Source organism: Janibacter sp. LM, assembly GCF_039631275.1.
Taxonomy (GTDB): domain Bacteria; phylum Actinomycetota; class Actinomycetes; order Actinomycetales; family Dermatophilaceae; genus Janibacter; species Janibacter terrae.
On sequence record NZ_JBDIVG010000001.1, the window covers coordinates 1 to 57671 of the forward strand.

54 protein-coding genes and 1 tRNA gene (1 of these 55 running past the window's edge) are annotated in these 57671 nt (G+C 71.5%); 45 read left to right on the forward strand and 10 right to left on the reverse strand.

Annotation, left to right across the window (positions count from 1 at the left end):
• Positions 1-109: 109 nt before the first annotated feature.
• Positions 110-182, reverse strand: a tRNA-Arg gene (locus ABC138_RS00005).
• 95 nt (positions 183-277) lie between these two features.
• On the opposite strand from ABC138_RS00005, the gene argS reads away from it, so the two are divergent.
• The 11 genes from argS (at position 278) to ABC138_RS00060 (ending at position 14203) form a co-directional block, all read left to right on the forward strand.
• Entirely contained in the window at positions 278-1921 is a 1644-nt protein-coding gene (argS, locus tag ABC138_RS00010; protein ID WP_345912384.1) for an arginine--tRNA ligase, read from the forward strand.
• 19 nt (positions 1922-1940) lie between these two features.
• Positions 1941-3404 carry a diaminopimelate decarboxylase gene (lysA, locus tag ABC138_RS00015; RefSeq protein ID WP_345912582.1) on the forward strand — a complete coding sequence of 488 codons (1464 nt, stop codon included), beginning with the start codon at positions 1941-1943 and terminating at the stop codon, positions 3402-3404.
• The gene (locus ABC138_RS00020; RefSeq protein WP_345912385.1) at positions 3401-4717 is read left to right on the forward strand and encodes a homoserine dehydrogenase; all 1317 of its coding nucleotides are present in this window, start codon (positions 3401-3403) and stop codon (positions 4715-4717) included. Before lysA ends, ABC138_RS00020 begins: the two co-directional genes overlap by 4 nt.
• Positions 4718-4720: 3 nt before the next feature.
• Complete coding sequence (thrC, locus tag ABC138_RS00025) at positions 4721-5824, forward strand: threonine synthase (RefSeq protein ID WP_068422621.1); 1104 nt, start codon at positions 4721-4723, stop codon at positions 5822-5824.
• Positions 5825-5826: 2 nt separating this feature from the next.
• Positions 5827-6756 (forward strand): homoserine kinase, encoded by a 930-nt coding sequence (gene thrB / locus ABC138_RS00030; protein ID WP_345912386.1) that lies wholly within the window; start codon positions 5827-5829, stop codon positions 6754-6756.
• A gap of 310 nt (positions 6757-7066) precedes the next feature.
• Complete coding sequence (gene rho, locus ABC138_RS00035) at positions 7067-8992, forward strand: transcription termination factor Rho (RefSeq protein ID WP_345912583.1); 1926 nt, start codon at positions 7067-7069, stop codon at positions 8990-8992.
• Positions 8993-9086: 94 nt separating this feature from the next.
• Positions 9087-9230: a hypothetical protein gene (locus ABC138_RS00040; protein WP_170307493.1), complete on the forward strand. Its 144-nt coding sequence runs from the start codon at positions 9087-9089 to the stop codon at positions 9228-9230.
• Positions 9231-9308: 78 nt separating this feature from the next.
• Complete coding sequence (locus tag ABC138_RS00045) at positions 9309-9683, forward strand: response regulator (RefSeq protein WP_068422611.1); 375 nt, start codon at positions 9309-9311, stop codon at positions 9681-9683.
• Positions 9684-9687: 4 nt separating this feature from the next.
• Positions 9688-10788, forward strand: coding sequence for a HEAT repeat domain-containing protein (locus tag ABC138_RS00050; RefSeq protein ID WP_068422609.1), 1101 nt, complete (start codon positions 9688-9690; stop codon positions 10786-10788).
• On the forward strand, positions 10788-12248 hold the full coding sequence (locus ABC138_RS00055; protein ID WP_068422608.1) for a glycosyltransferase family 2 protein: 1461 nt from the start codon (positions 10788-10790) through the stop codon (positions 12246-12248). The genes ABC138_RS00050 and ABC138_RS00055 overlap by 1 nt, the downstream gene beginning before the upstream one ends.
• Positions 12245-14203, forward strand: coding sequence for an ATP-binding protein (locus ABC138_RS00060; RefSeq protein WP_345912387.1), 1959 nt, complete (start codon positions 12245-12247; stop codon positions 14201-14203). Before ABC138_RS00055 ends, ABC138_RS00060 begins: the two co-directional genes overlap by 4 nt.
• A gap of 25 nt (positions 14204-14228) precedes the next feature.
• On the opposite strand, the gene ABC138_RS00065 is transcribed toward ABC138_RS00060, so the two are convergent.
• A complete protein-coding gene (locus ABC138_RS00065; RefSeq protein WP_082817056.1) occupies positions 14229-14795 on the reverse strand; it encodes a GNAT family N-acetyltransferase in 567 nt (188 codons plus the stop codon).
• 198 nt (positions 14796-14993) lie between these two features.
• Between ABC138_RS00065 and rpmE the strand changes: the two genes are divergently transcribed.
• The 19 genes from rpmE to ABC138_RS00160 all read left to right on the forward strand — a co-directional run bounded on the left by rpmE (position 14994) and on the right by ABC138_RS00160 (position 30232).
• Positions 14994-15212, forward strand: coding sequence for a 50S ribosomal protein L31 (gene rpmE, locus ABC138_RS00070; RefSeq protein WP_068325290.1), 219 nt, complete (start codon positions 14994-14996; stop codon positions 15210-15212).
• Between the two features lie 90 nt (positions 15213-15302).
• Complete coding sequence (gene prfA, locus ABC138_RS00075) at positions 15303-16391, forward strand: peptide chain release factor 1 (RefSeq protein ID WP_068325288.1); 1089 nt, start codon at positions 15303-15305, stop codon at positions 16389-16391.
• A complete protein-coding gene (prmC, locus tag ABC138_RS00080; RefSeq protein ID WP_068325286.1) occupies positions 16388-17260 on the forward strand; it encodes a peptide chain release factor N(5)-glutamine methyltransferase in 873 nt (290 codons plus the stop codon). Before prfA ends, prmC begins: the two co-directional genes overlap by 4 nt.
• Positions 17261-17509: 249 nt before the next feature.
• Positions 17510-18268, forward strand: coding sequence for an L-threonylcarbamoyladenylate synthase (locus tag ABC138_RS00085; RefSeq protein ID WP_345912388.1), 759 nt, complete (start codon positions 17510-17512; stop codon positions 18266-18268).
• The gene (glyA, locus tag ABC138_RS00090) at positions 18265-19542 is read left to right on the forward strand and encodes a serine hydroxymethyltransferase (RefSeq protein WP_068325282.1); all 1278 of its coding nucleotides are present in this window, start codon (positions 18265-18267) and stop codon (positions 19540-19542) included. The genes ABC138_RS00085 and glyA overlap by 4 nt, the downstream gene beginning before the upstream one ends.
• A gap of 33 nt (positions 19543-19575) precedes the next feature.
• Positions 19576-20712 (forward strand): MraY family glycosyltransferase, encoded by a 1137-nt coding sequence (locus ABC138_RS00095; protein ID WP_068422598.1) that lies wholly within the window; start codon positions 19576-19578, stop codon positions 20710-20712.
• A gap of 112 nt (positions 20713-20824) precedes the next feature.
• Entirely contained in the window at positions 20825-21241 is a 417-nt protein-coding gene (locus ABC138_RS00100; RefSeq protein WP_170307492.1) for a hypothetical protein, read from the forward strand.
• A complete protein-coding gene (locus tag ABC138_RS00105) occupies positions 21238-21618 on the forward strand; it encodes an AtpZ/AtpI family protein (RefSeq protein ID WP_068325276.1) in 381 nt (126 codons plus the stop codon). Before ABC138_RS00100 ends, ABC138_RS00105 begins: the two co-directional genes overlap by 4 nt.
• A complete protein-coding gene (gene atpB / locus ABC138_RS00110) occupies positions 21615-22415 on the forward strand; it encodes a F0F1 ATP synthase subunit A (RefSeq protein ID WP_068325274.1) in 801 nt (266 codons plus the stop codon). Before ABC138_RS00105 ends, atpB begins: the two co-directional genes overlap by 4 nt.
• 88 nt (positions 22416-22503) lie before the next feature.
• Positions 22504-22710: an ATP synthase F0 subunit C gene (locus ABC138_RS00115; protein ID WP_211596790.1), complete on the forward strand. Its 207-nt coding sequence runs from the start codon at positions 22504-22506 to the stop codon at positions 22708-22710.
• 50 nt (positions 22711-22760) lie between these two features.
• Complete coding sequence (locus ABC138_RS00120; RefSeq protein WP_082817055.1) at positions 22761-23354, forward strand: F0F1 ATP synthase subunit B; 594 nt, start codon at positions 22761-22763, stop codon at positions 23352-23354.
• Positions 23354-24163, forward strand: coding sequence for a F0F1 ATP synthase subunit delta (locus ABC138_RS00125; RefSeq protein ID WP_345912389.1), 810 nt, complete (start codon positions 23354-23356; stop codon positions 24161-24163). Before ABC138_RS00120 ends, ABC138_RS00125 begins: the two co-directional genes overlap by 1 nt.
• A 71-nt stretch (positions 24164-24234) precedes the next feature.
• The gene (gene atpA / locus ABC138_RS00130) at positions 24235-25872 is read left to right on the forward strand and encodes a F0F1 ATP synthase subunit alpha (RefSeq protein ID WP_068422589.1); all 1638 of its coding nucleotides are present in this window, start codon (positions 24235-24237) and stop codon (positions 25870-25872) included.
• A gap of 102 nt (positions 25873-25974) precedes the next feature.
• Positions 25975-26877: a F0F1 ATP synthase subunit gamma gene (locus ABC138_RS00135; RefSeq protein WP_068422586.1), complete on the forward strand. Its 903-nt coding sequence runs from the start codon at positions 25975-25977 to the stop codon at positions 26875-26877.
• Between the two features lie 17 nt (positions 26878-26894).
• Positions 26895-28349, forward strand: coding sequence for a F0F1 ATP synthase subunit beta (atpD, locus tag ABC138_RS00140; protein WP_068422583.1), 1455 nt, complete (start codon positions 26895-26897; stop codon positions 28347-28349).
• A 115-nt stretch (positions 28350-28464) separates the two neighbouring features.
• On the forward strand, positions 28465-28980 hold the full coding sequence (locus ABC138_RS00145) for an NINE protein (protein WP_345912390.1): 516 nt from the start codon (positions 28465-28467) through the stop codon (positions 28978-28980).
• An 8-nt stretch (positions 28981-28988) separates the two neighbouring features.
• On the forward strand, positions 28989-29453 hold the full coding sequence (locus ABC138_RS00150) for a DUF2752 domain-containing protein (protein WP_338538475.1): 465 nt from the start codon (positions 28989-28991) through the stop codon (positions 29451-29453).
• A gap of 73 nt (positions 29454-29526) precedes the next feature.
• On the forward strand, positions 29527-29793 hold the full coding sequence (locus ABC138_RS00155) for a F0F1 ATP synthase subunit epsilon (protein WP_068325264.1): 267 nt from the start codon (positions 29527-29529) through the stop codon (positions 29791-29793).
• A gap of 4 nt (positions 29794-29797) precedes the next feature.
• A complete protein-coding gene (locus tag ABC138_RS00160) occupies positions 29798-30232 on the forward strand; it encodes a DUF2550 family protein (RefSeq protein WP_338538474.1) in 435 nt (144 codons plus the stop codon).
• Here the strand turns inward: ABC138_RS00160 and ABC138_RS00165 are convergent.
• Positions 30225-30845 (reverse strand): cob(I)yrinic acid a,c-diamide adenosyltransferase, encoded by a 621-nt coding sequence (locus ABC138_RS00165; protein ID WP_068422573.1) that lies wholly within the window; start codon positions 30843-30845, stop codon positions 30225-30227. The genes ABC138_RS00160 and ABC138_RS00165 overlap by 8 nt on opposite strands.
• 158 nt (positions 30846-31003) lie before the next feature.
• Between ABC138_RS00165 and ABC138_RS00170 the strand changes: the two genes are divergently transcribed.
• From ABC138_RS00170 to ABC138_RS00180, 3 genes are all read left to right on the forward strand, one after another.
• A complete protein-coding gene (locus ABC138_RS00170; protein ID WP_082817053.1) occupies positions 31004-31357 on the forward strand; it encodes an STAS domain-containing protein in 354 nt (117 codons plus the stop codon).
• Between the two features lie 98 nt (positions 31358-31455).
• Positions 31456-33555 (forward strand): protein meaA, encoded by a 2100-nt coding sequence (locus tag ABC138_RS00175; protein ID WP_345912391.1) that lies wholly within the window; start codon positions 31456-31458, stop codon positions 33553-33555.
• Between the two features lie 10 nt (positions 33556-33565).
• Positions 33566-33868, forward strand: a complete 303-nt coding sequence (locus ABC138_RS00180) for a hypothetical protein (RefSeq protein WP_338538472.1) — start codon at positions 33566-33568, stop codon at positions 33866-33868.
• On the opposite strand, the gene nucS is transcribed toward ABC138_RS00180, so the two are convergent.
• Positions 33865-34560, reverse strand: coding sequence for an endonuclease NucS (nucS, locus tag ABC138_RS00185; RefSeq protein WP_068325259.1), 696 nt, complete (start codon positions 34558-34560; stop codon positions 33865-33867). The two genes, ABC138_RS00180 and nucS, sit on opposite strands and share 4 nt — an antisense overlap.
• A gap of 94 nt (positions 34561-34654) precedes the next feature.
• Here nucS and ABC138_RS00190 point away from each other — a divergent pair, with 94 nt between their 5' ends.
• The 4 genes from ABC138_RS00190 to ABC138_RS00205 all read left to right on the forward strand — a co-directional run bounded on the left by ABC138_RS00190 (position 34655) and on the right by ABC138_RS00205 (position 40036).
• Complete coding sequence (locus ABC138_RS00190; protein ID WP_068422564.1) at positions 34655-35863, forward strand: 3-hydroxyacyl-CoA dehydrogenase NAD-binding domain-containing protein; 1209 nt, start codon at positions 34655-34657, stop codon at positions 35861-35863.
• Positions 35864-35969: 106 nt separating this feature from the next.
• A complete protein-coding gene (locus ABC138_RS00195; protein ID WP_068325257.1) occupies positions 35970-36254 on the forward strand; it encodes a hypothetical protein in 285 nt (94 codons plus the stop codon).
• Positions 36255-36305: 51 nt separating this feature from the next.
• Positions 36306-38039, forward strand: a complete 1734-nt coding sequence (locus ABC138_RS00200) for an ABC transporter ATP-binding protein (RefSeq protein WP_068422561.1) — start codon at positions 36306-36308, stop codon at positions 38037-38039.
• Between the two features lie 80 nt (positions 38040-38119).
• Positions 38120-40036 (forward strand): ABC transporter ATP-binding protein, encoded by a 1917-nt coding sequence (locus ABC138_RS00205; protein WP_082817102.1) that lies wholly within the window; start codon positions 38120-38122, stop codon positions 40034-40036.
• Between the two features lie 125 nt (positions 40037-40161).
• On the opposite strand, the gene ccrA is transcribed toward ABC138_RS00205, so the two are convergent.
• Positions 40162-41502 carry a crotonyl-CoA carboxylase/reductase gene (ccrA, locus tag ABC138_RS00210; protein WP_068325523.1) on the reverse strand — a complete coding sequence of 447 codons (1341 nt, stop codon included), beginning with the start codon at positions 41500-41502 and terminating at the stop codon, positions 40162-40164.
• 160 nt (positions 41503-41662) lie between these two features.
• Complete coding sequence (mce, locus tag ABC138_RS00215) at positions 41663-42091, reverse strand: methylmalonyl-CoA epimerase (RefSeq protein WP_068422555.1); 429 nt, start codon at positions 42089-42091, stop codon at positions 41663-41665.
• Between the two features lie 169 nt (positions 42092-42260).
• On the opposite strand from mce, the gene ABC138_RS00220 reads away from it, so the two are divergent.
• Both ABC138_RS00220 and meaB read left to right on the forward strand, forming a co-directional pair.
• Positions 42261-43457: an acetyl-CoA C-acetyltransferase gene (locus tag ABC138_RS00220; RefSeq protein ID WP_068325252.1), complete on the forward strand. Its 1197-nt coding sequence runs from the start codon at positions 42261-42263 to the stop codon at positions 43455-43457.
• A 2-nt stretch (positions 43458-43459) separates the two neighbouring features.
• Entirely contained in the window at positions 43460-44425 is a 966-nt protein-coding gene (gene meaB, locus ABC138_RS00225) for a methylmalonyl Co-A mutase-associated GTPase MeaB (RefSeq protein ID WP_345912392.1), read from the forward strand.
• A gap of 6 nt (positions 44426-44431) precedes the next feature.
• On the opposite strand, the gene ABC138_RS00230 is transcribed toward meaB, so the two are convergent.
• Positions 44432-45004, reverse strand: coding sequence for a hypothetical protein (locus tag ABC138_RS00230; RefSeq protein ID WP_345912393.1), 573 nt, complete (start codon positions 45002-45004; stop codon positions 44432-44434).
• A gap of 101 nt (positions 45005-45105) precedes the next feature.
• Here ABC138_RS00230 and ABC138_RS00235 point away from each other — a divergent pair, with 101 nt between their 5' ends.
• The 5 genes from ABC138_RS00235 to ABC138_RS00255 all read left to right on the forward strand — a co-directional run bounded on the left by ABC138_RS00235 (position 45106) and on the right by ABC138_RS00255 (position 49620).
• On the forward strand, positions 45106-46575 hold the full coding sequence (locus tag ABC138_RS00235; RefSeq protein ID WP_345912394.1) for a serine/threonine-protein kinase: 1470 nt from the start codon (positions 45106-45108) through the stop codon (positions 46573-46575).
• Positions 46576-46604: 29 nt separating this feature from the next.
• Positions 46605-46907 carry a thiamine-binding protein gene (locus ABC138_RS00240; RefSeq protein WP_068325249.1) on the forward strand — a complete coding sequence of 101 codons (303 nt, stop codon included), beginning with the start codon at positions 46605-46607 and terminating at the stop codon, positions 46905-46907.
• Between the two features lie 106 nt (positions 46908-47013).
• Positions 47014-47652 carry a hypothetical protein gene (locus ABC138_RS00245; RefSeq protein WP_345912395.1) on the forward strand — a complete coding sequence of 213 codons (639 nt, stop codon included), beginning with the start codon at positions 47014-47016 and terminating at the stop codon, positions 47650-47652.
• On the forward strand, positions 47649-48629 hold the full coding sequence (locus ABC138_RS00250) for a hypothetical protein (RefSeq protein WP_345912396.1): 981 nt from the start codon (positions 47649-47651) through the stop codon (positions 48627-48629). Before ABC138_RS00245 ends, ABC138_RS00250 begins: the two co-directional genes overlap by 4 nt.
• 46 nt (positions 48630-48675) lie before the next feature.
• Positions 48676-49620, forward strand: a complete 945-nt coding sequence (locus tag ABC138_RS00255) for a tetratricopeptide repeat protein (protein WP_345912397.1) — start codon at positions 48676-48678, stop codon at positions 49618-49620.
• A gap of 115 nt (positions 49621-49735) precedes the next feature.
• On the opposite strand, the gene glgB is transcribed toward ABC138_RS00255, so the two are convergent.
• From glgB to ABC138_RS00270, 3 genes are read right to left on the reverse strand one after another with little or no spacing between them, the layout of a single operon-like run.
• Entirely contained in the window at positions 49736-51943 is a 2208-nt protein-coding gene (glgB, locus tag ABC138_RS00260) for a 1,4-alpha-glucan branching protein GlgB (protein ID WP_345912398.1), read from the reverse strand.
• Positions 51940-53355 carry an aminoglycoside phosphotransferase gene (locus ABC138_RS00265; RefSeq protein ID WP_345912399.1) on the reverse strand — a complete coding sequence of 472 codons (1416 nt, stop codon included), beginning with the start codon at positions 53353-53355 and terminating at the stop codon, positions 51940-51942. The genes glgB and ABC138_RS00265 overlap by 4 nt, the downstream gene beginning before the upstream one ends.
• Positions 53355-55403 carry an alpha-1,4-glucan--maltose-1-phosphate maltosyltransferase gene (locus ABC138_RS00270; protein WP_345912400.1) on the reverse strand — a complete coding sequence of 683 codons (2049 nt, stop codon included), beginning with the start codon at positions 55401-55403 and terminating at the stop codon, positions 53355-53357. The genes ABC138_RS00265 and ABC138_RS00270 overlap by 1 nt, the downstream gene beginning before the upstream one ends.
• Before the next feature lie 73 nt (positions 55404-55476).
• Between ABC138_RS00270 and glgP the strand changes: the two genes are divergently transcribed.
• A protein-coding gene (glgP, locus tag ABC138_RS00275) for an alpha-glucan family phosphorylase (protein WP_345912401.1) crosses the window boundary here: on the forward strand, positions 55477-57671 show its 5' portion. It continues 376 nt past the right edge of the window; only the first 2195 of its 2571 coding nucleotides appear in the window; its start codon is at positions 55477-55479; the stop codon falls past the right edge of the window.

Genomic DNA, 57671 nt, shown 5'->3' on the forward strand with positions numbered 1-57671 from the left:
GCCGACAGCGACCTCCTCAGCAGCTCATCGGTGGATCGAGGCTTAGTCATGGCGCGCCCGGGCATGACGAAGGGCCGCCAGCTGGTGCTGGCGGCCCCTCGGAAGAACGCGCCCCCGGCAGGATTCGAACCTGCGGCCCCTGGTACCGGAAACCAGTGCTCTATCCCCTGAGCTACGGAGGCGGGATTGTGCCCGGTGAGGTTAGCACCGGGCAGGCCCGTCCCGAGAATCGACCGGCGCACCGGGCACGGACACCGCGCACCTAGACTGGGCGACCGTGACCCCCGAAGAGCTTTCCGCAGCGATCCGTGCCGCCCTGACCGCCGCCGTCGAGACCGGCGAGCTGAGCGTCGAGGTGCCCGCCGAGATCCGCGTGGAGCGACCCAAGCAGAAGGGCCACGGCGACTGGACGAGCAACCTGTCCATGCAGCTGGCCAAGCCCGCCGGCATGAAGCCCCGCGACGTCGCTGCGGTCCTCGCCGAGCGGCTGCGCGCCCACCCCGGCATCGCCGACCTCGAGATCGCCGGGCCGGGGTTCATCAACATCACCCTCGACGCGGCGTCCGCGGGGGAGCTCGCCCGCAGCATCGTTGAGGCCGGCGCGGTCTACGGGCACAACGAGGCCATGGCCGGGCACACGATCAACATCGAGTTCATCTCCGCCAACCCCACCGGCCCGCTGCACATCGGCCACACCCGCTGGGCCGCGCTCGGTGACGCGATGCGCCGGCTCCTCGCGGCCTCCGGGGCCGACGTCACCGCCGAGTACTACATCAACGACGCGGGCGCGCAGATGGACAACTTCGGCGCCTCGATCGTCGCTCGGGCGAAGGGGGAGCCCACCCCCGAGGGCGGGTACCCGGGTCCCTACGTCGACGACCTGGCGGCGACCGCCCTTCGTGCTCGTCCCGACCTGCTGCAGCTGCCCGCCGACGAGCAGCTGGCCACCGCCCGCCGGCTCGGCTACGAGGCCCAGCTCGCCGACATCCGCTCGACCCTCGAGGACTTCGGCGTGCACTTCGACGTCTGGTTCTCCGAGCAGACTCTGCACGAAGGGGGAGCGGTCGAGTCCGCGATCGCGCGGCTGCGCGAGCAGGGGCACGTCGACGACCGGGACGGCGCCGTGTGGCTGCGCACGACCGACTTCGGCGACGACAAGGACCGCGTGCTCATCCGGGCCGACGGGGTGCCGACCTACTTCGCCGCCGACGCCGCGTACTACCTGAGCAAGAAGGACCGCGGGTTCCCCGAGAAGATCTACCTGCTCGGCGCCGACCACCACGGCTACGTCAGCCGGCTCAAGGCGATCGCCGCCTGCGCCGGCGACGACCCGGCGACCAACATCGAGATCCGCATCGGCCAGCTGGTCAACCTGGGTGGGGCCAAGCTGTCCAAGCGCGCCGGCAACATCATCGAGCTGCGCGACCTCGTCTCCTGGATCGGCACCGACGCGGTGCGCTACTCGCTCGCCCGGTACCCCGCGGACTCGCCGCTCAGCCTGGACGGCGAGGAGCTGCGCAAGCAGACCAACGACAACCCGGTCTTCTACGTGCAGTACGCCCACGCCCGCACCTCCAACGTCGCCCGCCTCGCGGCCGAGGACGGCGTCGACCGCCTGGCCGGCTTCGACCCGAGCCTGCTGTCCGACCCGACCGAGGCGACGCTGCTCGCGGCGCTCGGCGACTTCCCGCGGGTCGTCGCGCACGCCGCCGAGCTGCGCGAGCCGCACCGGGTCGCGCGCTACCTCGAGGACCTCGCCGGCCACTTCCACAAGTGGTACGACACCTGCCGCGTGCGCCCGCGCTCGGACGAGGAGATCACGGACACCCACCGCACCCGCCTGTGGCTCAACGACGCGACCCGCCAGGTGCTCGCCAACGGCCTCGACCTGCTCGGCGTCTCCGCGCCCGAGCGGATGTGAGGTCGGCATGGCGACCAACATGAGGGCCCACGAGGCCGGCATCCTCCATGCCGAGGGCTACGGCGCGGCACCGCAGTGGCTGCCCTTCCCGCAGGACGTCATGGAGCTGCTCCCGCAGCTGTGGCCGGTCAACATCGGGCGCGACGGCAGCGGTGTGCTCACCGTCGCGGGCGTGCCCGTGACCGACCTCGCCCGGGACTTCGGCACCGCGGCGTACGTCGTCGACGAGGACGACTTCCGGGCGCGGGCCCGGGCCTTCCGCGACGACTTCACCGCCCCCTTCGAGGCCGTGGCCGGCGCGGACGTCTACTACGCCGGCAAGGCCTTCCTGTGCTCCGCGGTCGCCCGCTGGGTCATGGACGAGGGCCTGAACCTCGACACCTGCAGCGGCGGCGAGCTCGCCGTGGCGCAGCGCGTCGGCTTCCCGCCCGAGCGGATCGCGCTGCACGGCAACAACAAGAGCGTCGCCGAGCTGCGCCGCGCGCTCGAGTACGGTGTCGGTCGGATCGTCGTCGACTCCTTCGAGGAGATCGACCGGGTCGCGGCGCTCGCCGCCGAGCTCGGTGTCGTCGCGCCGGTCATGGTGCGCGTCACCGTCGGCGTCGAGGCGCACACCCACGAGTTCATCGCCACCGCCCACGAGGACCAGAAGTTCGGCTTCTCCCTCGCCGGCGGCCAGGCCCGGGCCGCGATCGACGCGATCGTGGCGAAGGGGGAGCACCTGCGCCTCCTCGGCCTGCACAGCCACATCGGCAGCCAGATCTTCGACGTCTCCGGCTTCGAGATCGCCGCCCGCCGCCTCATCGCCCTGCACACCGAGGTCGCCGACGAGCACGGCATCGCGATGCCGGAGATGGACCTCGGCGGCGGCTACGGCATCGCCTACACCTCCGAGCACGAGCCGCTCACGCCCGGGCAGCTCGGCACCCAGATGGCCGAGCTCGTCGACCGCGAGCTCAAGGAGTTCCGCGACGGCCACCCCGACGCGGCGCTGCCCCGCATCTCCATCGAGCCCGGCCGCGCGATCGCCGGCCCGAGCGCCTTCACGCTCTACGAGGTCGGCACCGTCAAGGACGTCGAGCTCGGCCACGGCGCCGTGCGCTCCTACGTGAGCGTCGACGGCGGCATGAGCGACAACGTGCGCACGGCCCTCTACGGCGCCGACTACTCGTGCACGCTTGCCGGACGCTCCTCGAGCGCGCCGCCGCGGCTCGTGCGCGTCGTCGGCCGGCACTGCGAGAGCGGCGACATCGTGGTCATGGACGAGTACCTCCCGGCCGACATCGTCCCCGGCGACCTCATCGCCGTGCCCGGCACCGGCGCGTACTGCCGCAGCCTGTCCAACCAGTACAACCACACCCCGCGTCCACCGGTCCTCGCCGTGCGCGAGGGGCAGGCGCGGGTCATCGTGCGTCGCGAGACGATCGATGACCTGCTCGCCCTCGACGTCGACGAGCCCAGTCCGTCCCAGGAGGTCCGATGACCACCGCGCCCGCCCCCCTTCGTGTCGCTCTCCTCGGTGGAGGCGTCGTCGGCGGCGCCGTCGCCCGCCAGCTGGCGCTGCAGGCCGACGACCTGGCCCACCGGGTCGGCCGGCCGCTCGAGCTCGTCGGCATCGCGGTGCGCCGCCCCGGCCGCGACCGCTCCGAGCTCGGCGTCGACCCGGCGCTCTTCACGACCGACGCCGAGGAGCTGGTGACCCGCGCCGACATCGTCGTCGAGGTCATCGGCGGCATCGAGCCGGCCCGCAGCCTGATCCTGTCGGCCATGGAGCACGGCGCGTCCGTCGTCACGGCCAACAAGGCCCTGCTCGCCGAGGACGGCCCGACGCTCTACGCCGCGGCGGCCGAGCACGGCGTCGACCTGTACTACGAGGCGGCCGTCGCCGGCGCGATCCCGATCCTGCGGCCGATCCGCGACTCGCTCGCGGGCGACTCCATCCGCCGCGTCATCGGCATCGTCAACGGCACGACCAACTTCGTCCTCGACGCGATGGACACCAGCGGCGCCGGGTTCACCGAGACGGTCGAGCGCGCCCAGGCGCTCGGCTACGCCGAGGCCGACCCCACGGCCGACGTCGAGGGCTTCGACGCGGCCGCCAAGGCCGCGATCCTGTCCTCGCTCGCCTTCCACACACGGGTCTCCAGCGCAGACGTGCACCGCGAGGGCATCACCGAGGTGAGCGCCCGCGACATCGCCGCTGCGCGCGAGATGGGCTGCGTCGTCAAGCTGCTCGCGATCTGCGAGCGGGTCGACGGCCCGGACGGACCGGGCATCTCGGCCCGCGTCCACCCCGCGCTCATCCCGCTCTCGCACCCGCTCGCCTCGGTGCGCGAGGCGTACAACGCCGTCTTCGTCGAGGCCGAGGGTGCCGGTGACCTGATGTTCTACGGCCAGGGCGCCGGTGGCGACCCGACCGCCAGCGCGGTCCTCGGCGACATCGTCGCCGTCGCCCGCACGCGGGTCCTCGGCGGTCGCGGGCCGGGGGAGAGCGCCTACGCGGAGCTGCCCGTCCTGCCCATCGGCCAGGCGATCACGCGCTACCACGTGAGCCTCGAGGTCGCCGACAAGCCGGGCGTGCTCGCCGCCGTGGCCACCGTCTTCGCCCGCCAGGGCGTGTCCATCGAGACCGTCCGCCAGCAGGTCGTCACCGACGACCAGGACGTATCGCGGGCGATGCTCATCATCGTCACGCACGCGGCGACCGACGCCGCGCTCTCCGCGACCGTCGACGAGCTCGCCGGGCTCGACACGGTCAACGAGGTCACCTCCGTCATGCGTGTTGAAGGGAACTGATCCATGGCAGCCCACCAGTGGCGCGGCGTCATCACCGAGTACGCAGACCGGCTCCCCATGCTGGCCGGGGCCCCGGTCATCACCCTGCGCGAAGGGGGGACCCCCCTCATCCCCGCCGAGCACCTCAGCGAGCTCGTCGGCGCGCAGGTGCACGTCAAGTACGAGGGCCTGAACCCGACCGGCTCCTTCAAGGACCGCGGGATGACGGCCGCGATGACGATGGCGGCGGGCAAGGGCGCCAAGGCGGTCATCTGCGCCTCGACCGGCAACACCTCTGCCTCGGCCGCGGCCTACGCCACCAAGGCCGGGATGACCTGCGCCGTCCTCGTCCCCGAGGGCAAGATCGCGATGGGCAAGCTCTCGCAGGCCATCGCCCACGGCGCGACCCTGCTGCAGGTCGACGGCAACTTCGACCACTGCCTCGACGTCGCCCGCAAGCTCGCCGAGGCCTACCCGGTCGAGCTGGTCAACTCGGTCAACCCGGCGCGGATCGAGGGGCAGAAGACCGCCTCCTTCGAGATCGTCGACGCCCTGGGCGATGCCCCGGACATCCACTGCCTGCCGGTCGGCAACGCCGGCAACATCACCGCGTACTGGCGCGGCTACCGTGAGTACGCGAGCGAGACCGAAGGGGTGTCCGGCCTGCTCGCGCCCGTCGCGACGCGCCTGCCGCAGATGTGGGGCTTCCAGGCCGCCGGCTCCGCGCCGATCGTCCTCGGTCACCCGGTCGACGAGCCCGACACGATCGCCACCGCGATCCGCATCGGCAACCCCGCGTCGTGGCAGCAGGCCGTGGAGGCCCGTGACGACTCCGGCGGCCGCATCGAGGCGGTCACCGATGAGGAGATCCTCGCGGCGCACCGCCTCCTGTCCTCCCGCGAGGGGATCTTCGTCGAGCCGGCCTCCGCGGCGTCCGTCGCCGGTCTGCTCAAGGCCTCGGCCGCCGGCCTCGTCCCGGCCGACGCGACGATCGTCTGCACGGTGACCGGTCACGGCCTGAAGGACCCGCAGTGGGCGCTGAAGAACGCCGACGGCAGCGACATCGCCCCGGTCAGCGTGCCGGCGGAGGCCTACGCGATCGCCAGCGAGCTCGGTCTGCAGGGCTGAGGGTGACGATCGCTCCGGGGACCGCGGTCACCCTCAGGGTGCCCGCGTCCAGCGCCAACCTCGGACCCGGCTTCGACTGCGTCGGCATGGCGCTCGGCGTCTGGGACGAGTGCACCGTCACCGTCACGCAGGAGCCCGGGCTCGTCGTCGAGGTCGCCGGGTCGGGGTCCGAGTCGGTCCCACGCGACGAGAGCCACCTCGTCGTGCGCACGCTCATCACCGCGTGGCAGCACCTCGACGTGCCGGTCCCGACCGGGCTGCGGCTGAGCGCGACCAACACCGTGCCGCACGGTCGCGGGCTCGGCTCGTCGGCGACCGCGATCGTCACCGGCGTCGCCGCGGCGCACGCGCTCGCGGTCCGCGGGGGCGCCCTCGCGGGGGAGGAGATCGACCTCGAGGTCGTCAACACCATCGCCGCCGCGCTCGAGGGCCACCCGGACAACAGCTCCGCCAGCGTCTACGGCGGTGCGACCCTCTCCGTGACCACCGCGGGCTCGCCGATGCCGCGGACCCGGACCGTCCCCCTTCGCCTGCACGAGGACATCGTCCCCGTCGTGCTCGTGCCGGACGCGACGCTCAGCACGCACACGGCCCGCTCGGTCCTGCCCGAGGTCGTGCCGCTCGGCACCGCCGCGGCGAACTCGGCGCGCACGGGCCTGCTCGTGCACGCGCTCACCGCCGCACCCGAACTGCTCGTCGAGGCGACGACCGACCTGCTCCACCAGGAGGCGCGGCGCCCGAGCTACCCGACGAGCATGGCGCTCGTCGACGCGCTGCGCGGCGCCGGGTACGCCGCGACGATCTCCGGCGCCGGCCCCTCCGTCCTCGTCCTCACCACCCACGAGCGGGTCGACGGGGTGGCCCCGCTCGTCCCCGCCGGCTGGCAGGTCCTCACGCCCGGCGTCCCCACCGAGGGCGTCCACCTCGTCTGACGCGCCGCGCGATGCGGCTACAGGCAGGTGCAGTGATACATTGGCCATGCTCCTTCGAGGTCCGGTGCATCGACGAACCAGTCGAGTCGCACATGAGGGCCCGGAGCTCCCCCCACGTGAGTGCCCTCGGCCTCCGGGCCCGGCACGCAGCCGTGGGGATCTCACCACACATCCCGCTCTTGACGGGACTCATCAGGCCCGCCCTGTGCGGCTGGCCCTACGAGGGAAAGGGTCCTTCGTGACCGACACCACCACCGGCGCCAGCGCCGAGACCGCTGAGCAGCCCCGCCGCTCCGGCGCTCTCAGCGCGATGCGCCTCGCCCAGCTCCAGCAGCTCGCCTCGAGCATGGGGATCACCGGCACCGCCAAGATGCGCAAGAGCGACCTGCTCGCGGCCATCCGCGAGCGGCAGTCCGGCTCGTCCGCCCCGGCGCGCACGTCCGCCCCGGCCGGCGACGCCCCGCGCGCTGACAAGGCTCCCGCCGAGACGACGCGTGCCGCTGAGGTGCCCGTCGACACGGCCCCGGCGACCCAGGCGTCGGCCGCCCAGGCGCCCGCCGTCGAGGCCCCGGCCACCACGGCGCCTGCCGAGGCCCCGAGCGCCCGGCAGACCGACTCCGGGCAGCAGGAGGGCGAGCGCGAGCAGGCCGACCGCGGCCGCGAGCGCTCCGCCGACCGCGACCGCGGTGGTAACGACCGCCAGCAGGGCGAGCGCACCGACCGCCAGCAGGGTGGCAACCGCGACCGCAACCAGGGCGGCAACGACCGCCAGCAGGGTGGCAACCGCGACCGTCAGCAGGGCGGCAACCGCGACCGCAACCAGGGCGGCAACGACCGCCAGCAGGGCGGCAACGACCAGGGCGGCAACCGCGACCGCAACCAGGGCGACCGCAACCAGGACGACCGCAACCAGCAGGGTCGCCACGACCAGGGTGGCGACGACGAGCGCGGCGGCCGTCGCAGCCGCAACCGCAACCGCAACCGCAACCGGGACAAGCGTCGCGGCGGCGGCCAGCAGTTCGACGAGACCGAGCCGCAGATCTCCGAGGACGACGTGCTCGTCCCCGTCGCGGGCATCCTCGACGTCCTCGACAACTACGCCTTCGTGCGCACCTCGGGGTACCTGCCCGGCCCGGGCGACGTCTACGTACCGCTCGGCATGGTCAAGCGCAACGGCCTGCGCAAGGGGGACGCCGTCACCGGTCAGGTCAAGGCGACCCGCGAGGGCGAGGAGCTGCAGCAGCCGACCGTCGGCACCAAGGGCAACCGCGGGAAGTACAACCCGCTGGCCAAGCTCGAGACGATCAACGGGATGACGCCCGAGGACGCGAAGCGTCGGGTGGAGTTCGGCAAGCTCACGCCGCTGTACCCACAGGAGCGGCTGCGCCTGGAGACCGAGTCCAACATCCTCACCACCCGGATGATCGACCTCGTCGCCCCCATCGGCAAGGGCCAGCGCGGCCTCATCGTCGCCCCGGCCAAGGCCGGCAAGACGATGGTCATGCAGTCGCTCGCCAACGCCATCACGACCAACAACCCGGAGTGCCACCTCATGGTCGTCCTCGTGGACGAGCGTCCCGAGGAGGTCACCGACATGCAGCGCGCGGTCAAGGGTGAGGTCATCGCCTCCACCTTCGACCGGCCGGCCGACGACCACACGACGGTCGCCGAGCTCGCGATCGAGCGCGCCAAGCGCCTCGTCGAGATGGGCCACGACGTCGTCGTGCTCCTCGACTCGATCACCAAGCTGGGTCGCGCCTACAACCTCGCCGCGCCGGCGAGCGGGCGCATCATGTCCGGTGGTGTCGACTCCGCGGCGCTCTACCCGCCGAAGAAGTTCTTCGGTGCCGCCCGCAACATCGAGAACGGCGGTTCGCTGACGATCCTGGCGACCGCGCTCGTCGAGACCGGCTCGCGCATGGACGAGGTGATCTTCGAGGAGTTCAAGGGCACGGGCAACATGGAGCTCAAGCTCGACCGTGGCCTGGCGAACCGGCGCATCTTCCCGGCCGTCGACGTCAACGGCTCCGGCACCCGGCGTGAGGAGATCCTCCTCGCGCCCGAGGAGCTGCGGATCATGTGGAAGCTGCGTCGGGTCCTCGCGGCCCTCGACACCCAGCAGGGTGTCGAGCTGCTCCTGGACCGGCTGCGCAAGACCAAGACGAACTACGAGTTCCTCTCCCAGGTCGCGGCGACCAGCTCCATCAAGCTCGGCGACGAGGACGAGACCGCCTGACGGTCAACGCGATTCGTCGATCCGGCCGGCGTCCCTGAGGGGCGCCGGCCGAGTCGTGCCGCCACCGCGCAGAGCCCCTAGGATGACGACCACCATGCCTCTCGACCTCTCCGACCCCGTGCTGCGTGCGGCCCTGTGGCTCACCGTGGGACCGGTCGTCCTCGGCCTCGTCGTGTGGATCCTGCGACGGATCGCGACCCGCTGGGTGCGCCGTCGTGCCGGGCGGGACGGCCGCTGACACACCCTCGTGCTGTGGGGGGCGCGCTCGCCCCATAGGCTTGCGCGACAGCACCATCGGCTCCACCAGGAGGACAGCATGTCGCAGGGGACCGTCGTCATCGCGGACGACGACGCCGACATCCGGGACCTGGTGGCCTTCAAGCTCGACGCGGCCGGGTTCACCGTCGTGCCGGCCTCCGACGGCGACGAGGCGCTGCGTCTGATCACCGAGCACCGGCCGGCCCTCGCCGTGCTCGACGTGATGATGCCCGGGCAGTCCGGGCTCGACGTCCTGCGCAGCATCCGCGCCGACGAGGCGTTGAGCGGCACGCGGGTCATCCTGCTCACCGCCCGCTCCCGCGATGTCGACGTGGACGCCGGCTTCAGCACCGGCGCCGACGACTACCTCACCAAGCCCTTCAGCCCCCGGGAGCTCGTCCACCGCGTCACCACCCTGCTGGGACGCGGCTGACCACATGGGCGAGGTCGTCGTCCAACCCTGGATCCTGCGCCTGAGCCTGTGGATCCTGCTCGCGACCTCCGTCGCCCTGGCCACGACCATCGCCCTCGCGCGCCTCACCCGCCACGGTCGGCAGCGGTCCATCGCCCGCCGGGTGCACCCCCTTCGCCAGGACGTGCTCGCGCTCGTCTCGGGCGAGGACGACGACGGCCGGGCCGCCGAGCGCCTGCGGACCGTGCGCGGACCCACCGTCGACCTGGTCGTCCCCGTGCTCCTCGGGTACCTCAGCAAGGTCCGGGGGGCCCCGGCCCAGCGGATCGTCGAGATCCTCGGCGCCCACGGGCTCGTGCGCCGGGCCCGCGCCGGCGTCGACTCCCTCTCGGGCGCCCGACGGGCCCGCTCCGTCTGGGTGCTCGGCGTGATGGGCGTGCGCGAGGCCGTCGCCGACGTCGCCCCCCGTCTGCAGGACCGGGACCGCGGGGTCGCCGTCACGGCTGCCCGGTCCCTCGGGATGCTCTCCGAGGGCAGCTCCGCCGAGGACCTCCTCGCCGCGGTCGCCCCCGGTCGACGCGGTCGCGGGGAGCTGCCGGTGTGGGTCGTCGTCGAGGCGCTCGCCACCATGGGTCCCGAGACCGCCGAGGTCGTCGGCCGCGCGCTCGACAGCGCGGACGCCTCCACGCGCACGGTCGCGGCCATCACCATCGGCCGGGCCCAGCACCTCTCGCAGCGTGCCCGGCTGCGTGCCGTCGCCGACGCCGGTGAGGCCGACCCCACGGTCCTCGCAGCGGTCGCCACGGCGCTGGGCGCGCTCGGCAACCCGGCCGACGTCGACCGGCTCACCCTCATGACCCGCGACGAGCACCCTCGGTCCGTGCGCCTCGCCGCCGTCCGGGCGCTCGGCGAGCTCGGGGACCGACGGGCCATCACGGTCCTGTCCGACCTGCTCGGGGACCACGACCCGCGCATGGGCGAGCTCGCCGCGGACGTCCTCGTCGGGCTGGGCGAGCCCGGGCTCGACCGGGTCCGCGAGCACGCCACTGGCGCGGGGCCTGCGGCCGCGGCGGCCGAGTACGGGCTGGCGATGCGCTCCCTCCGGCTCTCGTCCGGGAGGGTCTGATGGACGACGTCCTCGAGCCGGCGAGGCCGCTCGTCGAGGCGATCTTCGCGACGATCGCTCTCCCGGTGCTCGTCTACTTCCTCATCATCAACACCTCCTACCTCGTCCTCGTCATCGCGGCTGCGCTGGAGTTCCGCCGCTCGACCCGCCAGCTGCCCTTCGCCGGGCGGGAGGAGCTGCTCGGCTCCGGCCTGGTCCCCGGCGTCAGCGTCGTCACCTCGATGTTCAACGAGGAGGCCGGGATCAAGGTCGCGACCCAGGCGATGCTCGCGCTGCACTACCCGCGGCACGAGGTCGTCGTCGTCGACGACGGCAGCAGCGACGGTGGCTTCGAGGTCCTGCGCGAGGCCTTCGACCTCGTCGAGGTGCCGCGGCGGATGCCCGCCGACCTGCCGGTGCGCGAGGTCGCCACCTCGGTGCACGTGCCGCGCAACGGCCGCACCCGCCTCACCGTGATCCGCAAGGCCAACTCGGGTCGCTCGGACTCGCTCAACGTCGGGGTCAACTTCGCCACCCAGGACCTCGTCGTCTTCGTCGACTCCGACTCCGTGCTCGACCCGGACGCCCTGCTCGCCATCGTGCGTCCCTTCGCCGAGGATCCCGTGCGCGTCGTCGCCGGCGGTGGCGTGATCCGCGCCGCCAACGGCTGCGTCGTGCGCGGCGGACGCGTCACCGAGGTGCGGATGCCGCGCAACTGGCTCGCCCGCATCCAGGTCGTCGAGTACCTGCGCGCCTTCCACCTGGGCCGGGCTGGCTGGTCCCGCCTGAAGTCGCTCATCCTCATCAGCGGCGCCTTCGGCATCTTCCGCCGCGACGTGCTCGTCGATGTCGGTGGCCTGGACCCGTCGAGCATCGGTGAGGACTTCGAGCTCGTGCTGCGGGTGCACCGGCACATGCGGCAGCAGCGACGCGACTACCGCGTGCAGTTCGTCTCCGAGCCGATCTGCTGGACCGAGGTCCCCGAGACGACCCGCGTGCTGCGCAAGCAGCGCCGCCGCTGGCACCGCGGCCTGTGGGAGACCCTCTGGGCCTACCGGTCGATGCTGCTCAACCCGCGGCACGGACGCGTCGGCATGATCGCCATTCCGTACTACTGGCTCTTCGAGCTGCTCGCCCCGCTGCTCGAGCTCCTGGGCCTCGTCCTCCTGGTCGTCGGCACCCTGCTCGGGGTCGTCGACGTCGGGTACTTCCTGCTCTTCATGGCCGTCGCGTACGGCTACGCGATCCTCGTGACGCTCGCGGCGATGACCGTGGAGGAGCTGAGCTTCCACAAGTACCCGCGCTGGCGCGACCTGCTCAGCACGCTGGCCTCCGCGGTGGTGGAGAACATCGGGTACCGGCAGGCGACCGCGGTGTGGCGCCTCGAGGGCTGGGCGCAGAGCCTCGCGGGCCGCAAGCAGGAGTGGGGCACGATGACCCGCACCGGCTTCGGCGCGAGCGACGAGGAGCCGTCGGCATGAGCCCGAGCAACACCGTCGCCCGCGTCCTCGAGCGCCTCGTCATCGTCCTGTCAGTGGTCATCGTGCTGATGTCTGTGATGTCGATCGTCTCGATCTTCACCATCCGCGAGGAGGTCCGCGAGACGACCCGCACGATGAGCCCGCTCAACGACCAGAGCGGGCGCTTGCGCATCACGATCGCCGGCGCCCAGGGCAGCTACCGCGCCTACCTGCTCACGGAGGAGTCCGTCTTCCGCGACGAGTACCTCACCGCCCGCTCGCGGTTCCGCACCGACAGCCAGGTCTTCCAGCGGCAGGTCGACGACGCCCACATGGACGCTCGTCGGACCGACGCCTTCCTCGCCGCCGCGGACGAGTGGTTCCGGCTCGCCGACGAGCAGCTGGCCACCCGGAGCGAGGCCTCGCTGGCCCGCAGCGCCCCCGCCTTCGCCACCGTCGAGCGCGAGCACGATGCCCTCGCCACGGAGATCGCCGACGTCCGGCAGGAGCGGCGCGACCGCTACAACCTCTTCATGAACGGCGCCATCGCGCTCATGGGGCTGGCCAGCCTCGTCGCGATCTTCGTCACCGTCTCCCAGGCTCGACGCGCCCTGAACCGTCTGGCGCGTCCGCTGCGGGCGCTGCAGCAGGTGGTCTCGCGGCAGGGAGGGGGCGCGGCGCTCGAGCGCGCCGATGTCTCCGAGGGCGCCGACGAGGTGATCGCGCTGGCCAGCGCGTTCAACGCCCTCGCCGAGTCCAACCTGTCCATGCAGCGGGAGCGCGAGCGGCGCCTCGAGCTCCACCGCATCACCGGCAGCCTGCCGACCCTCCTCGCGGAACGTGACGGGGGATGGGACCTGGCGTGCGAGCGCCTCGGCCTCGGTCTCGACGCCGACGGGACGTCGGTCTACCGGCTGGAGGGCGAGGACGTCGCCGCCCTCATGGGCAGCTGGAACAGCTCCGGAGGGGTCTTCCCCGAGGGGATGCACCGGCTGGACATCCCCGGGCTGGGGCGCATGCTGGCGGACCTGCCGATCCTGCGGGCGAGCAGTGCGAGCGAGATCGAGGACACCTTCCCGGCGGCCCTCCGGATGATCGCGGAACAGCGATCGCTGCAGAGCTGGGTGCTGCACCCCATGTGCTTCCAGGACGACGCCGTCGGGGTGCTGTCGGTCGCCAGCTCGGAGCCCCACGCCTGGGACGAGTCGGAGATCAGCGCCATGGAGCGCGTGGCCGAGTACGCCGCGCACACCCTCGTGGAGCAGCGGTACGTCGCCTCGCTCGAGGACCTCGACGAGCAGAAGTCGGTCTTCATGGCCACGACGAGCCACGAGCTGCGCACACCGCTCACCTCGATCGCCGGCTACCTCGAGCTGCTCGAGGACGGGGACTACGGTCCGCTCACCGAGCCCCAGACCCGGGCGCTCGTCGTCGTCTCCCGCAACGTGCAGCGACTGCGCAGCCTCATCGACGACCTCCTCCTGCTCAACCGCCTCGACAGCGGTCAGGCCAACACCGAGCGCTGCGTCCACGATGTGTCCGACAGTGCCACGCGGGTCGTCGAGGAGCTCGCCCCGGTGGCCTGCTCGGCGCAGGTGGAGCTCGTCCTCGAGCGGGGGGATGGGACCCTCGTGCACGCGGACCAGACCCAGCTGGAGCGCGCCATCGGCAACCTCGTGAGCAATGCCCTGAAGTTCACCCCGGCCGGTGGCCACGTGCGCCTGACGACGAGCCGGGCGGGCGACGAGGTGCGGGTCCGGGTCGCCGACACCGGCATGGGCATCCCGGAGGAGGACCAGGCGCGCCTCTTCACGCGGTTCTACCGGGCGAGCAACGCGCAGGCGGGCGAGGTCCCGGGCACGGGTCTGGGGCTCGTCATCGTCAAGACGATCGCCGAGTCCCACCAAGGGCGCGTCGAGCTCGCGAGCGTCGTCGGCGAGGGCACCACCGTGACCCTGGTCCTGCCCGTCGTCTGACGCGGCGGGCGAAGGGGAGCGGCGCTCAGTCCTCGCTCGCGGCCGGCCGCTCGACCCGTCGACGCATCTCGGGGAAGGGCGAGGGCTCGAAGCCGAAGTTCTCGTAGATGTCCCGCCCCGCCTCGGTGGCGTTGAGCGTGATGACCTCGACGTCGGTCTCCTCCTCGAACCACTCGAGCAGCGCCCCGAGGACGGCGTGGGTGAAGCCCAGCCGACGGTGGCGGGGGAAGGTCGCGATGTTGGTGACCAGGCCCCCTGCGCCGGCGCGGGTCGGGGAGGGCATGAGGTCGAGGACCTGGCCGATGGCGCACGAGACGACCGTGCCGTTGGCCTCGGCGACGACGACGTGGGTGCTCCCGTCGGCGAGGCGACGCTGTAGCCAGCGGGAGGAGTCCTGCTGCCACCGGATGTCGGACACCTCCTCGGTGGAGGTGCCCATGGCCTCGAACATCAGGGCCCGCAGCGCCACGATCGTCGCGATGTCCCCGACGACCGCCGGGCGGATCACCGAGCCCTCGACGGGGCCGGGGGTGGACCCCCTTCGTCGATCGCGTGCGGGGCGACGGGGCAGGCGGGGGCGGGGTGGAGCCATGGGCCCATCCTGCCAGCGAGGCGACGGGCGGCCAGCGGGAACATCCGCGCCCACCCCCGTGTTTTGACCACCGTGCCACCACTGCGGCACAATTCATGGTTGGTCCGGTTCACGGCACGCGGCACAGAGCCCGCAGCTGTTCGGCCCCGAGCAGGGGCGCAGCGTCGACCCGGATGACATCGACCCGAGGAGCACCACGTGAAGAAGGACATCCACCCCACCTACGAGATGACGACCGTCTCGTGCACCTGCGGCAACACCTTCACCACCCGCAGCACCAAGGGCGACGGCCAGATCCGTGCCGAGGTCTGCAGCCAGTGCCACCCGTTCTACACGGGCAAGCAGAAGATCATGGACACCGGTGGTCGCGTGGCCCGCTTCCAGAAGCGCTACGGCCAGAAGGCTCCGGCCAACTGACCCGCACGATGCGCCGGCCAACCCCTCGGGGGTGGCCGGCGCATTCGTGTCCCCACCTGCTGTCCCACCCGTGACCCGCCAGGAGGCACCGTGCTCGAGTCCGTCGAGGCACTGATCGCCGAGCACGCCGAGCTCGAGCGCTCGCTCGCCGACCCCGCGGTCATCGGTGACCCCGACCGGCTGCGCACCGTCAACCGCCGCTACGCGGAGCTCACGCCGGTCGTGACCGCTCAGCACGAGCTCGACCTGGCGACCGGGGACCTCGAGGCGGCGCGCGAGCTGGCCGCCGAGGACGCGGCCTTCGCCGTGGAGGTCCCGGCCCTGGAGGAGACGGTCACCGCCCTCGAGGACCGGCTGCGCCGGCTGCTCGTCCCCCGCGACCCCGACGACGACCGCGACGTGATCCTCGAGATCAAGGCGGGCGAAGGGGGAGAGGAGTCGGCCCTCTTCGCCGGCGACCTGCTGCGCATGTACCTGCGGCACGCGGAGAAGCGCGGGTGGAAGACCCAGATCCTCGACTCCACCGACTCCGACCTCGGTGGGTACAAGGACGTGCGCGTCGCGATCAGCGCCAAGGGCGCGGTCGAGCCGGGCAGCGCCCCGTGGGCCCGCCTCAAGTACGAAGGGGGAGTCCACCGCGTCCAGCGCGTCCCCGTCACCGAGAGCCAGGGCCGCATCCACACGTCCGCGGCGGGCGTGTGGGTCATGCCGGAGGTCGAGGAGGCGACCGACACGGACCTCCTGCACCCCAACGACCTGAAGATCGACGTCTACCGCAGCTCCGGCCCGGGCGGCCAGTCGGTCAACACGACCGACTCGGCCGTGCGGATCACCCACCTGCCGACCGGCACGGTCGTCAGCTGCCAGAACGAGAAGTCCCAGCTGCAGAACAAGGAGTCGGCGATGCGCGTCCTGCGCGCCCGGCTGCACCAGATGGCGATGGACGAGGCGGCCGCCGAGGCCAAGGAGGCGCGCGCCTCGCAGGTGCGCACCGTCGACCGGTCCGAGCGGATCCGCACGTACAACTTCCCGGAGAACCGGATCAGCGACCACCGGACCGGCTTCAAGGCCAACCGTCTCGACGCCGTCCTCGACGGCGACCTCGACGCCGTCGTCGACTCCGCCGTGCAGGCCGACGAGGACGCGCAGCTGGCGGCCCTCGCGGGGGACGGGGAGTGACGCTGCGCGGTGAGGTGGACCTGGCGGTCGCCTCGCTGGCGGAGGCGGGTGTCCCCTCGCCGCGCACCGACGCCCTGCTCCTCGCCGCCCACGCCCTCGGCTGCGACCGGGGTGAGGTGGAGCGCCGCCTGCTCATGGGGTGGGAGCCGGACGAGGGCTTCCTCCAGCGCTTCGGCGGCCTCGTCGAGGAGCGCGCCACCCGGCTGCCGCTGCAGCACCTCACCGGCACCGCCCCCTTCCGCCGCCTGGAGCTGCACGTCGGGCCGGGCGTCTTCGTCCCGCGACCCGAGACCGAGCAGGCCGTCGACCACGTGCTCGCGGCGCTCGTCGGGCTCGACGCCCCTCTCGTCGTCGACCTGTGCACCGGCTCGGGCGCGCTCGCGCTGGCCGTCGCCGACGAGGCGCCGACCGCGTCGGTGACCGCCGTCGAGGTGAGCGACCTCGCGCTGGCCTGGGCCGCGCGCAACATCGAGTCGACCGGCCTGCCGGTGGAGCTCGTCGCCGCCGATGCCACCGCCGACCCGGTCGGCGTCCCCGGGCTCGCGGACCTCGTCGGTCGGGTCGACGTGGTCGTGAGCAACCCTCCGTACATCCCGACGGGCATGGTGCCGCTCGAGCCGGAGGTCGCCGAGCACGACCCCGACATCGCGCTCTACGGGGGCAGCGAGGACGGTCTCGCGATCCCGCTGGCGGTCGCTGCCGCCGCTGCGCGGCTGCTGCGCCCCGGCGGGCTGCTCGTCATGGAGCACGCGGACAGCCAGGGGCGGTCGCTGCCGCGTGCGCTCGCGGCCACCGGTGCCTGGCTCGACGCGGTCGACCACGCCGACCTCGCCGGTCGGCCGCGCACGACGACGGCCCGGCGGGCCTGAGCGCCCCGGGCACGACGACGGGGCCCGGCCGGTCGGCCGAGCCCCGTCGTGTCCCGAGGGCTGTCAGAGGATGTAGATGAGCAGGGCGATGATCAGCAGCACGCCGACGATCGTCCAGATGAGACTGGATCCACGCATGTGTTCCTCCTTGTCGTGACGGGGTACATCAGGCGCCAACATACCCAGCCCGTGGCCCGGACATGCGTGAACGGGCGGGAGCAGTGTCCGGCCGCGTCATAGGGTGGACCCATGAGTCCTGTCGTCGATGCCACCACCGCCGACCGCGAAGGGAGCATCGCCACCTGCGTCGATGCCGTCCGCCGGGGCGAGGTCGTCGTCATCCCCACCGACACGGTCTACGGGATCGGGGCGGACGCCTTCGACCCGGCGGCCGTCGCGAGCGTCCTCGCGGCGAAGGGGAGGGGCCGGGACATGCCGCCGCCCGTCCTCGTGCCCGACGTGCGCACGCTCGACGGGCTCGCCCGCGCCGTGCCCGAGTGGGCCCGCCGGCTCGTCGACGAGCTGTGGCCCGGACCGCTGACCCTCGTCCTGTGGGCGCAGCCCTCCCTCCACTGGGACCTCGGCGAGACCGCCGGCACCGTCGCGCTGCGCATGCCGCACGACGAGATCGCCCTCGAGGTGCTGCGCGAGACCGGCCCCCTGGCCGTGACGAGCGCCAACCGCACCGGCGAGCCCGCCGCGACGACCGTCACCGAGGCCGCCGTCCAGCTCGGCCCCGCCGTGAGCGTCTACCTCGACGGCGGACCGCGGGCCACCCAGCAGGCCTCGACGATCATCGACTGCACCGGCGAGCACCCCGTCGTGCTGCGCGACGGCGCGGTCGACCGCGCCCGCCTCGAGGCGCTCCTCGGGCCAGGCTTCGACACCCCGGACCTCGTCGACCCGGCCGACCCGGCCGACCCGCAGGAGTGGGAGGATCTCCCTTCGGACGCCACGTCCACACCCGGACCCAGCACAGACACACCCCACACGGAGGCCCCGCGATGACCGACGACACCTTCTACGGCTCCGACTTCGGCGCCCTGAGCGCCTTCGACCCGGAGATCGCCGCCGTGCTCACCGGCGAGCTCGACCGCATCCGCGGTGGTCTGCAGCTCATCGCCAGCGAGAACATCTCCTCGCCCGAGGTGCTCACCCCGCTCGGCTCGACGCTGAGCAACAAGTACGCCGAGGGCTATCCCGGACGTCGGTACTACGGCGGGTGCTCCGAGGTCGACAAGGCGGAGAACCTCGCGATCGAGCGCGCCAAGAGCCTCCTCGACGCCGAGCACGCCAATGTCCAGGCGCACTCCGGGGCCAGCGCCAACCAGGCCGTCTACGGCGCCTTCCTGCAGCCGGGGGAGAAGATCCTCGCGATGTCGCTGCCGCACGGTGGCCACCTCACCCACGGCACCAAGGTCTCCTTCTCCGGCAAGTGGTTCGACGCCGTCCACTACGGGGTCCACCCCGAGACCGAGGACGTCGACTACGACGAGATGGAGCGCCTGGCCAAGGAGCACCGCCCCAAGGTCATCTGCTCCGGCGGGTCCGCGATCCCGCGCCTGATCGACTTCGAGCGCATCCGCGCCATCTGCGACGAGGTCGGCGCGATCATGTGGGTCGACGCCGCGCACTTCATCGGTCTCGTCGCCGGCAAGGCGATCCCGAGCCCGGTGCCGTACGCCGACGTCGTCACCTTCACGACGCACAAGGTGCTGCGCGGCCCCCGCTCCGGCGCGCTCGTGTGCAAGGAGGAGCACGCCAAGGCGCTCGACAAGGCGATCTTCCCGATGATGCAGGGCGGGCCGCAGATGCACACGATCGCGGCCAAGGCCGTGAACTTCAAGGAGTGCGCGACCCCCGAGTACCAGCAGTACGCCCGCGACGTCATCGCCAACTCCAAGGTGCTGGCCGAGGAGCTCCTGCAGCGCGGCATCCGCCCGACGACCGGCGGCACGGACACGCACCTCGCGCTGCTCGACCTCCAGGGCGTCGGCGTCACCGGCGTCGACGCCGAGGCCCGCTGCGACGCGGCCGGCATCACGCTCAACAAGAACGCCATCCCCAACGACCCGCAGAAGCCGTCGATCGCCTCGGGCATCCGCGTCGGCACGCCCTGCGTCACGACGCAGGGCATGGGCACCGACGAGATGGTCAAGATCGCCGAGCTCATCCACACCGCCGTGACGACCGGCGACGCGGACCCCGAGCACGAGGTCTCGCGCGAGGTCCGTGCGCAGGTGACCGACCTGGTCACCCGCTTCCCGGCCTACCCTCGCTGATCCGATCCGCGTCGGACGGGACGGAGGCGACGGGTGAGGGAGTACGTCTACGTCTTCCTCGTCGCCCTCGTCACGACGTACCTGCTCGTCCCGCTCATGCGGACCCTGGCGGCCCGCGTCGGTGCCTTCACCGAGGTCCGCGAGCGGGACGTGCACGTCGTGCCGATCCCGAGGCTCGGCGGCGTGGCGATGTTCCTCGGCTACGCAGCCGCGACCCTCGTGGCGTGGCGGATGCCCTTCCTGCGGCAGGTCTTCGAATCGGGTGAGCTGCTCGGCATCCTCCTGGGCGCCGGTGTCGTCTGCCTCGTCGGCGCGATCGACGACGTGCGCGAGCTCGACGCCCTGACCAAGCTCGCCGGACAGCTCGTGGCGGCGGCGATCATCGCCTTCTCCGGCGTGCAGTTCTTCTCGCTGCCGCTCGGCGTCGTCACCGTGCTGCCCGCACCGCTGCTCGTGCTCATGACGATCTTCATCGTCATCCTGTGCATCAACGCGGTGAACTTCATCGACGGGCTCGACGGGCTCGCCGCCGGCCTGGTGGCCATCGCGGCGGTGGCCTTCTTCATCTACAGCTACCTGATCTCCGCGAGCTACGCCCCGCCCAACGTCTTCTCCTCGGCGACCTTCGTCTCGGCGGCGCTCGCCGGGGCCTGCCTCGGCTTCCTCCCGCACAACGTCTTCCCCGCGCGCCTGTTCATGGGCGACTCCGGGGCGCTGACGCTCGGGCTGCTCCTCGCGGCCGCGACGATCCTCAACGTCGGGCAGATCGACCCCGCGCAGGTGAGCCGCAACCGGCTGGCCGCGACGATCCTGCCGCTGCTCATCCCGATCTCGATCATGCTGCTGCCGCTGCTCGACGTCGTGTGGGCCGTCGCGCGCCGCACCGCGCGCGGCCAGCGCCCGTGGCACGCGGACAGCCAGCACCTGCACCACCGCATGCTCCAGATCGGTCACGGCCACCGCCGCGCGGTGCTCCTGCTGTGGCTGTGGGCCCTCGTGGTCGCGATGGGCTCGGTGAGCTTCGTCTTCGTGCCGCCGCTGCTCGCCGCAGCCGGGGGAGTGGTCATGCTCGCCGTCGCAGCCGGCCTGACGGCGTGGCTCCCGAAGTTCTCCGCGCCGGGCCACCGGCCCAAGGAGTTCGACAGCCGCGGACGGCGTCTGGACGCCTGAGCAGCCGGTCGATTGTCGGCATCCGGGGCGCTTGTGTAAACTTTCACAAGCGCCCACGGACCGTTCGGTCCGACCCGTCGAGCACCTCGTGCTCCCGTCCCGAAGTGAGCCGATGCCGACGACTCCCCGCAGCCCCGTGCAGGGCATGCGTCGTGGTGTCCTCGTCTCCGGAGTCGTCGGGACCGCGCTGACCGTGCTCGTCGCCGCCATCGCGAAGGGGGTCGACGGCGCCCTGAGCGCGCTCGCCGGATCGCTCCTCGCCTTCTTCGTCGTCCTCACGGGGTTGCTGGCGATCACGCTCATCGTCGCCGGTGACGTGGGCACCTCCACGGCCGGGGCCGGGGTCGTCTACCTCGGGCAGCTGATCATCCTCGTCGCCGCGATCGCCGTGCTGCGCGAGATGCCCTGGCTCGACGGGCGCACCGCCGCACTCTCGGCCGTCGCCGCGACCGTCGTCCTCCAGGTCGGCGTCGTCGCGGGCTACGTCCGCGGCCGCCACCTGATCCACCCGTCCGGAGCCGGCGCATGAGCGCGCTCGCCCGACGGCCGAAGGGGGAGACCCCCCGACTCGTGACCAAGGCGCTCCCGAGCGTCGAGGAGTCCGCGGCCCAGACCGCGCGCTACCGGCATGACCCGACCGCGCCCCATCCCGTCGCAGCGTCGGACGCGATGGCGGCGACGGTGCTCGCACACCTGATCACCGGGCCCATCCTGTACGGCGCCATCGGCTGGCTGCTCGACCGATGGCTGGGGACCTCGTTCCTCGTCGTCATCGGAGTCCTCGGCGGCATGGCCCTGTCCCTGTACGTGATCTGGCTCCGGTACGGTACGTCCCAGGCACCCCACCCCGACAGCGTCACGACGTCGCTTGATGGTGCCCAGCCACACAACGAGGAGAACCAGTGATCCTGACTGCGCCCGCGCTGCCTGCTGCCGGTGGAGGAGAGGGCTTCGAGTCCCCCACGCCGGAGATCTTCTGGCAGCCGCTCTTCGAGGTCGGCGGCATTGTCGTCACCAACCAGATGGCGTGGGCCGCCATCGTCACCGCGGTCGTCTCGATCGTCCTGGTCGTGCTGAGCCGCAAGGCCGCGGTCGTCCCGAGCAAGGGCCAGTGGCTCCTCGAGGGCTTCTACAACTTCCCGCGCAACAGCGTGGCCCGCGACATGATCGGGACCAAGGAGTTCCGTCGGTTCGTGCCGCTCATCGTCACCCTCTTCACGATGGTGCTCTTCTACAACCTGATGGGCATCTTCCCCTTCGCGATGAACCCGGTCACGGGCAAGATCGGGTTCCCGATCGCCCTCGTCGCCGTCGTCTACGTGGTCTACCACTGGATCGGCTTCCAGAAGATGGGCTTCATCGGGTACTTCAAGCACATGATCCCGCCGGGCCTGCCGGGCTGGATCGTGCCGGTCGTCTTCCTGCTCGAGCTGATCACCTACTTCGTCACCCGCCCGCTGACGCTGGCCCTGCGACTCTTCGGCAACATGTTCGCCGGTCACATGGTGATCTTCCTGTTCGTCTCGGCCGGTGCCTACTTCCTGCTCGACGGCGGCGCCCTGCTGAAGCTGCTCTCCCTGCCGACCTTCCTCATGGCCGGCGTCATGGTCCTCTTCGAGGCCCTGGTCCAGTTCCTCCAGGCCTTCGTCTTCGTCCTGCTGACCTCCAGCTACATCGCAGGCGCCCTGGCCGACGACCACTGAGTCGGCCGCACGCACGTACAACTGAACATCGACCCAGCACTTCCTCAGGACACAAGTCCCGGGGTCTCACGAAACACACGAAAGAGGAATCATCGTGGAAGGCAACCTTTCGCTCGTTGGCTACGGCCTGTCCGCCATCGGCCCGGCCATCGCCGTCGGTCTGATCTTCGCCGCCTACATCAACGGTGTGGCTCGCCAGCCCGAGGCCCGTGGCCTCCTGCAGCCGATCGCGATCCTCGGCTTCGCCCTCGCCGAGGCCCTCGCCATCTTCGGTCTGGTGCTCTTCTTCCTCTGAGCCTGCCGGCAACGGCCATCCGTCATCGGCACCAGTAACTAGGAGTACCCGTGCACATCACCGCAACCGCCTCGTCGGTCGTGGGTCTCGCCGCGGCCACGGGGGAGAGCATGCCGCTCATCCCGCACATCCCGGAGCTCGTCTTCGGTCTCGTCATGTTCGCGATCCTCTACTTCGTCGTCGCGAAGTACGTCGTGCCGAACATCGAGAAGGCCTACGCCGAGCGCCACGCCGCGATCGAGGGTGGCATCGCCCAGGCCGAGAACGCCCAGGCCGAGGCCGAGGCCGCCAAGGCCCAGTACGAGGCCCAGCTCGCCGAGGCTCGTGCCGAGGCTGCCAAGATCCGCGAGGACGCCCGCGCCGAGGGCGCGGCCATCGTCGCGGAGATGCGTGGCCAGGCGCAGGAGGAAGCCACCCGGATCACCGACTCGGCGCACAAGCAGATCGAGGCGGAGCGTCAGCAGGCGGCTGTCTCGCTGCGCGGTGAGGTGGGTCGTCTCTCGACCGACCTGGCCGGTCGCATCGTCGGCCAGGAGCTCCAGGACTCCTCGAGCCGTCAGGGCCTCATCGACCGGTTCCTCGCGGAGCTGGAGTCGGGTCAGGTCCAGCCGGAGAAGGTCGGTTCGTCGGGGCGTGACGCCTGATGCGAGGCTCTTCCCGCGCCGCCGTCCTCGAGGGACGCGCGTCCTTCGAGACGGCGCTGACGTCCGGGGACCCGGCCGTCATGGCGGACGAGCTCTTCGCCGTGGCGGAGCTGCTCGACGGCAACCCGACCCTGCGTCGCAGCGCCGCCGACCCCTCCCGCGAGGGCAAGGACAAGTCCGACCTCATCACCCGGCTGCTCCACGGCAAGGTGTCCAACGAGACCGTGGCGGTCGCCTCGGTGCTCGTCGGGCAGCGCTGGGCGCAGGAGCGCGACCTCACCGACACCATCGAGCGGTTCGCCGTCGAGTCCCTCCTCAAGGGGGCCGAGGACGGCGGGGCGATCGACCAGGTCGAGGACGAGCTCTTCCGCTTCGAGCGGGTCGTGGCCGGCAACCCTGAGCTGCGCGACGCGCTGGCCAACCGTCTGGGTGACCCCGCCGGCAAGGCCGAGCTCGTCGGTGGCCTGCTGCAGGGCAAGGCGCGACCCGAGACGATCCGGCTGGCCCGACAGTCGGTGCTCGCACCGCGCGGTCGTCGCTTCGACCGGGCGATCGAGAGCTACCTCGACGTGGCGGCCGACCGTCGGCAGCAGCTGACCGCCGTCGTCACCACCGCCGTCGACCTCACGGACGAGCAGCGCACCCGCCTCGCGGGCGCCCTGCAGCAGATCTACAGCAAGCCCGTGCTGCTGCAGGTCGTCCTCGACGAGGAGGTCATCGGCGGGATCCGCGTCCAGATCGGCGACGAGGTCGTCGACGGGACCGTCCTGCGACGCCTCGACGAGGCCAAGCGCCACCTGGCCGGCTGAGCCGTGCTCACCCACTTCATGCAGACCACCCACTCGGCCGTCACCGCGGCCGGCAACGAGGAGAAGACATCATGACGGAGCTTTCGATCCGTCCGGAGGAGATCCGGGACGCCCTGGATGGCTACGTCCGGTCGTACAACCCGGGCGCGGCCTCCCGCGAAGAGGTCGGTCGCGTGACCGACGCCGGTGACGGCATCGCGCACGTCGAGGGACTCCCTTCGGCCATGACCAACGAGCTGCTGGAGTTCGAGGACGGCACCCTCGGCCTCGCGCTCAACCTCGACGTCCACGAGATCGGTGTCGTCGTCCTCGGCGACTTCTCCAAGATCGAGGAGGGGCAGGAGGTCAAGCGCACCGGCGAGGTCCTCTCCGTCCCCGTGGGTGACAACTTCCTCGGCCGCGTCGTCAACCCGCTCGGCCAGCCGATCGACGGCCTGGGCGACATCGAGACCACCGAGCGCCGCGCGCTCGAGCTGCAGGCCCCGAGCGTCGTCGACCGCAAGTCGGTCCACGAGCCGCTCCAGACCGGCCTGAAGTCGGTCGACGCCATGACCCCGATCGGCCGTGGCCAGCGTCAGCTGATCATCGGTGACCGCCAGACCGGCAAGACCACGGTCGCGGTCGACACGATCATCAACCAGAAGCAGTTCTGGGAGACCGGCGACCCGCAGAAGCAGGTCCGCTGCATCTACGTCGCCATCGGCCAGAAGGGCTCGACGATCGCGTCCGTCAAGGGCACGCTCGAGGAGGCCGGCGCCATGGAGTACACGACGATCGTCGCGGCTCCCGCCTCCGACGCCGCGGGCTTCAAGTACCTCGCCCCCTTCACCGGCTCGGCCATCGGCCAGCACTGGATGTACCAGGGCAAGCACGTCCTCATCGTCTTCGACGACCTGAGCAAGCAGGCCGAGGCCTACCGCTCGATGTCGTTGCTGCTCCGCCGCCCGCCGGGCCGCGAGGCCTACCCGGGTGACGTCTTCTACCTGCACTCGCGCATGCTCGAGCGCTGCGCCAAGCTCTCCGACGAGCTGGGCGCCGGCTCGATGACCGGTCTGCCGATCATCGAGACCAAGGCCGGTGACGTCTCGGCGTACATCCCGACCAACGTCATCTCGATCACCGACGGTCAGATCTACCTGCAGGCCGACCTGTTCAACTCCGACGTCCGTCCGGCCATCGACGTGGGTGTCTCCGTCTCCCGCGTCGGCTCGGCCGCGCAGACCAAGGCGATGAAGTCGGTCTCCGGTCGACTCAAGCTGGACCTCGCGCAGTACCGCTCGCTCGAGGCCTTCGCGATGTTCGCGTCGGACCTGGACCCGGCGTCCAAGCAGCAGCTGGCGCGAGGTGCTCGCCTCGTCGAGGTCCTGAAGCAGAAGCAGGCCGACCCGTACCCCGTCCCGGAGCAGGTCGTCGCGATCTGGGCCGGCACGACCGGTGAGCTCGACCCGATCGCCGTCGAGGACGTCAAGCGCTTCGAGGCCGAGTTCCTCGACCACCTGCGTCGCAACAAGCAGGACCTGCTCGACGGCATCCAGGAGACCGGCAAGTTCGAGGACTCCACGATCTCAGCGCTCGAGACCGAGATCGCCTCCTTCCGCGACACCTTCGTCCCCTCCAACCAGGACAACGTCCCGGTCGGCAGCGCGGAGGAGTCCGGTGAGGACGCGCAGGAGTCCGAGCAGGTCCAGATCGTCAAGCAGAAGCGCTGAGCACCACCGGTCGGGCGCCCTCATCGGCGCCCGACCGGGGCAGCACCACCCCACGGCCACCGGCCGTGAGCCGACCACAGACCACAGGAGAGGCGGAAGCACATGGGAGCGCAGATCCGGGAGTACCGGCAGCGCATCCGGTCCGTCAGTGCGACCAAGAAGATCACGCGTGCCATGGAGCTCATGGCGGCCTCGCGTGTCGTCAAGGCCCAGCAGGCCGTGCGTGAGTCCACGCCGTACGCCCGCGCGCTGACGCGCGCGGCCTCGGCCGTCGCCACGTACTCGGACGAGGACCACCCCCTGACCACCGAGCCGGAGGACGTCAAGCGCGCGGCGCTCGTCGTCATCGCGGCTGACCGTGGGCTCGCCGGCGGGTACAACTCGAACGTCCTCAAGGAGGGGGAGCGTGTCGCTGCCGCCCTCCGCGACGAGGGCAAGGAGGTCGTGCCCTACCTCGTCGGTCGTCGGGCCGTCTCCTTCTACTCCTTCCGCAAGCGTGAGTACGCGGCCGAGTGGACGGGCAGCTCCGAGAAGCCGACCTTCGACAACGCCCGCGAGATCGGCGAGCGGCTCGTGGCCGACTTCGTCCGGGACACGCAGGACGGGGGCGTGGACGAGGTGCACATCGTCTTCACCCGCTTCATCTCGATGGTGGCCCAGGAGGCCGAGGTCATCCGGCTGCTGCCGCTCGAGGTCGTCGAGGGCGTCGAGGATCCGGGTGAGGAGTCCGAGCTCTACCCGCTCTACGAGTTCGAGCCGAACCCCGAGGAGCTGCTCGACACGCTGCTGCCGCGCTACGTCAACGCGCGCATCTTCAACTGCCTCCTCCAGGCGGCGGCCTCCGAGCTCGCGGCTCGTCAGCGCGCGATGAAGTCGGCGACCGACAACGCCGAGGAGCTCATCAAGAAGTACACCCGGCTGGCCAACCAGGCCCGCCAGGCCGAGATCACCCAGGAAATCTCCGAGATCGTCGGCGGCGCCAGCGCCCTCGCCGATTCCAAGTGAGAAGGTAGAGAGAACCCATGACTGCCACCGTCACCGAAGAGAACACCACCACTGCAGGCGGGGTCGGGCGCATCTCGCGCGTCATCGGCCCGGTCGTCGATGTCGAGTTCGGCGTCGACACCATGCCTGAGCAGTACAACCTGCTCACCACCGAGGTCACCCTCGACGACAACACCCGCACGCTGAACCTCGAGGTCGCCCAGCACATCGGCGACAACATGGTCCGCGCCATCTCGCTGCAGCCCACCGACGGCCTCGTCCGCGGTGCCGCGGTCCAGGACACCGGTGGCCCGATCACCGTCCCGGTCGGCGACGTCACCCTCGGCAAGGTCTTCAACGCGACCGGTGCCTGCCTCAACCTCGCGGAGGGCGAGACCCTCGACATCACCGAGCGCTGGGGCATCCACCGCCAGGCCCCCGCCTTCGACCAGCTCGAGTCCAAGACCGAGATGTTCGAGACGGGCATCAAGGTCATCGACCTCCTGACGCCCTACGTCCTCGGAGGCAAGATCGGCCTCTTCGGTGGCGCCGGCGTCGGCAAGACCGTGCTCATCCAGGAGATGATCGCGCGTGTGGCCCGCAACCACGGTGGTGTCTCCGTCTTCGCCGGTGTCGGCGAGCGCACCCGTGAGGGCAACGACCTCATGGTCGAGATGGAGGAGGCCGGGGTCCTCGGCCAGACCGCCCTGGTGTTCGGCCAGATGGACGAGCCGCCGGGCACGCGTCTGCGGGTGGCGCTGTCTGCTCTGACGATGGCGGAGTACTTCCGCGACGTGCAGAAGCAGGACGTGCTGCTCTTCATCGACAACATCTTCCGCTTCACCCAGGCCGGCTCCGAGGTCTCCACGCTGCTGGGCCGCATGCCCTCCGCCGTGGGGTACCAGCCGACCCTCGCCGACGAGATGGGCACCCTCCAGGAGCGCATCACCTCCACGCGTGGTCACTCCATCACCTCGATGCAGGCCATCTACGTCCCCGCCGACGACTACACCGACCCGGCCCCGGCGACGACCTTCGCCCACCTCGACGCGACGACCGAGCTCAACCGTGAGATCGCGTCGATGGGCATCTACCCGGCCGTGGACCCGCTCACCTCGACGAGCCGGATCCTCGACCGCCGCTACATCGCGGAGGACCACTACACCACCGCGGTGCGCGTCAAGCAGATCCTCCAGAAGAACAAGGAGCTGCAGGACATCATCGCGATCCTCGGTATCGACGAGCTGTCCGAGGAGGACAAGATCCTCGTCAACCGCGCGCGTCGCATCCAGCGGTTCCTCTCGCAGAACACCTACGTCGCCAAGCAGTTCACCGGCATCGAGGGCTCGACCGTGTCCCTGCCGGACACCATCGAGGCCTTCACCAAGATCTGCGACGGCGAGTACGACCACGTCGCCGAGCAGGCCTTCTTCATGTGCGGTGGCCTCGACGACGTCGAGCGCCAGTGGGCGGAGATCCAGAAGAACCTCTGACCCGACCCACGGTCGACGTGACGGCCGCCCCCCTTCGTTCCTGGCGAAGGGAGGCGGCCGTCCGCTGTCCCGGACCCGGTCCGGCACGGGTGCCGCGGGCACCTACACTGGCCGCATGACGACCCCCGGTGAGCAGTTCGACCAGCCCGGCCCCGGCGGCCCCCCGTACCCGGGGCCCCCCGCCCCGCAGGGTCCGCCCGCGCCGCCCCAGGGCTACCAGCCGCCGGCGCCCGGGTACACCCCGCAGCCGCAGCTCGGTGCGGGCCCCGCCGGTCGCTACCACCTCAACGTCATGGGGCAGGAGTACGGCCCGTACGGCCTCCAGGAGCTGCTCGGCATGGCGCTGGGCGGCCAGCTCAAGGGCGACTCCCCGGTGCGGGCCGAGGGCCAGCAGAGCTGGTTCCCGGCCTCGCAGGTCCCGGGCCTGTTCTCGAGCCGCGAGTGGATGACCACCCTGCTGCTGTCGATCTTCGTCGGCGGTTTCGGCGTGGACCGCTTCTACCTCGGCCAGACCGGCCTCGGCGTGCTCAAGCTCGTCACCTGCGGTGGCATGGGCATCTGGTCGCTCATCGACATCATCCTCGTCGTCATGCGCAAGCTGCCCGACGTGGACGGCCGGCCGCTGCGATGACCCACCCGGTGAGCCCGGCAGGCCGGACCGTGTACCTCTCGAAGGGGGTCCGCGTCACCGAGCGCATGATCGTGCCCGTCCTCGCGGCGATCAGTTTCGTCGGGCTCGTCGTGGCGCGGGTCTGGCCGGTGCCGTCCGTCGACGGCGGCCAGCCGACGTGCATCCTGCGGATCCTCACCGGCATGCCGTGCCCCGGGTGCGGCATGACCCGCTCGTGGGTGCACCTCGCGCACGGTGACGTCGCGACCGCCTTCGAGTACAACCTCTTCGGGCCGATCGGGATGGCGGCGGCCGCGGGCCTCGTCGTCTACACGGCCGTCTCCCTCGTGCGACGACGACCACCCCAACGGCTGCTCGACCAGCTCAACCCCCGCTTCCTCATGGTGCTCGTCGGCGTGTGGCTCGCCTACTCCGCGGTGCGCATCGTGAGCCTGTCCCTGGGCCAGGACTACTTCGCCCTCGTCGTCGCCTGACGCGGCGTCGGACCATCTCCCACCGCGGGCTAGGATGAACCCCTCAGCCGCACCGACACGAAGGACCCCCCACGTGAGCTCCCTCAACGTTGAACTCGTCGCCGCGGACCGCAAGGTCTGGTCCGGTGAGGCCACCATGGTGCGTGCGCGCAGCACCGAGGGCGAGATCGGCATCATGCCCGGCCACACCCCCCTGCTGGGTGTGCTCGTGGAGGGCGACGTCGTCATCCACACCGAGGGTGGCGACCAGACCGCGACCGTCGACGGTGGTTTCCTCTCGGTCGACCACGACAACGTGACGATCGTCGCCGAGACCGTCCAGGCCCCGGCCAAGGCCTGACCCTGTGACGGCCCTGCAGGTGGTGGAGGTCCTCCTCCTCGCAGGGTGTCTCGTCGTCGCGCTGTGGCTGGTCCTCCTCTGGCTGCGGCGACGCTCCATCGCCGCGCACGGACCCGTGAGCCCGTGCGCCATCCGCCTGCCCGAGTCGCACCGCTGGCGGCTCGGTCTGCTGCGCATGGGGTCCGTGGACCTCGAGTGGTTCAGCGTCGGCGGCCTCACGACGACCCCCACCATGGCCTGGGTCCGGGAGGGCCTGGAGATCTCCACGCCCGACTCCGACGTGGTCTCCGTGCCCGGTCTCGTCGACGCCGTCTCGGTGACGCTCACCGGGCCCGACGGCCGACCGCTGGTCCACCTCGCCCTCGAGCAGAAGATCTACCCGGCGGTGCGCTCCTGGCTGGAGTCGGCGCCCCCGGGACGGGGCGTCAACGTCACCTGACCGGTCGCTCCTCGCGGCCGCCGCCCGGCTGCCACAGGACGTCGCCGCCGATCGGCAGGTTGGCCACGCGGGCGAGGATGAAGAGCAGGTCGGACAGTCGGTTGAGGTAGGTCGCCGTGAGCGGGTTGACGCCGCCGCTCCCGCGCTCCTGCGCCGTATCGGTGCCGTACTGCTCGATCGCCGCCCAGGCCGAGCGCTCGGCACGGCGCACGACGGTCGTCGCGTGGTGCAGGTGGGCCGAGCCCGCCGTGCCGCCGGGGAGGATGAAGGAGCGCAGCTTGTCCACGCGTGCCAGGTAGGTGTCGCAGTCGGCCTCGAGCTCGTCGATCCAGACCTGCTTGACCCGCAGCGGGGGGTACTCCGGCGCCTCCTGCAGCGGCGTCGACAGGTCGGCGCCGAGGTCGAAGAGGTCGTTCTGCACCCGCGTCAGCGTCGTGACGACCTCCTCCTCGAGACCGCCGGTCGCGACCGCGACCCCGATGACGGCGTTCGCCTCGTTGGCGTCGGCGTAGGCCTGCAGACGCGGGTCGGTCTTGCTGGTGCGACTGAAGTCCCCGAGCGCGGTCGTGCCGCCGTCGCCGGTGCGGGTGTAGATCTTCGTCAGGTTCACCATGGGCCCATCGTGGCAGACCCCCGTGACCGGCGAACGGGGAGCGCCTGACCAGACGCTGGTGTGCGCGTGATCACATCGTTGCCCGAGGGTGCAACCCCCGTCGTGGGTCGCGCGTCACACTGGGTGCACGGTCTCAGCAGGGGAAGGCAGGTGCCGTGATGAGCGCAATGGTCGCGCTGACGCCAGTGGGTGGCGAGGGCAGCACCCGGGTCCGGGTCGTCGTGCCCTTCGACCTGCGCCACAGCGCGGATCTGCGGCAGGGCTTCGTCGAGGCGATCCGGGCCGGGCGGGACCCGATCGTCGTCGACCTCGCCGGGTCGACCGTCGTCGACCAGGTGGGCTTCGCGACGCTCCTGGGTGCGCACGCCCGCGCCGCCCGGGCCGGACGCCGGCTGCGCTTCGCCAACGCCGACGAGCGGACCGAGCGTCTGCTGCGCCGGGCCGGGCTCGTCCGGCTCCTCCACGACGTGCCCGCGCCGCGGGTCGCCGTCCGCCGCCGCGCCGCCGTCTGACCTCCCCTTCGTCCCCGGCCGGCTGCGGCCACCCGGTGTGGCGTCATTCACCGTCGCCGGGCCTGTGGTGAGCCGCGGGGCGCGGGTACCTTGCCCTCATGGCCGACCGCACTGATGCCCCGACCCCTGCCGCCGAGGCTGCTCGCCCCGAGCGCGACCGCCCCTGGGTGATGCGCACCTACGCCGGGCACTCCAGTGCCGCGGCGTCCAACGAGCTCTACCGCCGCAACCTCGCCAAGGGCCAGACCGGGCTGTCGGTCGCCTTCGACCTGCCGACGCAGACGGGCTACGACCCCGACCACGTGCTCAGCCGCGGTGAGGTCGGCAAGGTCGGCGTGCCGATCAGCCACATCGGTGACATGCGCCGCCTCTTCGACCAGATCCCGCTCGGCGAGATGAACACGTCGATGACGATCAACGCGGTCGCGATGTACATGCTCGCGATGTACCAGGTCGCCGCCGAGGAGCAGGCCGAGGCGGCGGGTCAGGACCCCGCCGAGGTCCGGGCGCGCCTGGCCGGCACGACGCAGAACGACATCATCAAGGAGTACCTGAGCCGCGGGACGTACGTCTTCCCGCCCGGCCCCTCGATGCGCCTGATCACCGACATGGTGACGTACACCGTCGGCGAGATCCCCAGATGGAACCCGATCAACATCTGCAGCTACCACCTGCAGGAGGCCGGGGCCACCCCCGTGCAGGAGATCGCCTACTCGATGTCGACCGCCCTCGCGGTGCTCGACGCCGTGCGCGAGTCGGGCCGCGTGCCCGAGGACGAGTTCGGCACGGTCGTCGCCCGCATCTCCTTCTTCGTCAACGCCGGCGTGCGCTTCGTCGAGGAGATGTGCAAGATGCGCGCCTTCGTCCAGCTGTGGGACGAGATCACCCGCGAGCGCTACGGCGTCACCGACGCCAAGCAGCGCCGCTTCCGCTACGGCGTCCAGGTCAACTCCCTGGGCCTGACGGAGGCGCAGCCGGAGAACAACGTCCAGCGCATCGTCCTCGAGATGCTCGCGGTCACGCTGAGCAAGGACGCGCGCGCCCGGGCCGTGCAGCTGCCGGCGTGGAACGAGGCCCTCGGCCTGCCGCGTCCGTGGGACCAGCAGTGGGCGCTGCGCCTGCAGCAGGTCCTCGCCTTCGAGTCAGACCTGCTCGAGTACGACGACCTCTTCGCCGGCTCGCCCGTCGTCGAGGCCAAGGTCACGGAGCTCGTGACCGGGGCCAAGGCCGAGATCGAGCGCATCCAGGCGATGGGGGGCGCTGTGCCGGCCGTCGAGTCGGGCTACATGAAGTCCGCCCTCGTCGCGAGCCACTCGCTGCGCCGCCAGCGGATCGAGGCCGGCGAGGACATCGTCGTGGGCGTCAACAAGTTCGAGACCACCGAGCCCAACCCGCTGACCGCCGACCTCGACACCGCGATCCAGACCGTCGACGCCGACGTCGAGGCCAAGGCCATCGAGGCCGTGCGTGCCTGGCGTGCCGAGCGCGACGCCGACCCGCAGCAGGCCGAGGCAGCCAAGGCGGCGCTCGCCACCCTGCAGGAGACCGCGAGGACGAGCGACAACCTCATGGAGGCCTCGCTCGACTGCGCCCGGGCCGGGGTGACGGTCGGGGAGTGGGCCCAGGCCCTGCGCGAGGTCTTCGGCGAGTTCCGTGCTCCCACCGGCGTCTCGGGCTCCGTGGGGATCGCCGACGCCGGGTCCACCGACCTGCTCGCCGTGCGCGACCGCGTACGTGCCACGAGCGAGGAGCTCGGCGAGCAGCTGCGCGTCCTCGTCGGCAAGCCCGGCCTCGACGGTCACTCCAACGGGGCCGAGCAGATCGCCGTGCGGGCGCGCGACGCGGGCTTCGAGGTCGTCTACCAGGGCATCCGCCTCACCCCCGAGCAGATCGTGTCCGCGGCCGTGGCCGAGGACGTCGACCTGGTCGGGGTCTCGATCCTCTCCGGCTCGCACATGGAGCTCGTCCCCGACGTGCTCGAGGGCCTGCGGGCCGAGGGCGCCGGGGACATCCCCGTGGTCGTCGGCGGGATCATCCCCGAGTCGGACGCGGCGAGGCTGCGCGAGCTGGGCGTCGCGGCCGTCTTCACCCCCAAGGACTTCGGCCTCAACGAGATCATGGGTCGCTTCCTCGACATCATCCGAGAGAGTCGCGGCCTGTCGGCCGTGCAGGCCGAGGACGCGACCTCGCAGGTCTAGCCTTCGAGGTATGTCCTTGCACTGCCCGGCGACACTCCTCGTCACCGCACCGCCCACGGACGAAGGGGGTCTGGCCCACCTCGTCGGGGCGCTGCGCGGCGTGGGGATCCTCGCCGTCGTCACGGGGTCGGAGGACGGCGTCGGTGCGCGCCTGGCCGACGCGCTGGACGTGCCGCTCGAGGTCGACGCGGCCCTCTCGGGCGCCGAGGGCGACCCGCTGGCCGGGGTCGCCGACCTGCACCGCGGCGAGACCGTGGCCGTGCTCCTGCCGTCCGCCGCACAGGGGGTGGAGCGGCTCGAGCTCGGCGACTAGAAGAGGCGATGCATGCTCGTGTCGATGCCCTTGAGCTCGTCGTAGTCGAGGGTGACGCAGCGGATGCCTCGGTCCTCGGCGAGGGTGCGGGCCTGCGGCCTGATGACCTGGGCGGCGAAGACCCCCGTGACCGGGCGCAGCGCGGGGTCGCGGTTCATCAGCTCGAGGTAGCGGGTCAGCTGCTCGACACCGTCGATCTCGCCGCGGCGCTTGATCTCGATGGCGACGGAGACCCCCTTCGCGTCCCTGGCGAGGATGTCGACGGGACCGATCGCCGTCATGTACTCGCGACGCACGAGCGTGTAGCCGTCGCCGAGGGTCTGGATGTGCTCGGCGAGCAGCCGCTGCAGATGGGCCTCGACGCCGTCCTTGACCAGGCCGGGGTCGAGGCCCAGCTCGTGCGCCGAGTCGTGGTGCACCTCGTGCAGCCTGACCCGCAGCCGGTCCTCGGTCTTGGCGTGCTGGACGTTCCAGACGGCGGTCACCCCCTCTGTGGCCTCGGTCTCGTCCGGCTCGACCTCCGCCATCGAGCACGGGGGAGCCATCCAGTTCAGCGGCTTGTAGGAGCCGCCGTCGCTGTGGACGAGCACCGACCCGTCCGCCTTGACGATGAGCAGACGGGTCGCCAGGGGCAGGTGGGCGTTGAGCCGCCCCTCGTAGTCGACGCTGCAGGTCGCAATCACCACTCGCACGGCGACGACCCTACGCGCACAAGGTTTCCCCTGTGCGGACCGTCACGCCGCGCGCCCCTGTCCCGGGGTCACCACGGCTGCGATAGTGCCACTCATGTCAGACTCCCGCGCTCTTGCAGACGCCCTGGTCTTCCCGTACCTGAACCACGCCGCCTCGATGTTCGAGGAGCAGTACGCCTCCCGTGAGGACGTCGACAACGGCATGCGCTTCGGTTGCGGCCTGCCCGCCGGCCCCCTCGCGGTCCTCGACGAGATCGGTCTCGAGACCGTCCGGGACGCACTCGCCGCGCGCTTCGCCGAGAGCGGGGACCCGCGCCACCGGCCGGACCCTGCCATCGAGCGGCTGATCGCCGAGGGGCGCACGGGCAAGGCGGCCGGCAAGGGCTTCTACACCTACGACGGGGACGAGGTCGTCGCCGACGAGCTCACCCCCTCCCAGGTCGGCCAGGGGGCGGCTCGCCCGGTCAAGACCGTCGGCGTCGTCGGCTCCGGCACGATGGCCAGCGGCATCGTCGAGGTCTTCGCGGTGAACGGGTTCCCCGTCACCTACGTGGCCCGCACCGGCGACAAGGTCGACGCGGTGCGCGCGCAGATCGCCAAGAACCTGGCCCGTCAGGTCGACAAGGGTCGGATCGACCAGGGTCAGGCGGACGCCGTCCTCGGCCGCCTCACCGGCGCGACCGAGCGCGAGGCCCTCGGTGACGTCGACATCGTGGTCGAGGCGATCGCCGAGGAGATCGGCATCAAGAATCAACTGTTCGCCGACCTGGACCGCATCTGCAAGCCGGGTGCCGTCCTGGCGACGACCACCTCGTCGCTGTCCATCGCCGACCTCGCCGCGCAGACCAGGCGTCCGCAGGACGTCGTCGGGATGCACTTCTTCAACCCGGCCCCGGTCATGAAGCTGGTCGAGGTCATCAACCACGCGACGACCGGCCAGGACGTGCTCGACACCGTCCAGGACCTGTGCCGCAGCACCCGCAAGGTCGCCGTCAGCTGCGCCGACCGCTCCGGCTTCATCGTCAACGCGCTGCTCTTCCCGTACCTCAACGACGCCATCAGGGCGCACGAGGAGGGTGCCGAGCTCGACGCCGTCGACGGGGCGATCACCGAGCACTACGGCTACCCGATGGGCCCCTTCGCGCTCCTCGACGTCGTCGGCAACGACGTGGCCCTGGCCATCGAGGAGGAGCTGCTCGCCGAGTTCGAGCACGAGTCGCTCACCCCGGCCCCGCTCCTGCGCGAGCTCGTCGGCGCCGGCAAGCTCGGCCGCAAGACCGGTGAGGGCTTCCGCACGTACTGAGCCCGAGCACACGAGGTCGTCCTGGTGCATCTGGTGGCGGATCCAGCCACTGCGTGCACCAGGACGACCTTTTGTGTCCGCTCGCGTCACGGGAGACCATGAGCCCATGCCCCGCAGCAACCGCCGCCGCCGTGACGAGCACCGTCCGCTCGCGCTCGGGGGTTCGCCGCAGACGCGGGAGACGTGGATGGGCCGCGCCTGGATCGTTCGTCGGCTGAGCGGGCAGACCTCGACGCGGGTGTACACCTGCCCGGGCTGCACCCACGAGATCCAGCCGGGCACGCCGCACGTCGTCGTCTGGCCGGACGACGGGCTCGGGGGAGCGGACGACCGCCGGCACTGGCACTCCGCCTGCTGGAAGGCCCGCAACCACGGGCGCTACGGGCGCTGACCGCAGGACAGCCCGGTTGGTGGAGTACCTGCACGGTGCAACAATCGTCGGGTGCTCCTCCGCCTCGTCCGCCGCCACCTGGACGGCACGGGCGGCCGGGTCGCGACGCTGCTGCTCCTCCAGCTCGCCGCCACCCTCGCCTCCCTCTACCTGCCCAGCCTCAACGGCGAGATCATCGACAACGGCGTGGCCACGGGCGACACCGGCTACATCGTCCGCCACGGCGGGCTGATGCTGGCCGTCTCGGTGCTGCAGATCGTCGCGACGATCGCGGCGACGTGGCTCGGCGCGGGCCTGTCGGCGACGATGGCCGCCCGGCTGCGGGCCGCGGTCTTCTCGCGTGTCGGCAGCTTCAGCGCCCAGGAGGTCGCGCGCTTCGGCGCTCCGACGCTCATCTCGCGCACGACCAACGACGTCACGCAGGTCCAGACCGTCACCAACATGGCGCTGACGATGATGGTCACCGCGCCCCTGATGATGGTCGGCGGCGTGGTCATGGCGCTGCGCGAGGACGTCGGGCTGTCGTGGCTCGTGGCCGTCGCCGTTCCGCTGCTCGCGGTCTCGGTGGGCCTGGTGATCCGCCAGATGGTCCCCAGCTTCCGCCGGATGCAGACGAGCGTCGACACGGTCAACCGCATCCTGCGCGAGCAGATCACCGGCGTGCGTGTGGTCCGGGCCTTCGTGCGCGAAGGGAGCGAGCGCGAGCGGTTCGAGGTGGCCAACACCGAGTACACCGGGTCGGCGATCGCGGTCGGGCGGCTGATGGCGCTCGCCTTCCCGATCGTCATGGTCATCCTCAACGCGTCGACGGTGGCGGTGCTGTGGTTCGGCGCCCAGCGCGTGGGGAGCGGTGAGATGCAGATCGGTGCCCTCACCGCGTTCATGACCTACCTGATGCAGATCCTCATGTCGGTGATGATGGCGACCTTCATGTCGATGATGCTCCCCCGCGCAGCCGTCTCCGCCGGACGCATCGACGAGGTCCTCTCGACCGAGTCCTCCGTGGTGCCGGCGCTCGCGCCGCGCCCGATGACACAGGCCCGGCCCTCCGTCGTGCTCGACGCCGTCGAGTTCGCCTACCCCGGCGCCGACGCGCCCGTCCTCTGCGACGTCAGCCTGCGCGCCGAGCCGGGTCGCACGACGGCGATCATCGGCTCGACCGGCGCCGGCAAGACCACGCTGCTCGACCTCGTGGCGCGCCTGCACGACGCGACCGGTGGGCGGGTCCTCGTCGGAGGCACCGACGTGCGCGAGCTCGAACCGGCGGAGCTGTGGAGCCACCTGGCCGTCGTGCCGCAGCGCGCCTTCCTCTTCAGCGGGACGATCGCCAGCAACCTGCGCCAGGCCAAGCCCGACGCCACCGACGAGGAGCTGTGGGAGGCCCTGCGCATCGCCCAGGCCGAGGACTTCGTGCGCGACCTCGAGCAGGGGCTCGGGGCACCGGTCGCGCAGGGAGGGACCAACCTCTCGGGCGGCCAGCGCCAGCGGGTGTCGATCGCCCGGGCGCTCGTGCGCCGACCCGACATCTACCTCTTCGACGACGCCTTCTCCGCGCTCGACCTGACGACCGACGCGCGGCTGCGCGCCGCCCTTCGTCCCGTCGTCGCCGACAGCGTCGTCCTCGTGGTCGCCCAGCGCGTCTCCTCGATCATCGACGCCGACCACATCGTCGTCCTCGACGACGGCCGGGTCGTCGGCGACGGGACCCACGAGGAGCTGCTCGCGGGCTGCCCGACCTACGTCGAGATCGTCGAGAGCCAGGCGGCGCGGGAGGAGGCGGCGTGAGCGAGGTCCCCACCGCTGAGGAGAAGGCCGCCCAGGCGCGCCGCGGGCCCGGGTCCGTCATGCGCCGTGGCCCGATGCAGATGGGCACGCCGGGGGAGAGGTCGAAGAACTTCCTGCCCTCGGCGCGGCGCCTCGTGGGGCGGCTGCGACCGCAGCGCGCCCGGGTGCTCACGGCCATCTCCCTGACGGTGGTCTCCGTCGGCATGAGCGCCCTCGGGCCGCTCATCCTCGCGCGGGCCACCGACCACATCTTCGCCGGGTGGATCGGCTCGAAGCTGCCCGCCGGCGTCCCGCTCGAGTCCGTCGTCGAGCAGCTGCGCGCGTCGGGCGAAGGGCGCCGGGCCGACATGATCGAGGCGATGCCCTACCTCGTGCCGGGGCAGGGCATGGACCTCGGCGCGATCGGGCGCATCCTCCTGCTCGCGCTCGCGCTGTACGTCGTCGCCGCCGTCCTCTCGTGGCTCCAGGGGCGCGTCATCGTCCATGCGGTCAACCAGGTCGTCTTCGACCTGCGTGCCCAGGTCGAGGCCAAGCTGCACCGGCTGCCGCTGCCGTACTTCGACCAGCAGCCGCGCGGAGAGCTGCTCAGCCGCGTCACCAACGACATCGACAACGTCGCCCAGTCGCTGCAGCAGACGCTCAGCCAGCTGCTCACCAGCCTCATCACGGTCGTCGCGATGGTCTCGATGATGGTGTGGGTCTCGCCGCTCCTCTCGCTCATCGCGCTCGTGACGATCCCGATCTCCATCGCGCTCACCGGGGCGATCGGCAAGCGCTCGCAGCGGCACTTCATCCAGCAGTGGAAGTCCACCGGTGAGCTCAGCGCGGTCGTCGAGGAGACGTACACCGGCCACTCGCTCGTCAAGGTCTTCGGCCGGCAGGCGGAGGTCGACGCGGCCTTCGCCGAGCGCAACGAGGAGCTGCGCGGGGCAGGCTTCGGGGCGCAGTTCGTCAGCGGCATCATCATGCCGGCGATGATGTTCGTCGGGAACCTCAACTACGTCGTCATCGCCGTCGTCGGGGGCCTGCGGGTCGCCTCCGGCCAGATGACGCTCGGCGACGTGCAGGCCTTCATCCAGTACTCGCGCCAGTTCACCCAGCCGCTGACGCAGGTCGCCTCGATGGCCAACCTCATGCAGTCCGGTGTCGCCTCCGCGGAGCGCGTCTTCGACGTGCTCGACGCGCCGGAGCAGGTCGAGGACCCGAGCACGCCGGTGGCGCGCGGCGACGGCCACGGGCGGGTGGCCTTCGAGGGAGTGAGCTTCAGCTACGACCCGACCCGGCCGCTCATCGAGGACCTCGACCTCGTCGTCGAGCCGGGCCAGACGGTCGCGATCGTCGGCCCGACCGGCGCCGGCAAGACGACGCTCGTCAACCTCGTCATGCGCTTCTACGAGCTCGACTCGGGACGGATCACCATCGACGGCATCGACATCACCGACATGTCGCGCGCCGAGCTGCGCTCGCGCACCGGCATGGTCCTGCAGGACACGTGGCTCTTCTCCGGGACGATCGGCGACAACATCGCCTACGGGCGCCCGGGTGCCACCCGCGAGGAGGTCCGGGCGGCGGCCGAGGCGACCTACGTCGACCGCTTCGTCCACTCCCTTCCTCAGGGGTACGACACGCACCTCGACGACGAAGGGGGGAACATCTCGGCCGGCGAGAAGCAGCTGGTGACGATCGCCCGCGCCTTCCTCGCCGACCCGAGCCTGCTCATCCTCGACGAGGCGACGAGCTCGGTCGACACCCGTACCGAGCGGCTCGTGCAGCAGGCGATGGCGGCGCTGCGCGGGGACCGGACGAGCTTCGTCATCGCCCACCGGCTCTCGACGATCCGCGACGCCGACCTCATCGTCGTCATGGAGGAGGGGCACATCGTCGAGCAGGGCACGCACGAGAGCCTGCTCGCCGCCGATAGTGCCTACGCGCGCCTCTACCGCAGCCAGTTCGCGGCCGCGGTGACGGAGCTGGACACCTCGGTCAACCTGGCCTGAGCCCCCTTCGCCCCACCGGGCAGGCACCCGCTCAACAAGAGAAACCTCGCCTTCGCAAGGGTTTGAAACCCTTGCGAAGGCGAGGTTTCTCGGGTCACCCGAGAATCTTGGGGCAGGAGGCGGGCTCAGACCGCCTGGAAGCGGTTGATCTCCTTCTCGAACTTCGCGCGCTTGTCGGTGTCGGTGACACCCAGGCCCGGCTCGGGGGCGAGGGTGAGCACGCCGACCTTGCCCTGGTGCTTGTTGTGGTGCACGTCGAGGGTGGCCTGGCCGACCTCCTCGAGCGTGTAGGTCCGGCTGAGGGTCGGGTGGACGAGACCGCGGTTGATGAGCTCGTTGGCCTCCCAGGACTCGCGGTAGTTCGCGAAGTGGCTGGAGATGATGCTCTTGAGGTTCATCCACAGGTAGCGGTTGTCGTACTCGTGCATGTAGCCCGAGGTCGACGCGCAGGTGACGATCTTGCCGCCCTTGCGGGTGACGTAGACCGAGGCGCCGAAGGTCTCGCGGCCGGGGTGCTCGAAGACGATGTCGACGTCGTGGCCGCCGGTGAGCTCACGGATCTTCTTGCCCAGGCGCTGCCACTCCTTGGGGTTCTGCTCCGTGTTGTCCTCGTTCCAGAACCTGTAGCCCTCGGCGTTGCGGTCGATGATCAGCTCGGCGCCCATGTCGCGGCAGATCTGCGCCTTCTCGGGGGAGGAGACGACGCAGATCGGGGTCGCCCCGGCGGCGAGCGCCATCTGGGTCGCGTAGGAGCCGAGGCCGCCGGAGGCGCCCCAGATCAGGACGCGGTCACCGAGCTTCAGCGCGGCGCCGTTCTTGGAGATCAGCTGCCGGTATGCGGTGGAGTTGACCAGACCGGGGGAGGCGGACTCCTCCCAGGTGAGGTGGCCGGGCTTCGGCATGAGCTGGTTGGCCTTGACGATGGCCAGCTCGGCGAGACCGCCGAAGTTGGTCTCGAAGCCCCAGATGCGCTGCTGCGGGTCCATCATCGTGTCGTCGTGGCCGTCGGCGTCCTCGAGCTCGACGGACAGGCAGTGGGCGACGACCTCGGTGCCGGGCTTCCACTTCGAGACGTGCTCGCCGACGCGCAGGACGACGCCGGAGAGGTCGGAGCCGACGATGTGGTACGGCAGGTCGTGGCGCTTGGAGTACTTGTTCAGGCGGCCGTAGCGCTCGAGGAAGCCGAAGGTCGACACGGGCTCGAAGATCGAGGTCCACACGGTGTTGAAGTTGATCGCGCTGGCCATGACGGCGACGAGCGCCTCGTCGGGGGCCAGCTCCGGGATCGGCACGTCGTCGATGTGCAGCGACTTGCGCGGGTCCTTGTCGCGGCTCTTCAGGCCCTTGAACATCTCCACCTCGTCCTTGTGGACGGTCGCGGCACGGTAGGTGTCGGGCAGGGGGAGGTTGGCGTAGGTCTCTTCGCTGCGGTCACCGGAGAGGATCGCGTCGCGGATCTGGTCGATTGCCATGAGTGGGGGCTCCTCGGCCTCCGGGGGACTGGTCGGGGGTCGTGCGTTGCGTGAAACCTAGGTGGTCGCGGCGGCCGCGGGTATGGGGTCATGACCCAGTTCACACGCGGATCCGTGTCGTCCCGATCGGTCTCGGCGGGACGAAGGGGTGGGCTCAGTGGGCGTCGGCCGCCGGCTCGACGAGCTCGACGAGGATGCCGCCGGCGTCCTTGGGGTGGATGAAGTTGACGCGGGAGTTGCTCGTGCCCCGCTTCGGGGTGTCGTAGAGCAGGCGGAGGCCGCGCTCGCGCAGGGTCGCGCCCACGGCATCGATGTCCTCGACGCGGTAGGCGAGCTGCTGGATGCCCTGGCCGTTGCGGTCGAGGAACTTCGCGATCGTGGACTCGGGGGAGAGTGGCGCGAGCAGCTGGATGCACGAGCCGGACTCGCCGACGCGCATCATCGCCTCGCGCACGCCCTGCTCCTCGTTGGTCTCCTCGTGGGCGAGCTCCATGCCGTAGGTGTCACGGTAGAGGGCGATGGCCTCGTCGAGGTCGGGCACGGCGACACCGACGTGGTCGATGGCAGTGAAGAGATCGTTCATGTGCGGCAGCCTAGGGACGCGAAGGGGGGCGGCGCGCCCCCTTCGCGTGTGGTCTGGCCCACCGTCCCGGGGCTCGTGGCACGGGTCACCGGTCGTTCCCCTCGGCACCCCGCCCGCCGCTGCGTAGAGTCGACCCATCCACGCACCCACTGCACCCGGAGGCCAACGCATGTCCACCGACCCCACTGTCATCGTCGCGGGGGCCCGCACCCCGATGGGCCGCATGAGCGGCTCGCTCAAGGGCTTCTCCGGCTCCGACCTCGGCGGCTTCGCCATCAAGGGCGCCCTCGAGAAGGCCGGCGTCAAGGGCGAGGACGTCGACTACGTCATCATGGGCCAGGTCCTCACCGCGGGCGAGGGCCAGATCCCCGCCCGCCAGGCCGCGATCAAGGGCGGGATCCCGAAGAACGTCCCCGCCCTCACGGTCAACAAGGTCTGCCTCTCGGGCATCGACGCGATCGCCCTCGCCGACCAGCTGATCCGCGCCGGCGAGTTCGAGATCGTCGTCGCCGGGGGCCAGGAGTCGATGACCAACGCGCCGCACCTGCTCCCCAAGAGCCGCGAGGGCATCAAGTACGGCGACACCAAGCTCAAGGACTCGATGGCCTACGACGGCCTGCACGACATCATCACCGACCAGGCGATGGGCGCGCTCACCGAGGCCAAGAACGCGGAGAACTCCGACTTCACCCGTGAGCAGCAGGACGAGTTCGCGGCCGCGAGCCACCAGAAGGCTGCCAGGGCCTGGGCCGAGGGCACCTTCGCCGACGAGGTCGTGCCGGTCGAGATCCCGCAGCGCAAGGGCGACCCGGTCCTCTTCGACACCGACGAGGGCGTGCGTGCCGACACGACCGTCGAGTCCCTGGGCAAGCTGCGTCCGGCCTTCGCCAAGGACGGCACCATCACCGCCGGCTCTGCCTCGCAGATCTCCGACGGCGCGGCCGCGGTCGTCGTCATGAAGAAGTCCAAGGCCGAGGAGCTGGGCCTGTCCTGGCTCGCCGAGATCGGCGCCCACGGTGTCGTCGCCGGTCCTGACTCGACCCTGCAGTCGCAGCCGGCCAACGCCATCGAGGTCGCCGTCGCCAAGGAGGGCATCGCGGTCTCCGACCTCGACGTCGTCGAGATCAACGAGGCCTTCGCGGCCGTCGGCCTGGCCTCGGCCCAGCAGCTCGGCCTCAAGGACGAGCAGGTCAACCCCAACGGCGGCGCGATCGCCATGGGCCACCCGCTCGGCATGTCCGGCGCGCGCATCACCCTCGCGCTCGCCCACGAGCTCAAGCGCCGCGGCGGCGGTGTCGGCGCGGCCGCCCTCTGCGGCGGTGGCGGTCAGGGTGACGCCCTGATCATCCGCGTCCCGAACGCCTGAGCTTGAGCCGCAGCATCGACGTCCCCGTCCTGGTCGAGGAGGCCAGGGCGGGGACGACCCGCGCCGTCGGGCGGCTCATCTCGCTCGTCGACGACCAGCACCCCGCGCTGCCGGAGGCGATGGCGCTGCTCGCGCCGCACACGGGTCGGGCCCACGTCATCGGCCTGACCGGCGCCCCCGGCGTCGGCAAGTCCACGACGACCGACGCCCTCGTCCGCGCGCTGCGCGAGCAGGGCGCGCGGGTCGGCGTCCTCGCGATCGACCCCTCCTCGCCCTTCAGCGGCGGCGCGCTCCTGGGTGACCGCATCCGCATGAGCGCGTCCGCGAGCGACCCGGGCGTCTACATCCGTTCGCTCGCCAGCCGCGGCCACCTGGGCGGCCTGTCGGTCTCGACGCCCCAGGCCATCCGCGTGCTCGACGCCTCCGGGTTCGACGTCGTGCTCGTCGAGACCGTCGGCGTCGGTCAGTCCGAGGTCGAGATCGCGGGCGCCGCGGACACGACCCTCGTCCTCCTGGCGCCCGGCATGGGCGACGGGATCCAGGCGGCCAAGGCGGGGATCCTCGAGGTGGGCGACGTCTTCGTCGTCAACAAGGCCGACCGCGAGGGTGCGGACGCGACCGTCCGCGACCTGCGGCACATGATCCAGCTCGGTGAGGGGACGCGGCCCGGCGGTTGGCGACGCCCGGTCGTCAAGGCCTCCGCGGCCGACGGCGCAGGCGTGGGCGACATCGTCACCGCGATCGGCGACCACCTCTCGTGGCTGGCCGCGAGCGGCACCCTGCGCCAGCGCCGCACCGGGCGCGCCCGTGCCGAGATCACCGCTCTCGCGCTGGCCCGGCTGCAGGCCCGCATGGGTGACCTCGGTTCCGGCGGCACGCTCGACGGGCTCGCCGAGCGGGTCGTCGACGGGGCCACGGACCCGCACGCGGCGGCCGACGAGCTGCTCGTCGGGCTCGGCGCGGACTGAGCCGGGTCAGAAACCTTCGCCCACGCGGATCTCGTCGTGGTCGTCGATGTCGAAGATCGCCGACACGCACGTGGGGGCGGCGTCGGTCGCGCCGGCGTCGAGGAAGTTGGTGTTGCAGGTGACGTCGTCGATGACGTTGCCGTCCTTCATGAAGTAGAAGGTCAGGAAGAACGAGTTGCTGCTGCCGCTGTCGTTGCGCACACTCAGGCCGGAGATGTCGTCGGTCGAGGTCAGCACCGACCAACCGGGCTGGATGGCGGCACCGTCCACGGTGACCGAGGAGCCCTCGGACACGGGCGTGGCGCCGGCCGCGTCGGCGTTCTTGGACGAGTTGGCCGAGGAGCTGTAGCTCGAGATCCCTTCGCTCGCCTCGTTGGCGACGAAGATGAAGAACCCGGCGACACCGCAGCAGCACAGGAGGATGACTCCGCCGATGATGCCGAGGACCCACCAGAGGGTGTTGTCCTTCTTGGGCGCGCTGCCGGGGGGCGGGTAGGCGCCCGGGCTGCCGTAGGCCGGAGCCTGGTACGGGTTCGGGTTGCCGGAGCCTCCGGGCGGTGGCGGCGCTGGGTAGGACACGGTGATTTCCCCCTGATACTTCGTGGCGTGCGACGCGGACGACGTCCGCGGCGGCAGTCTACGTGCCGGTAGCCGAGCCCGAGCACTACGCTGGCCCGGACATGACTGACGACACGACGCCCGAGCTGATCGGCGGCCGCTACGAGACCGTGCGACCCATCGGTCGCGGTGGGATGGGGACCGTCTGGCTCGCCCGCGACACCGTCCTCGGCCGCCAGGTCGCGGCCAAGCAGATCGGCGACTTCCCTGGGGAGAGCGAAGGGGAGACCCGCCGGGCTATGCGCGAGGCCCGGGCGGCGGCCGCGCTCAACCACCCCAACGTCGTCGCGGTCTACGACGTCACCGAGCACCACGGCACCCCGTGGCTCGTCATGGAGTACGTGGCCGGCCCGACGCTCGCCTCGGCCATCCGCGAGCGCGGTCCGATGACGCCGAAGGGGGCTGCCGACCTCGGCGCACAGCTCGCGGGAGCGCTCGCCGCGGCGCACCGTGCCGGTATCGTCCACCGCGACGTCAAGCCTGCCAACGTCCTCATCGGCGGCGGTCGACCCAAGCTGGGCGACTTCGGCATCGCCCGCTCCGGTGCCGACGACCAGCTGACCCAGACCGGTCTGGTGACCGGCACCCCGAGCTACATGGCCCCGGAGGTCGCCATCGGTGGCGACCACGGCCCTGCGGCCGACGTGTGGGCGCTCGGCGCGACGATCTACTTCGCGGTCGAGGGCACCGACGCCTACCCCTCGCAGGGCAACGCCCTGGCCACCCTGCGCAGCATCTCCTCGCAGCCGCCGCGGCGACCCGAGCGGGCAGGACCGCTGGAGCCGGTGCTCGCCGACATGCTCTCGCGCGACCCGGCGCGACGCGGGACGATGGACGAGGTGCTCCGTCGCCTCGAGAGCGTCGCCGCGGGCGGCTCGGGTGGCGCCTCCCGCGCGGGCGAGGCCTTCGCGCCCACGCCGACGCCCACGCCGACGCCGCCGCGACGCCGAGGCGGCTGGCCGTGGATCCTCCTCCTCGCCGGGCTGGCCGTGCTGCTCGCGGCCGGGATCGCCTGGGCCGCGTCGCGCGACGACGAGCCGACCACAGGGTCCTCGACGAGCTCGACGAGCACCTCGTCGAGCACCACCTCGACGGCCACGAGCAGCGAGCCCCAGCCGCCCGTGACGACCACGACGACGGCCACGGTGACCTCCAGCCCGAGCGAGACGTCGACGAGCAGCTCCACGTCGAGCTCCAGCTCGAGCTCCACCTCGAGCTCGTCCTCGCGTGGCATGCAGGACATCACGCAGGCCGAGGCCACGACCTTCATCACCGACTACTTCTCGACGGTGACCAGCGACCGCGACGCCGCCTGGGCGATGCTCGCTCCCTCCCGACAGAAGGACCGGGGCGGCTTCGACGGGTTCTGGTCGGGGATCGAGTCCGTCGACACCCAGGTGCTCTCCTTCGACACCAGGACCGACACCGTGACGGTGCGCCTCACCTACCACCCCAAGGACCGCGCGGAAGAGGTCGAGGAGCACGAGTACCGGCTGCGGCGCATCGACGGCGTCGTCCGGATGACCCAGTAACCCACCAGCTCCCGACCCCGGAGGTCCCCGTGCTGCTTGCGTTCTCCATCGCCCCGTCCTCCCCGGACGCCGACGGCTCCTACGCCGAGGCGGTCGCCGCCGCGCTGCGGGTCGTGCGCGACAGCGGGCTGCCGCACGACCTCGGCTCCATGTTCACGACGATCGAGGGGGAGTGGGACGAGGTCATGGCCGTCGTCAAGGCCTGCGTCGATGCCATGGAGCCCTTCGGCGACCGCGTCGGGCTGGTCATGAAGGCCGACATCCGGGCCGGTCGCACCGGCCAGATGAGCGCGAAGGTCGAGCGCGTGGCGGGCCTCCTCGCCGAGGACTGAGCCGTCCCGGCTCCGTGACCGATTTGTGACCTTCTGCAGGATTTGTCATGGTTGATCGTCCGCCCGAGCGGCAGACGTCCCCTGAACCCTGACCGAAAGCACCCACGTGAGCACGCTCATCCAGCGCGTCGCCGGCGTCGTCCTGGCACTCGCCGGCCTCGTCGCCGCGATTGTCGGGGGTTGGTTCCTCGCCAACCTCGGCACCTCCGGCACGGCCACCTTCACCGCCGACCCCGGCCAGCGGGTCGTCGTCCTCGACCCCGACGTGCTCAACCGCGTCGACCACCCCGTCGAGGTCACCGCCGCCGGCTCCGGCGAGCTGTGGGCCGGCACCGCCCGGCCCTCCGACGCCGAGGCTGTCCTGGGCCACGCCACGCGCGCCGAGGTCTCGGGCGTCGCGGTGTCGGACTGGGCGCTCACGAGCGCCGAGGTCGGGTCCACGGACCCCGTCGACCCCGCGGGCCTCGACGTGTGGCAGGAGTCCGGCACCGCGTCCGGCGAGATCAGCCGCACGATCGAGCAGTCGCAGGCGCCGCAGACCCTCGTGGTCGCCGCGGCCGACGGCGCCGAGATCGACTCCGTGACCATGACCGTCGAGGACAGCGGCTGGGGGACCATGGCCGTCGTCACCCTCGTCGTCGGTCTCGTCTTCCTCCTCGCCGGGGTGGCCCTGCTCGTCCGCAGCGGGCTCGTGGGGATGATCCGCCACCGGGCCGCGCGCCCCGACCGTGAGGAGGCCGCATGAGCCGGCGCACCACCCTCGTCGCTGCCCTCGTCGCGGCACCCCTGACCCTCGGCGGCTGCGGCCTGGGGGCCTCGATCGCCGGGATCCGCGACGCCCCGGCCGAGCAGTCCTCGGGCGCGTCCGTGACCTCCACCACGGCACGGCAGGTGGCCGACCGCGTCGTCACCGAGGCCGTCGACGTCAGCCGCAAGAGCGGCAAGGCCGCCGAGACCGCGCGTGAGGAGGTCCTCTCCGGGCCGGCCCTGCGCGAGGTGCGGGCGGCCGTCGCCAGCAAGGACAGGACCACACGCACCTCGACGCAGGTCGAGGGGCTCAAGGTCCTCGCGGTGAGCCGCGGCGCCACGTGGCCGCGCGCCGTCCTGGCCACCTCGCGCTCGGGCGACGTGCAGTACCTGCACGTCCTCGTCGCCGAGCAGGCCGACCAGCCCTTCACCCTCTTCGCCGACGTGCCGATGGCCGCGGGTGCCAGCGTGCCCGCGCTCGCCCCGCTCGACGAGGGGACCAAGGTCACCGTCGCGGCGCCCGGCAAGGACGTCCGGGACGCGGCGACCGCCTGGGCGAAGGGTGTCGCCTTCCCTTCGTCGTCGACGAAGGCACCCGAGGACGTCTCGGTGAGCGATGCCTTCTCCGCGGCCCTGCGCAAGAACGCCCGGTCGACGAAGGCCGACCTGGGTGACCTCGCGTACTACCGGCAGCGCCAGGCGGTCGCGGAGGGCGACGCGGTCTCCTTCGCGCTGGCCGACGGCGGAGCGATCACCTTCCTGCCGATGACGCGCACCGACACGATCACCGCGACGAAGAAGCTCAAGGAGCTCAAGGTCGAGCAGGCCGCGCTCAAGGACGTGCTCGACACCTCGACCGTCGAGCGCGCCCTCTCGATCAAGCATGCCGAGACCCTGGCGCTCGTCACGCCGGCCGAGGGCAAGGCCCGCGTCGTCGGCGCCAGCGACGTGCTCGAGTCGGCGAAGGGCTCCTGACCGGGGGGTCGACGCGCGGCCCCGGCCGTGGGAGACAATGGCTGGCATGAGCGACCCGACCCGAGCCCTGCGCGGCGCCGTCGACCTGTCCCGTCTCACCGGATCGGCCCCCGGTGCCGGCCCGGGGGCTCCCGCAGCCCCCGCTGCCGGTGGCGCCGCTGGTGCCGCTGGTGCACCTGCCGACGGTCTCCTCGTCGAGGCGACCGACGCGACCTTCAACACCATCGTCGGTCGGACCTCGGTGGTCCCGGCCGTGGCCGTCGTGTGGTCCTCCGAGCACCCGGAGAGCCGTGTGCTGCTCGACGACGCGCTCGCGATCGCCGGCACCCTCGAGGGACGCGTACAGGTCGTCGGGATCGACGTGGCGACCAACCCCGGCATCATGCAGGCGGTCCAGCCGCCGGAGGTGCCGCTCGCGCTCGGTCTCGTGGCCGGGCAGCCGGTGCCGCTCTTCAGCGGGATCGTCGACCCGGAGCAGTTCCGCCAGGTGGTCGACCAGCTGCTCCAGGTGGCGGTGCAGCACGGCGTCACCGGGCGCGTCAGCGCGCAGCCCGCCGAGGCCGACACGCAGGACGACCTGCCGCCGCTGCACCAGGAGGCCTACGACGCGATCGAGCGCGACGACCTGGACGCCGCGGCCGCCGCCTACGAGCAGGCGATCGCCGCTGACCCCAAGGACACCGACGCGCAGCTCGGGCTCGCCCAGGTCGGCCTGATGAAGCGCACCCGCGGGGTGGACCTCCACGCCGCCCGGGCGGCCGCGGCCGGTGACCCGCACGACGTCGACGCCGCCCTCGTCGTCGCCGACCTCGACGTGCTCGGTGGTCATGTCGAGGACGCCTTCACGCGCCTGATCGACCTCGTCCGCGTCACCGCGGGGGAGGACCGCGACCGGGTCAAGGCGCACCTGCTGGACCTCTTCGCCGTCGTCGGCAACCAGGACGAGCGTGTCCGCAAGGGCCGTACGACGCTCATGAGTGCCCTCTTCTGACGCCTCTTCCTACGCTCCGAGACCCTGCATTCCCCTAGGGCAATGCAGGGTCTCGCGCTCCCGGGGCGTGCATTCCCCTAGGGCAATGCAACGTCCCGGGCGGTTCAGGAGGGCGTCAGGGGCGAGTCGGGGCCCCCGCAGGGGTGAGGTAGACCGCCGAGAGCGCGGCCACCCGCACCTCGAGCGACCACGGCTGGTCCTGCCAGGGTCGCTCCTGCGCCTCGATGACGACACCCGCCTGGCTCGGTGAGCCGGCGGCGTCGTAGCCCGAGGTGTCGAGACCGACCACCCAGCGACCCCCCTTCGGCACACCGATGCGAAGGGGGGCACGGTCGGACCCGCCGAAGTTCACGACCACGGCGACCACGTCGCCGGAGCCGTCCGCCTGCCCGAAGCGCAGGAAGGAGACGGTGTTGCCCTGGTTGTCGTCGGCGTCGAGCCAGCGGAAGCCCGCCGGCTCCGCGTCGAGCGCCCACATCGCGGGGTGCTGCTCCGCGAAGGCGTTGAGCCCCCCGACGAGGTCGAGCAGCCGCCGGTGCGGCGCGTGCTCGAGCAGGTACCAGTCGAGCGACCGGCTCTCGGACCACTCGCTCGTCTGGCCGAACTCGGTGCCCATGAAGAGCAGCTGCTTGCCCGGGAAGGCCCACTGGTAGGCGTAGAAGGCGCGCAGGGTCGCGAAGCGCTGGTCGTCCTCGCCCGGGATCTTGTAGGGCATCGACCCCTTGCCGTGCACGACCTCGTCGTGGCTGATCGGCAGCAGGTAGCTCTCCGCGTAGGCGTACATCATCGCGAAGCTCAGCAGCTGGTGGTGGTACTGCCGGTTGACCGGGTCCTCGCCCAGGTAGCGCAGGGCGTCGTTCATCCAGCCCATGTTCCACTTCAGCCCGAAGCCCAGACCGCCCTCGTGCGTCGGGGCCGTCACGCCAGGCCAGGCGGTCGACTCCTCGGCGACGGTGACGATGCCGGGGGAGCGGCGGTAGGCGGTGGCGTTGACCTCCTGGAGGAGCGCGACGGCCTCGAGGTTCTCCCGGCCACCGTGGTGGTTGGGGATCCACTCGCCGTCCCGGCGCGAGTAGTCGAGGTAGAGCATCGAGGCGACGCCGTCCACGCGCAGCCCGTCGACGTGGAACTCCTCGAGCCAGTACAGCGCGTTGGCCACGAGGAAGTTGCGCACCTCGGGCCGCCCGAAGTCGAACACGTAGCTGCCCCAGTCGGGCTGCCACCCGCGCCGCGGGTCCGGGTGCTCGTACAGCGGCAGCCCGTCGAAGCGCACGAGCGCCCACTCGTCGGTGGCGAAGTGCCCCGGCACCCAGTCGAGGATGACCCCGATGCCGGCGCCGTGCAGCTCGTCGACGAGGTGGCGCAGGTCGTCCGGGGAGCCGAAGCGCGAGTTGGGCGCGAAGTAGCTCGTCACGTGGTAACCCCACGACGGCGGGTACGGGTGGTCCATGACCGGCATGAGCTCGACGTGCGTGAAGCCGTGCTCGCGCACGTACTCGACGAGCTCGTCGGCCAGGCCGCGCCACCCGAGGCCGGGGCGCCAGGACCCGGGGTGCACCTCGTAGATGCTCATCCGCTGGTCGTGCGGGTCGCGCTGGGCGCGCTCGGTCAGCCACGCGTCGTCGCGCCAGGTGTACGTCGAGCCGGTGACCACCGAGCCGGTCGCGGGGGCGGTCTCGGCGAGGCGGGCCATCGGGTCGGCCTTGTGCCGCAGCACGTCGTCGGCGCCGCGCACGGCGAACTTGTAGACGTCGCCGAGGTCCACCCCCGGGACGAAGAGCTCCCAGACGCCGGAGTCGCCGAGCAGCCTCATGGGCAGCAGCGACTCGTCCCAGCCGTTGAAGTCACCGATGACGTGCACGGCCTTGGCCCGCGGCGCCCACACGGCGAAGGAGACACCGGTGACCGTGCCCATCGGCCCGTCGTAGGAGCGCAGGTGCGCACCGAGCACGGTCCACAGCTGCTCGTGGCGACCCTCGCCGACGAGGTGCAGGTCGACCTCGCCGAGCGTCGGGGCGAAGCGGTACGGGTCGTCGCCGAGGTGCTCGACGCCGTCCTCCCACGTGGTGAGCACGCGGTAGTCCATCGTGCGGCTCGCATCGGTACGCACGCCGGAGAAGATCCCGTCCCGCTCGTGCTCGAGGTCGACCACGACGTCGTCCTCGAAGCGCACCCGCACGCGGGTGGCGAGCGGTCGCCGGACCCGCACGCGCAGGCCGGCGGCCTCGACGTGCTGACCGAGGACGTCGTGGGGCTGGGCGCTGCGGCCGTTGGCCACGGCCCACAGGGCGCCCGGCAGGGCGGACTCGGGGACGGGTGTCATGACGGGACCTCCCGGACCAGTGCTTCGACGGCGGCCGTGGGCAGCGCGAGCCACCCCGGCCGATGGTGGGCCTCGTAGACGACCTCGTAGAGGGCCTTGTCGAGGACATGGGCGGTGAGCAGCGCGCCGTGCGCGCGGGGATCGGTGCCGACCTCGGCGTAGCCGTCGAGGAAGGCCGTCTGCGCGGCCCGGCCCCACGGCCCGGCGTCGACGCCGGGGTGGGTCCGGGCGACGGTGCCGACGACGTAGTCGATGGAGCGGAGGACGCCGGCGACATCGCGAAGGGGGGAGTCCAGGTCGTTGCGCTCGGCCAGCGGCCGCAAGGGCTCACCCTCGAAGTCGATGAGCACCCACCCGCGGCCGGGGACGTCGAGCACCTGGCCCAGGTGCAGGTCGCCGTGGATGCGTTGCAGCGCGGGCCAGTCCGCCTCGAGGGCACGGTCGAGCACGTGCTCGACCGCGGCCTGGTGGGCAGCGAGCGCGGGCACCTCGCTCATGGCCCGCGCGGAGCGGCGGCGCATGGAGCCCACGTGCTGCTCGACGACGTCGCGGTCGGCGGGCACGCTCGGCAGGGCCCGCGCGAGGTCCTCGTGGACGCGCGCCAGCACCCGGCCGAGCTCGCGGGCCCGCGGTGAGAAGTCCTCGCCCTCGGCGGCCTGCCGCAGCGCCACGCGCCACGCGTCGGTCGCGCCCTCGAGGTACTCCTGCGCGAAGGCGACCTGGCCGAGGTCGCGCCCGCTGCCGTCGGGGCGCTGCCAGGCGCCGGCCACGTGGCCCACGCTCGCCGGGACGAAGGGGGAGTGGCTCGCCGCGAGCGCGCCCTGCAGCGTGATGTCGGGGTTCTCGCCGGGGGAGAGGGTGCGGAAGACCTTGATGATCACCGGGGCGCCGGTGCCGGGCTCCGGGGTGACGATGATCGAGGTGTTGCTCTGCTCGCCGACGAGCACCCGGCTCGTCGCGACGACCGGGTCGTCCTGCCACGCCGGGTGCGGCGCCCCGACGACGTCGGGGTCGACGGTGTCGGAGACCGAGCCCGCCTGGGCGGCGACCTGGCCGCGGACGAGCCGGAGCAGCTGGGCGACGTACACCGGGTCGTGCGGTGCGTCGTAGACCCAGCGGTGGCCGAGGACCGAGTGCTCCATCTCGCCGACGAGGGCCGCCTCGGCACCCTCGAGCGGGGCACCGCGGTAGGTGAGGGGGACCTGGTAGACGACCGGCGTCGTGCCGGACTCGTCGAGGAAGGCGATCGTCTCGATGCCCACCTCGCCGGCCGGGTCCTCCAGGCGCCACGAGTCGAGCCGGGTGAGCCGGGGACGCCGACCGGCGCCGACGTACCAGCGCTGGCCACCCATCCACGCGGTGACGAGCTCGACCTTGTCCGGGCGCAGCACCGCGTCGTGGATCCTCGCCATCAGCTGCTCACCACCGAGACGATGTGGACCGGCTCGGCCTCGGCGCCGACGCGCACGTAGTTCGCCTCGCCCCAGTGCCAGCGCTCGCCGGTCACGTGGTCCTCGACCTCGAAGCGGTCGGCCCAGTCCATGCCGAGCGCCGCCATGTCGAGGCGCAGCGTGGACTCGCGGGTCGAGTGCGGGTCGACGTTGGCCACGACGATGACGGTGTCGGTGCGACCGTCGGGCAGCGTGCGCGACTTGGAGAAGGCCAGCAGGTTCTCGTCGTCGACGTGGTGGAAGGTGAGGTTGCGCAGCAGCTGGAGGCCGGGGTGCTCGCGCCGCACCCGGTTGAGCATCGTCAGCCAGCCCGCGAGCGAGCCGCCGGACGCGGCGACCTCGTCCCAGCGACGGTCCTTGAACTCGTACTTCTCGTTGTCGATCTGCTCCTCGGCGCCCGGGCGGGCGACGTGCTCCATGAGCTCGTACCCGGCGTAGACGCCCCACGTCGGGACCATCGTCGCGGCGAGCGCGGCGCGCACCTTCCACGCGGCCGGTCCGCCGAACTGCAGGTACGGCGTGAGGATGTCGTGCGTCGTCGGCCAGAAGCTCGGGCGCATGTACGCCGCGGCCTCGCCGGCGACCTCGGTGCCGTACTCGACGAGCTCGGGCACCGTGTTGCGCCACGCGTAGTACGTGTAGCTCTGCTGGAACCCGACCTTGGCGAGCGTGTGCATCATCGCCGGCTTGGTGAAGGCCTCCGACAGCCAGATGACCTCGGGGTGCTCCCGCGCGACGTCCTGGATCAGCCACTGCCAGAACTCGACCGGCTTGGTGTGCGGGTTGTCGACGCGGAAGAGCGTCACCCCGTGGTCGATCCACACCTGCACGACCCGGCGCACCTCGGCGTAGACGCCGGCGGGGTCCCGGTCGAAGTTCACCGGGTAGATGTCCTGGTACTTCTTCGGCGGGTTCTCGGCGTAGGCGATCGTGCCGTCGGCCCGCGTGGTGAACCACTCGGGGTGCTCGGTGACCCACGGGTGGTCGGGCGAGCACTGCAGCGCGAGGTCGAGCGCGACCTCCAGCCCCAGCCTCCTCGCGTCGGCGACGAAGGCGTCGAAGTCGGCGAAGGTCCCGAGGTCGGGGTGGATCGCGTCGTGCCCACCGTCCGGGGAGCCGATGGCGTACGGCGAGCCCGGGTCGTCGGGGCCGGCGCCGAGCGTGTTGTTGGGTCCCTTGCGTGCGGTCGTGCCGATCGGGTGGATCGGCGTCAGGTAGACGACGTCGAAGCCCATCTCGGCGATCGCGGGCAGGCGCTGCGCGGCGGTGCGCAGGGTCCCGGAGACCCACCGGCCGGTGTCCGGGTCGAGCCGGGCGCCCTCGCTGCGCGGGAAGATCTCGTACCAGGAGCCGAAGAGCGCCAGCTCGCGCTCGACGAGCAGCGACAGGTCGGTGCCGGGCGTCACGAGCTCGCGCAGGGGACGCGCGGCGAGCTCGGCGGCAGCGGACCCGGTCGTCACGAGGTGCAGGGCGGCGCTGGCGTGGTGACCGTCGAGGTCGCGCAGGACCGCGGCGGCGGAGCGAAGGGTGGAGCGCCCCCCTTCGTCCCTCGTCCGCTCCGCGGCGGCCCGGTCGAGGACGAGGGCACCCTCGGCGCGCATCAGGTCGGTGTCGATCGCGGCGGCGATCTTGATCGTCGCGTCGTGCACCCAGGTCCCCCACGGGTCCGACCAGCCCTCGACCCGGTAGGCCCACAGGCCCTCGCGGTCGGCGACCACCTCACCCTCCCAGATGCTCAGACCCGGGTTGGTGCACGTCATCGGCAGGTGGCGCTCGACGCCGTCAGGGTCGGTGAGGACGATCGTCGCGCCGACCGCGTCGTGGCCCTCGCGGAAGACCTCGGCGGAGACGGTGAAGGGCTCGCCGACGACGGACTTCGCCGGCCGGGCGCCGTGGTCGACGCACGGGCGCACGTCGCTCACGGGGATGCGGCCGAGCGGCTGCTGGGGTGGCGTCGAGGTGGGGACGCGGGTCGGGGCGGACGGGACGACGGTGAAGTCGGTGCTCACCTCGGCCACGTTACCCGCGAGGTCACCGCTCGGCAGTTGGCGTGCCGCCGCGATAACCCCCAAGATGGTCTGGGTGAAGGCCATCCGACGTTTCAGTGTCCGCACCGCCCTGCCCGAACCGATCTCCGCCCTCGGCGACCTCGCCATGAATCTGAGGTGGAGCTGGCACTCGCCCACCCGCCGGCTCTTCGCCGAGCTCGACCCAGAGCGGTGGGCGGAGGTCAACGGCGACCCCGTCCGCCTCCTGTCCACCTACTCCTCGACCGAGCTCGAGGAGCTCGCCACCGACCGCGACCTCGTCGCGCGGGTGGCGGCCGCCAAGGCCGACCTCGACGAGTACCTCTCCTCGCGACGCTGGTACCAGGACGCGGGCGACGGGCTGCCGGCCTCCATCGCCTACTTCAGCCCCGAGTACGGCATCACCGAGGTGCTGCCGCAGTACTCCGGCGGTCTCGGGATCCTCGCCGGCGACCACCTCAAGGCGGCCTCGGACCTCGGCGTGCCGATCGTCGGCGTCGGCCTGTTCTACAAGACCGGTTACTTCAAGCAGAGCCTCAACCACGAGGGCTGGCAGCAGGAGACCTACCCGGTCCTGGACCCGCAGGGCCTGCCCCTGCACCTGCTGCGCGAGGAGGACGACACCCCCTGCGTCGTGACGGTCGCGATGCCCGGGGGCGGCTCCCTTCGCGCGCACGTGTGGCGGGCCCAGGTCGGCCGCGTGCCGCTGCTCCTCCTCGACTCCGACGTGCCCGGCAACGACGACTCGATGCGGGCGGTCACCGAGCGCCTCTACGGCGGTGGGGGCGAGCAGCGGCTGCAGCAGGAGATGCTCCTCGGCATCGGCGGTGTGCGCGCACTGCGCCTGTGGTCGCGGCTCACCGGGGCCCCCGAGCCCGAGGTCTTCCACACCAACGAGGGCCACGCCGGATTCCTGGGGATCGAGCGGATCAGCGAGTTCACCCAGTCCGCCGGCATGACCTTCGACGAGGCGACCGAGGCCGCCCGCGCCGGGACCGTGTTCACCACGCACACGCCCGTGCCCGCCGGCATCGACCGCTTCGGCACGGACCTGCTCGAGCGCTACTTCGGCGGGTCGCAGGAGCTGCCCGGCGTGCCGCTGGACAAGCTGCGCGAGCTCGGCGCCGAGACCTACGAGGGCGGTTCGCCCGACATGTTCAACATGGCCGTCATGGGGCTGCGCCTCGCCGTGCGCGCCAACGGCGTCTCCCAGCTGCACGGCCACGTCTCCCGCGAGATGTTCGACGGGCTGTGGCCGGGCTTCGACGACGACGAGGTGCCGATCACCTCGATCACCAACGGCGTCCACGCCCCCACCTGGGTCGACGACACCGTCTACGACATCGCCGCGCAGCACCTCGGCGGCCGCGACGTCGAGGCCTCCGACCGCTGGGACTCGATCCCGGCCGTGCCGGGCGCGGACATCTGGGCGGCCAAGGCGCAGATGCGCGCGCGGCTCGTCGAGGACGCCCGGGCACGCCTGCGCTCCAGCTGGGCCAAGCGCGGGGCGACCGACGCCGAGCTCGGCTGGACCGACGGCGTGCTCGACCCCGAGGTGCTGACGATCGGCTTCGCCCGACGGGTGCCGACCTACAAGCGCCTCACCCTCATGCTGCGCGACCCCGAGCGGCTCAAGGCACTGCTGCTCCACCCCGAGCGGCCGATCCAGCTCGTCATCGCCGGCAAGTCGCACCCCGCCGACGAGACCGGCAAGCAGCTCATCCAGCAGATGGTGCACTTCGCCGACCAGCACGACGTGCGCCACCGCATCGTCTTCCTGCCCAACTACGACATCGCCATGGCCCGCACGCTGTACCCCGGCTGCGACGTCTGGCTCAACAACCCGCTGCGTCCCTTCGAGGCGTGCGGCACCTCGGGCATGAAGGCCGCCCTCAACGGCGGGCTCAACCTCTCCATCCTCGACGGGTGGTGGGACGAGTGGTACGACGGCGAGAACGGCTGGGCCATCCCGACGGCCGACGGAGTGGCCGACGAGGGCCGTCGCGACGACATCGAGGCCGCGGCGCTCTACGACCTCATCGAGCACGAGGTCGCGCCACGGTTCTACGACGTCGACGAGCAGGGCCTCCCGCAGCACTGGCTCTCGATGCTGCGGCACACGCTCACCACGCTCGGGCCCAAGGTCCTGGCCACCCGCATGGTGCGTGACTACACCGAGCAGCTCTACGCCCCGGCCGCCAGGCACAACGCGCGCGTCAACGCCGACGACCACGCCGGCGCCAAGGCGCT

Bases quoted from the DNA above. Each gene is read 5' to 3' on its own strand.
- ABC138_RS00060 (WP_345912387.1), top strand. From the start codon at position 12,245: ATGAGCCCGAGCAACACCGTCGCCCGCGTCCTCGAGCGCCTCGTCATC.
- glyA (WP_068325282.1), top strand. From the start codon at position 18,265: ATGACCGACGACACCTTCTACGGCTCCGACTTCGGCGCCCTGAGCGCC.
- ABC138_RS00175 (WP_345912391.1), top strand. From the start codon at position 31,456: ATGGCCGACCGCACTGATGCCCCGACCCCTGCCGCCGAGGCTGCTCGC.
- ABC138_RS00180 (WP_338538472.1), top strand. From the start codon at position 33,566: ATGTCCTTGCACTGCCCGGCGACACTCCTCGTCACCGCACCGCCCACG.
- ABC138_RS00050 (WP_068422609.1), top strand. From the start codon at position 9,688: ATGGGCGAGGTCGTCGTCCAACCCTGGATCCTGCGCCTGAGCCTGTGG.
- ABC138_RS00250 (WP_345912396.1), top strand. From the start codon at position 47,649: ATGAGCCGGCGCACCACCCTCGTCGCTGCCCTCGTCGCGGCACCCCTG.
- thrC (WP_068422621.1), top strand. From the start codon at position 4,721: ATGGCAGCCCACCAGTGGCGCGGCGTCATCACCGAGTACGCAGACCGG.
- ABC138_RS00055 (WP_068422608.1), top strand. From the start codon at position 10,788: ATGGACGACGTCCTCGAGCCGGCGAGGCCGCTCGTCGAGGCGATCTTC.
- lysA (WP_345912582.1), top strand. From the start codon at position 1,941: ATGAGGGCCCACGAGGCCGGCATCCTCCATGCCGAGGGCTACGGCGCG.
- glgB (WP_345912398.1), bottom strand. From the start codon at position 51,943: ATGACACCCGTCCCCGAGTCCGCCCTGCCGGGCGCCCTGTGGGCCGTG.
- ABC138_RS00105 (WP_068325276.1), top strand. From the start codon at position 21,238: ATGAGCGCGCTCGCCCGACGGCCGAAGGGGGAGACCCCCCGACTCGTG.
- ABC138_RS00220 (WP_068325252.1), top strand. From the start codon at position 42,261: ATGTCCACCGACCCCACTGTCATCGTCGCGGGGGCCCGCACCCCGATG.
- ABC138_RS00045 (WP_068422611.1), top strand. From the start codon at position 9,309: ATGTCGCAGGGGACCGTCGTCATCGCGGACGACGACGCCGACATCCGG.
- ABC138_RS00265 (WP_345912399.1), bottom strand. From the start codon at position 53,355: ATGGCGAGGATCCACGACGCGGTGCTGCGCCCGGACAAGGTCGAGCTC.
- ABC138_RS00065 (WP_082817056.1), bottom strand. From the start codon at position 14,795: ATGGCTCCACCCCGCCCCCGCCTGCCCCGTCGCCCCGCACGCGATCGA.
- ABC138_RS00235 (WP_345912394.1), top strand. From the start codon at position 45,106: ATGACTGACGACACGACGCCCGAGCTGATCGGCGGCCGCTACGAGACC.
- ABC138_RS00135 (WP_068422586.1), top strand. From the start codon at position 25,975: ATGGGAGCGCAGATCCGGGAGTACCGGCAGCGCATCCGGTCCGTCAGT.
- ABC138_RS00100 (WP_170307492.1), top strand. From the start codon at position 20,825: ATGCCGACGACTCCCCGCAGCCCCGTGCAGGGCATGCGTCGTGGTGTC.
- ABC138_RS00020 (WP_345912385.1), top strand. From the start codon at position 3,401: ATGACCACCGCGCCCGCCCCCCTTCGTGTCGCTCTCCTCGGTGGAGGC.
- ABC138_RS00170 (WP_082817053.1), top strand. From the start codon at position 31,004: ATGAGCGCAATGGTCGCGCTGACGCCAGTGGGTGGCGAGGGCAGCACC.
- ABC138_RS00125 (WP_345912389.1), top strand. From the start codon at position 23,354: ATGCGAGGCTCTTCCCGCGCCGCCGTCCTCGAGGGACGCGCGTCCTTC.
- ABC138_RS00145 (WP_345912390.1), top strand. From the start codon at position 28,465: ATGACGACCCCCGGTGAGCAGTTCGACCAGCCCGGCCCCGGCGGCCCC.
- atpD (WP_068422583.1), top strand. From the start codon at position 26,895: ATGACTGCCACCGTCACCGAAGAGAACACCACCACTGCAGGCGGGGTC.
- rho (WP_345912583.1), top strand. From the start codon at position 7,067: ATGCGCCTCGCCCAGCTCCAGCAGCTCGCCTCGAGCATGGGGATCACC.
- mce (WP_068422555.1), bottom strand. From the start codon at position 42,091: ATGAACGATCTCTTCACTGCCATCGACCACGTCGGTGTCGCCGTGCCC.
- ABC138_RS00195 (WP_068325257.1), top strand. From the start codon at position 35,970: ATGCCCCGCAGCAACCGCCGCCGCCGTGACGAGCACCGTCCGCTCGCG.
- ABC138_RS00205 (WP_082817102.1), top strand. From the start codon at position 38,120: ATGGGCACGCCGGGGGAGAGGTCGAAGAACTTCCTGCCCTCGGCGCGG.
- ABC138_RS00255 (WP_345912397.1), top strand. From the start codon at position 48,676: ATGAGCGACCCGACCCGAGCCCTGCGCGGCGCCGTCGACCTGTCCCGT.
- ABC138_RS00165 (WP_068422573.1), bottom strand. From the start codon at position 30,845: ATGGTGAACCTGACGAAGATCTACACCCGCACCGGCGACGGCGGCACG.
- ABC138_RS00190 (WP_068422564.1), top strand. From the start codon at position 34,655: ATGTCAGACTCCCGCGCTCTTGCAGACGCCCTGGTCTTCCCGTACCTG.
- ABC138_RS00040 (WP_170307493.1), top strand. From the start codon at position 9,087: ATGCCTCTCGACCTCTCCGACCCCGTGCTGCGTGCGGCCCTGTGGCTC.
- ABC138_RS00085 (WP_345912388.1), top strand. From the start codon at position 17,510: ATGAGTCCTGTCGTCGATGCCACCACCGCCGACCGCGAAGGGAGCATC.
- atpA (WP_068422589.1), top strand. From the start codon at position 24,235: ATGACGGAGCTTTCGATCCGTCCGGAGGAGATCCGGGACGCCCTGGAT.